The 53,674-nt window shown below is 50.9% G+C and carries 51 protein-coding genes, 1 other RNA gene, 1 pseudogene and 1 other annotated feature; of the genes and pseudogenes, 40 read left to right on the forward strand and 13 right to left on the reverse strand.

All coding sequences use genetic code 11. The annotated features are described in order from the left end of the window. Positions 1 to 165: 165 nt before the first annotated feature. From Q6A92_RS12935 to obgE, 17 genes are all read left to right on the forward strand, one after another. The gene (locus Q6A92_RS12935) at positions 166 to 549 is read left to right on the forward strand and encodes a hypothetical protein (RefSeq protein WP_332238366.1); all 384 of its coding nucleotides are present in this window, start codon (positions 166 to 168) and stop codon (positions 547 to 549) included. Positions 550 to 878: 329 nt separating this feature from the next. Then, entirely contained in the window at positions 879 to 2,579 is a 1,701-nt protein-coding gene (locus Q6A92_RS12940) for a sensor domain-containing diguanylate cyclase (RefSeq protein ID WP_332238367.1), read from the forward strand. A gap of 673 nt (positions 2,580 to 3,252) precedes the next feature. Beyond that, entirely contained in the window at positions 3,253 to 4,305 is a 1,053-nt protein-coding gene (locus tag Q6A92_RS12945) for a hypothetical protein (RefSeq protein WP_274398099.1), read from the forward strand. A gap of 217 nt (positions 4,306 to 4,522) precedes the next feature. Then, positions 4,523 to 5,209, forward strand: a complete 687-nt coding sequence (radC, locus tag Q6A92_RS12950; protein ID WP_274398098.1) for a RadC family protein — start codon at positions 4,523 to 4,525, stop codon at positions 5,207 to 5,209. A 72-nt stretch (positions 5,210 to 5,281) separates the two neighbouring features. After that, positions 5,282 to 6,325, forward strand: coding sequence for a rod shape-determining protein (locus tag Q6A92_RS12955; protein WP_274398097.1), 1,044 nt, complete (start codon positions 5,282 to 5,284; stop codon positions 6,323 to 6,325). A gap of 37 nt (positions 6,326 to 6,362) precedes the next feature. Beyond that, positions 6,363 to 7,229 carry a rod shape-determining protein MreC gene (mreC, locus tag Q6A92_RS12960; RefSeq protein ID WP_274398096.1) on the forward strand — a complete coding sequence of 289 codons (867 nt, stop codon included), beginning with the start codon at positions 6,363 to 6,365 and terminating at the stop codon, positions 7,227 to 7,229. Next, entirely contained in the window at positions 7,226 to 7,741 is a 516-nt protein-coding gene (gene mreD / locus Q6A92_RS12965; RefSeq protein WP_274398095.1) for a rod shape-determining protein MreD, read from the forward strand. Before mreC ends, mreD begins: the two co-directional genes overlap by 4 nt. 97 nt (positions 7,742 to 7,838) lie before the next feature. Then, positions 7,839 to 8,531, forward strand: a complete 693-nt coding sequence (gene minC, locus Q6A92_RS12970; RefSeq protein WP_332238368.1) for a septum site-determining protein MinC — start codon at positions 7,839 to 7,841, stop codon at positions 8,529 to 8,531. Between the two features lie 28 nt (positions 8,532 to 8,559). Beyond that, positions 8,560 to 9,357, forward strand: coding sequence for a septum site-determining protein MinD (minD, locus tag Q6A92_RS12975; RefSeq protein ID WP_274398093.1), 798 nt, complete (start codon positions 8,560 to 8,562; stop codon positions 9,355 to 9,357). 174 nt (positions 9,358 to 9,531) lie between these two features. Then, positions 9,532 to 10,347 (forward strand): M23 family metallopeptidase, encoded by an 816-nt coding sequence (locus Q6A92_RS12980; RefSeq protein WP_332238369.1) that lies wholly within the window; start codon positions 9,532 to 9,534, stop codon positions 10,345 to 10,347. After that, on the forward strand, positions 10,340 to 11,191 hold the full coding sequence (locus tag Q6A92_RS12985) for a M50 family metallopeptidase (RefSeq protein ID WP_274398091.1): 852 nt from the start codon (positions 10,340 to 10,342) through the stop codon (positions 11,189 to 11,191). Before Q6A92_RS12980 ends, Q6A92_RS12985 begins: the two co-directional genes overlap by 8 nt. An 80-nt stretch (positions 11,192 to 11,271) precedes the next feature. Next, positions 11,272 to 12,429: a ribonuclease E/G gene (locus Q6A92_RS12990; RefSeq protein WP_274398090.1), complete on the forward strand. Its 1,158-nt coding sequence runs from the start codon at positions 11,272 to 11,274 to the stop codon at positions 12,427 to 12,429. Between the two features lie 61 nt (positions 12,430 to 12,490). Continuing rightward, positions 12,491 to 12,644: a sequence feature (ribosomal protein L21 leader region), on the forward strand. A gap of 15 nt (positions 12,645 to 12,659) precedes the next feature. Next, positions 12,660 to 12,968, forward strand: a complete 309-nt coding sequence (gene rplU / locus Q6A92_RS12995) for a 50S ribosomal protein L21 (RefSeq protein ID WP_274398089.1) — start codon at positions 12,660 to 12,662, stop codon at positions 12,966 to 12,968. An 11-nt stretch (positions 12,969 to 12,979) separates the two neighbouring features. Next, positions 12,980 to 13,336 carry a ribosomal-processing cysteine protease Prp gene (locus Q6A92_RS13000; protein ID WP_332238370.1) on the forward strand — a complete coding sequence of 119 codons (357 nt, stop codon included), beginning with the start codon at positions 12,980 to 12,982 and terminating at the stop codon, positions 13,334 to 13,336. Then, complete coding sequence (gene rpmA, locus Q6A92_RS13005; protein WP_274398087.1) at positions 13,323 to 13,619, forward strand: 50S ribosomal protein L27; 297 nt, start codon at positions 13,323 to 13,325, stop codon at positions 13,617 to 13,619. The genes Q6A92_RS13000 and rpmA overlap by 14 nt, the downstream gene beginning before the upstream one ends. 429 nt (positions 13,620 to 14,048) lie before the next feature. Next, positions 14,049 to 14,603 (forward strand): Spo0B C-terminal domain-containing protein, encoded by a 555-nt coding sequence (locus tag Q6A92_RS13010; protein ID WP_274398086.1) that lies wholly within the window; start codon positions 14,049 to 14,051, stop codon positions 14,601 to 14,603. Further along, on the forward strand, positions 14,585 to 15,868 hold the full coding sequence (gene obgE / locus Q6A92_RS13015; protein WP_274398300.1) for a GTPase ObgE: 1,284 nt from the start codon (positions 14,585 to 14,587) through the stop codon (positions 15,866 to 15,868). Before Q6A92_RS13010 ends, obgE begins: the two co-directional genes overlap by 19 nt. A gap of 58 nt (positions 15,869 to 15,926) precedes the next feature. Here obgE and Q6A92_RS13020 read toward each other — a convergent pair whose 3' ends face one another. Further along, complete coding sequence (locus Q6A92_RS13020; RefSeq protein ID WP_274398085.1) at positions 15,927 to 16,463, reverse strand: transcription repressor NadR; 537 nt, start codon at positions 16,461 to 16,463, stop codon at positions 15,927 to 15,929. 198 nt (positions 16,464 to 16,661) lie between these two features. Here Q6A92_RS13020 and Q6A92_RS13025 point away from each other — a divergent pair, with 198 nt between their 5' ends. The 9 genes from Q6A92_RS13025 (at position 16,662) to yajC (ending at position 24,136) form a co-directional block, all read left to right on the forward strand. Continuing rightward, the gene (locus Q6A92_RS13025) at positions 16,662 to 17,996 is read left to right on the forward strand and encodes a LysM peptidoglycan-binding domain-containing protein (RefSeq protein WP_332238371.1); all 1,335 of its coding nucleotides are present in this window, start codon (positions 16,662 to 16,664) and stop codon (positions 17,994 to 17,996) included. A gap of 103 nt (positions 17,997 to 18,099) precedes the next feature. Beyond that, complete coding sequence (locus tag Q6A92_RS13030) at positions 18,100 to 18,681, forward strand: YhcN/YlaJ family sporulation lipoprotein (RefSeq protein ID WP_332238372.1); 582 nt, start codon at positions 18,100 to 18,102, stop codon at positions 18,679 to 18,681. Between the two features lie 145 nt (positions 18,682 to 18,826). Continuing rightward, positions 18,827 to 19,552: a YebC/PmpR family DNA-binding transcriptional regulator gene (locus tag Q6A92_RS13035; RefSeq protein ID WP_274398082.1), complete on the forward strand. Its 726-nt coding sequence runs from the start codon at positions 18,827 to 18,829 to the stop codon at positions 19,550 to 19,552. Between the two features lie 189 nt (positions 19,553 to 19,741). Continuing rightward, positions 19,742 to 20,344 carry a Holliday junction branch migration protein RuvA gene (ruvA, locus tag Q6A92_RS13040; protein WP_274398081.1) on the forward strand — a complete coding sequence of 201 codons (603 nt, stop codon included), beginning with the start codon at positions 19,742 to 19,744 and terminating at the stop codon, positions 20,342 to 20,344. A gap of 18 nt (positions 20,345 to 20,362) precedes the next feature. Continuing rightward, on the forward strand, positions 20,363 to 21,364 hold the full coding sequence (gene ruvB / locus Q6A92_RS13045) for a Holliday junction branch migration DNA helicase RuvB (RefSeq protein WP_274398299.1): 1,002 nt from the start codon (positions 20,363 to 20,365) through the stop codon (positions 21,362 to 21,364). A 5-nt stretch (positions 21,365 to 21,369) separates the two neighbouring features. Next, on the forward strand, positions 21,370 to 21,570 hold the full coding sequence (locus tag Q6A92_RS13050; RefSeq protein WP_274398080.1) for a DUF2905 domain-containing protein: 201 nt from the start codon (positions 21,370 to 21,372) through the stop codon (positions 21,568 to 21,570). 23 nt (positions 21,571 to 21,593) lie between these two features. Continuing rightward, a complete protein-coding gene (queA, locus tag Q6A92_RS13055; RefSeq protein WP_332238373.1) occupies positions 21,594 to 22,640 on the forward strand; it encodes a tRNA preQ1(34) S-adenosylmethionine ribosyltransferase-isomerase QueA in 1,047 nt (348 codons plus the stop codon). Continuing rightward, positions 22,637 to 23,779, forward strand: coding sequence for a tRNA guanosine(34) transglycosylase Tgt (gene tgt, locus Q6A92_RS13060; protein ID WP_274398078.1), 1,143 nt, complete (start codon positions 22,637 to 22,639; stop codon positions 23,777 to 23,779). Before queA ends, tgt begins: the two co-directional genes overlap by 4 nt. A 21-nt stretch (positions 23,780 to 23,800) precedes the next feature. Then, positions 23,801 to 24,136 (forward strand): preprotein translocase subunit YajC, encoded by a 336-nt coding sequence (yajC, locus tag Q6A92_RS13065; protein ID WP_274398077.1) that lies wholly within the window; start codon positions 23,801 to 23,803, stop codon positions 24,134 to 24,136. A 103-nt stretch (positions 24,137 to 24,239) separates the two neighbouring features. On the opposite strand, the gene Q6A92_RS13070 is transcribed toward yajC, so the two are convergent. Beyond that, positions 24,240 to 24,620 (reverse strand): TIGR04086 family membrane protein, encoded by a 381-nt coding sequence (locus Q6A92_RS13070; RefSeq protein ID WP_274398076.1) that lies wholly within the window; start codon positions 24,618 to 24,620, stop codon positions 24,240 to 24,242. A gap of 187 nt (positions 24,621 to 24,807) precedes the next feature. Between Q6A92_RS13070 and Q6A92_RS13075 the strand changes: the two genes are divergently transcribed. Next, the gene (locus tag Q6A92_RS13075; RefSeq protein ID WP_274398075.1) at positions 24,808 to 25,365 is read left to right on the forward strand and encodes a YetF domain-containing protein; all 558 of its coding nucleotides are present in this window, start codon (positions 24,808 to 24,810) and stop codon (positions 25,363 to 25,365) included. Here Q6A92_RS13075 and spoVB read toward each other — a convergent pair. Next, positions 25,362 to 26,918, reverse strand: coding sequence for a stage V sporulation protein B (gene spoVB, locus Q6A92_RS13080; RefSeq protein WP_274398074.1), 1,557 nt, complete (start codon positions 26,916 to 26,918; stop codon positions 25,362 to 25,364). The genes Q6A92_RS13075 and spoVB overlap by 4 nt on opposite strands. Positions 26,919 to 27,151: 233 nt before the next feature. Here spoVB and Q6A92_RS13085 point away from each other — a divergent pair, with 233 nt between their 5' ends. The 10 genes and pseudogenes from Q6A92_RS13085 (at position 27,152) to ssrS (ending at position 40,034) form a co-directional block, all read left to right on the forward strand. After that, on the forward strand, positions 27,152 to 27,442 hold the full coding sequence (locus tag Q6A92_RS13085; protein ID WP_274398073.1) for a post-transcriptional regulator: 291 nt from the start codon (positions 27,152 to 27,154) through the stop codon (positions 27,440 to 27,442). An 82-nt stretch (positions 27,443 to 27,524) separates the two neighbouring features. After that, positions 27,525 to 29,766 (forward strand): annotated as a pseudogene (gene secD / locus Q6A92_RS20325) (protein translocase subunit SecD). Between the two features lie 81 nt (positions 29,767 to 29,847). Then, positions 29,848 to 30,198, forward strand: a complete 351-nt coding sequence (locus tag Q6A92_RS13100) for a LapA family protein (protein ID WP_274398070.1) — start codon at positions 29,848 to 29,850, stop codon at positions 30,196 to 30,198. 52 nt (positions 30,199 to 30,250) lie between these two features. Then, complete coding sequence (gene recJ / locus Q6A92_RS13105; RefSeq protein WP_332238374.1) at positions 30,251 to 32,602, forward strand: single-stranded-DNA-specific exonuclease RecJ; 2,352 nt, start codon at positions 30,251 to 30,253, stop codon at positions 32,600 to 32,602. Continuing rightward, positions 32,592 to 33,104, forward strand: a complete 513-nt coding sequence (locus Q6A92_RS13110; protein WP_332238375.1) for an adenine phosphoribosyltransferase — start codon at positions 32,592 to 32,594, stop codon at positions 33,102 to 33,104. The genes recJ and Q6A92_RS13110 overlap by 11 nt, the downstream gene beginning before the upstream one ends. A 205-nt stretch (positions 33,105 to 33,309) precedes the next feature. After that, positions 33,310 to 35,487, forward strand: a complete 2,178-nt coding sequence (locus Q6A92_RS13115) for a RelA/SpoT family protein (protein WP_274398067.1) — start codon at positions 33,310 to 33,312, stop codon at positions 35,485 to 35,487. Positions 35,488 to 35,552: 65 nt separating this feature from the next. Beyond that, positions 35,553 to 35,999, forward strand: a complete 447-nt coding sequence (dtd, locus tag Q6A92_RS13120; RefSeq protein WP_274398066.1) for a D-aminoacyl-tRNA deacylase — start codon at positions 35,553 to 35,555, stop codon at positions 35,997 to 35,999. A 558-nt stretch (positions 36,000 to 36,557) separates the two neighbouring features. Then, on the forward strand, positions 36,558 to 37,823 hold the full coding sequence (gene hisS, locus Q6A92_RS13125; RefSeq protein ID WP_274398065.1) for a histidine--tRNA ligase: 1,266 nt from the start codon (positions 36,558 to 36,560) through the stop codon (positions 37,821 to 37,823). Between the two features lie 12 nt (positions 37,824 to 37,835). Further along, the gene (gene aspS, locus Q6A92_RS13130) at positions 37,836 to 39,608 is read left to right on the forward strand and encodes an aspartate--tRNA ligase (RefSeq protein ID WP_274398064.1); all 1,773 of its coding nucleotides are present in this window, start codon (positions 37,836 to 37,838) and stop codon (positions 39,606 to 39,608) included. A 244-nt stretch (positions 39,609 to 39,852) separates the two neighbouring features. After that, positions 39,853 to 40,034, forward strand: a non-coding RNA gene (gene ssrS, locus Q6A92_RS13135) — 6S RNA. A 1,035-nt stretch (positions 40,035 to 41,069) separates the two neighbouring features. Here the strand turns inward: ssrS and Q6A92_RS13140 are convergent. From Q6A92_RS13140 to Q6A92_RS13175, 8 genes are read right to left on the reverse strand one after another with little or no spacing between them, the layout of a single operon-like run. After that, positions 41,070 to 41,939 (reverse strand): hypothetical protein, encoded by an 870-nt coding sequence (locus Q6A92_RS13140; RefSeq protein WP_332238376.1) that lies wholly within the window; start codon positions 41,937 to 41,939, stop codon positions 41,070 to 41,072. A 13-nt stretch (positions 41,940 to 41,952) separates the two neighbouring features. After that, complete coding sequence (locus tag Q6A92_RS13145; RefSeq protein WP_274398062.1) at positions 41,953 to 42,495, reverse strand: PilN domain-containing protein; 543 nt, start codon at positions 42,493 to 42,495, stop codon at positions 41,953 to 41,955. After that, a complete protein-coding gene (pilM, locus tag Q6A92_RS13150) occupies positions 42,492 to 43,445 on the reverse strand; it encodes a type IV pilus biogenesis protein PilM (protein ID WP_332238377.1) in 954 nt (317 codons plus the stop codon). The genes Q6A92_RS13145 and pilM overlap by 4 nt, the downstream gene beginning before the upstream one ends. A 15-nt stretch (positions 43,446 to 43,460) precedes the next feature. Continuing rightward, positions 43,461 to 44,216 (reverse strand): prepilin peptidase, encoded by a 756-nt coding sequence (locus Q6A92_RS13155; protein ID WP_332238378.1) that lies wholly within the window; start codon positions 44,214 to 44,216, stop codon positions 43,461 to 43,463. A gap of 23 nt (positions 44,217 to 44,239) precedes the next feature. Beyond that, the gene (locus Q6A92_RS13160; protein ID WP_274398059.1) at positions 44,240 to 44,683 is read right to left on the reverse strand and encodes a prepilin-type N-terminal cleavage/methylation domain-containing protein; all 444 of its coding nucleotides are present in this window, start codon (positions 44,681 to 44,683) and stop codon (positions 44,240 to 44,242) included. 22 nt (positions 44,684 to 44,705) lie between these two features. Further along, positions 44,706 to 45,914, reverse strand: coding sequence for a type II secretion system F family protein (locus tag Q6A92_RS13165; RefSeq protein WP_274398058.1), 1,209 nt, complete (start codon positions 45,912 to 45,914; stop codon positions 44,706 to 44,708). Positions 45,915 to 45,920: 6 nt separating this feature from the next. Continuing rightward, positions 45,921 to 46,964, reverse strand: coding sequence for a type IV pilus twitching motility protein PilT (locus tag Q6A92_RS13170; RefSeq protein ID WP_443029731.1), 1,044 nt, complete (start codon positions 46,962 to 46,964; stop codon positions 45,921 to 45,923). Between the two features lie 34 nt (positions 46,965 to 46,998). Beyond that, on the reverse strand, positions 46,999 to 48,660 hold the full coding sequence (locus tag Q6A92_RS13175) for a GspE/PulE family protein (RefSeq protein ID WP_332238379.1): 1,662 nt from the start codon (positions 48,658 to 48,660) through the stop codon (positions 46,999 to 47,001). 113 nt (positions 48,661 to 48,773) lie between these two features. On the opposite strand from Q6A92_RS13175, the gene Q6A92_RS13180 reads away from it, so the two are divergent. From Q6A92_RS13180 to Q6A92_RS13190, 3 genes are read left to right on the forward strand one after another with little or no spacing between them, the layout of a single operon-like run. Then, positions 48,774 to 49,187: a type IV pilus modification PilV family protein gene (locus tag Q6A92_RS13180; protein ID WP_332238380.1), complete on the forward strand. Its 414-nt coding sequence runs from the start codon at positions 48,774 to 48,776 to the stop codon at positions 49,185 to 49,187. A gap of 13 nt (positions 49,188 to 49,200) precedes the next feature. Further along, positions 49,201 to 49,662: a type II secretion system protein gene (locus Q6A92_RS13185; RefSeq protein ID WP_332238381.1), complete on the forward strand. Its 462-nt coding sequence runs from the start codon at positions 49,201 to 49,203 to the stop codon at positions 49,660 to 49,662. Continuing rightward, a complete protein-coding gene (locus tag Q6A92_RS13190) occupies positions 49,659 to 51,095 on the forward strand; it encodes a hypothetical protein (protein ID WP_332238382.1) in 1,437 nt (478 codons plus the stop codon). Before Q6A92_RS13185 ends, Q6A92_RS13190 begins: the two co-directional genes overlap by 4 nt. Positions 51,096 to 51,810: 715 nt before the next feature. On the opposite strand, the gene Q6A92_RS13195 is transcribed toward Q6A92_RS13190, so the two are convergent. Beyond that, the gene (locus tag Q6A92_RS13195; protein ID WP_274398052.1) at positions 51,811 to 52,515 is read right to left on the reverse strand and encodes an RsfA family transcriptional regulator; all 705 of its coding nucleotides are present in this window, start codon (positions 52,513 to 52,515) and stop codon (positions 51,811 to 51,813) included. A 112-nt stretch (positions 52,516 to 52,627) separates the two neighbouring features. Continuing rightward, on the reverse strand, positions 52,628 to 53,674 hold a 1,047-nt coding region (locus tag Q6A92_RS13200), incomplete at its 5' end, for a replication-associated recombination protein A (RefSeq protein ID WP_332238383.1).

The following is a 53,674-nucleotide window of genomic DNA, read 5'->3' on the forward strand; positions in this document are numbered from 1 at the left end:
GCCGGAAGACCCGCTGATCCGGCCGGAAGGAGAGCCCATTTGGCCGATAGACTTGCTGATCCGGCCGGAAGAAGAGCCCATTTGGCCGATAGACCCGTGAATCCGGCCGGAAGGAGGGCCTATTTGGCCGGAAGACCCGCTGATCCGGCCGGAAGGAGAGCCCATTTGGCCGATAGACTTGCTGATCCGGCCGGAAGAAGAGCTCATTTGGCCGGAAGACCCGCAAATCTGGCCGGAAGGAGCCTCCATTTGGCCGATTTAACGATTGCAAGGAGCAGTTTAACGGTCGTGTCTATTTTAACGGTCGGAGCGCCCGAATTTTCGATCGTTATGCAGAGTTTATCGACCATGAGAGGCAGTTTATCGATCATTTTGGCCGATTTAACGGTTGCAAGGAGCAGTTTAACGGTCGTGTCCATTTTAACGGTCGGAGCGCCCGGATTTTCGGTCGTTATACAGAGTTTATCGACCATAAGAGGCAGTTTATCGATCATTTTGGCCGATTTAACGGTCATTGGGAGCAGTTTAACGGTCGTGTCTCTATTTTAACGGTCGGAGCGCCTGGATTTTCGGTCGTTATGCAGAGTTTAACGGCCGTTACGTGCCGTTGAGCCGAATCAGATGCTGCCGGCAGAGCGCACGCCGCCTCAATTATCTTTTTAAAATGTATATTCGCTGAATAAAGAGAATACAAATGTTTTTTAGTAAGAAAAGCCTTGCAACCTGTTAGTCCGGGTTGTAAGGCTCCTTTTTTAGTAAGAAAAATCAGATGTTTCGAAAAACCTTCCATTATTTATATTATTTTGTTACAATACACTTAGTCAAAAAGTATGAGTTTGATCGGAATGAATCGCACATCTTGACAAAAAAAGGGGGAAGTGCGATTGAATAAAATAAGAGAACGAGCGATAGGACTGATCTGGTTCGTCACGGTTTCTGTTTCTTTTCCGCTTATATACGTGGCTAATCCGCCGAAAAACGATTCCGTTTCCTCGATTCTCACTGTGGGTCTTGTTTTCATGATCACCGCTCTTTTCAGTTTCAAGGTGAAAGGAACGGATATTATTGTTCTTCAGGGAATCGGTCTTGCTGCGTTCCTCATTTTCGGACTGTTTGTCGAGGCCTTAATGACACAATTCGGCATCCTTGTTTATTTGCTGTCCCAACGGATCGGCAGAAACGAAATATATCGCATTCCTCTGAATTCTCTGATGTTCCTTGCGGTCTCCGTCTCTGCTGCCCTCACTTATTACGGGCTTGGAGGAAGAACAGAAGAAATAGGAAGCAGTCTGCTCACCGTAAATCTTATCCCGGTTTTTGGTTATTATCTGGCTTCCTATGTGGTGAATGAGATTTTTTTATATTCTTATCGCAGTTGGTTTCTCCCCGGAACGAGAAAAGTAAAAGTCATCGAAAGAGACAGCGTCTGGGAAATCGCCGCGACTTTTTTGATGATGCCACTCGGAATTGCTTTTTACTACATGTATTCAATCAGAGGCCTGCCCGGGATGTTTATTATTGCAATCCCGATGGTCGCTTTGTCGATGGTCATCCGGAGTATCAGCAGCAGTCAGGAACTGGTCCGCTTTTTACAAAAGGTGAACCATCTTGGGCAGAAGCTGACGGGAGAGCTTTCAGCTGAAAACGTCCTTGATTTGTTTTTTGATCGGGTCCCTGAAATGATCCCGGCCGATTATTTGTACATTGTCAGTTACGCGCAGCCTGATAAACCGAAAATCGTCCGTCTTTACCGGCGGGATGACGGCGGAAATTTTATACCGTTTCAGAAGGAGGCCGATGTCAGCCTTCATGTATATCGTGAAGGCAAACCGGTCATGGGTCTGAAGAATAAAAGCAGCTATCCTTTTCTGCAGGCTCTTTCGGCAGGGAACGCCCGGTCTTTTCTTTCTGTGCCGATGATATATCACGACCAGGTCATCGGTGTCCTGACCCTTGCTTCCGACATGAACAAAGCCTACACTAAGACCAATCGCATCGGTATAGAGATTATCGGTGACTTTCTCGCCATTGCACTTGAAAACGCCCGTAACTTTGAAATACGGAAAAAAGAAAGCGAAAGGTGCCCCCTGACCGATCTTTACAACTACAGATATCTGATGAAGGCGCTGACGCGTATTTTCAGTGATCCTGCATCGGCGGTTTTTTCCATTATCATGATGGACATTGATAATTTTAAGGCGGTGAACGATACATTCGGTCATCAAAACGGCAACGCCGTACTGATCGGCGTTGCCGACAGGCTTCGCAGGACGGTTGGGAACAAAGGGATCATTGCCCGTTATGGAGGGGAGGAATTTACGGTTATTTTGCCGGAAATGGATCAGAATCTCTGCTTTGCGATGGCGGAATCGATCCGGCAGGCGGTCGCCTCCGAACCCTTCATGATCTATATTGAGAATGAACGCCGTTACAAGCAGATCAGAATTACGATCAGTCTGGGGACGTCGACCGCACCCCTGGATGCCGAAGATCCGACGGAACTGATTAACAATGCCGATCATGCGATGTATGCCGGCGCTAAGCGCAAGGGGAAAAACCGCGTCGCCCGCTTTGTTTAACGGGCCGTTTCATAGTAATATTAAGGTCTTTGATTTAGTTATAACGCGATGATACATTCGAATCATTTCTCTGCTACCCATCATTTACCCATACCCATCATTCATTTTTGAATCCTTCCACCGGACGTACCGAGCGGATCCGTTATCTGTATAGTATAGCGTTTGTATTGGCTGATGCCGGATCTTAACTGGATCGAAGAAAGCAGTGAAAATTGTGGCGCTTTTTTGTTCGACGGCCATCGACTTTGTTTTACAATCTTCTCTGCACCCGGAAGCTATTTCCCGCGAAATAGCGAACGAAAAAGCCGGCCTCCCTCTGTTTACGGGCCGTGCAGCCGGGCAATCATCGGTAAAAGGCTCCATCCGTCAGCAACGTGCCGGCATCAATTAACATTTTTAGGACAATACGTGTAATCATCGGAACTTAATCCGTTTTTTAAAACCGGCAGCGGCCGTTCATTTGCGAATAATCGCGACGATCATCTAAGGAATTGTCAAAATTCAGGAGCATTTGATCAGACTGGATGTACAGGATGAATGAGCGTATTCTGTAAAATAACAGCGAAAAAAAAAGGAAGCGAGACGACATAGGTCTCGTCCTTTTTTGTCTGCTCTATGCTATCCTTTATCGGAAGAAATCCTGTTTTCCGTCTCGACGAAAGGAGAAATGGATTTGGACGATCAGAAAAAAAAGTCGCCGCAGGTAATCATTCGGTTCAATGGAGAAAAGCATACGCTTGAAGAATGGGCAAAGCGGGAAACGGCTGCGGATAAAGAAAAAGATTTGGACTGGAGCCGTGCCTTTCCAAAGAATCCGGATACTGCCGATAGAGACGACAGCATATATAAGCATCATAAGGCAAATCGGACTGAACCTTACTTTCATATCGGGCGCATGTTCGGCCGGAGGAAAACAAATTGGCTTCCGGGCCGAAGAGCGATCCGCGGAACGCTTTATACGGTCAGATACTTCTGGCTTCCGGCGGCGGCGGCCGTTATTGTCGGCCTGTCAATCGGCCTGTCAATGCTGCTTGTTTTTACCGGGCAGAACCGGCCGGAACAGGCAGCCTGGACGTCCGGGACCGTTCGTTCATCGACTGCGGGGTCATCGCTTTCTTCTCCCCTTACACAGCGGAGCCTCGCCCTTTCCGTCTACGTAGTTCAGACAGGCGTCTATACAACGCAGACGGCCGCCGGACAGGCTGCGTCGCGGCTCAGAAATGAAGGCGTAGCAGCCGTCACTTTTAACCAGGGCAATGCGGATATTTTCATAAGTGCCGCTTCGACGGCTTCCGGGGCCGCAAAATTAGCCGGATATTTTAAAAATCAGGGGATACCGGTATACCAGAAAAACGTTCAGTTCAGTGCATCAGCGAATCCGGCAGTCTTAAAGGACAGCCGCACGGCTTCTTTTGCCGCTCGCGGCAGGGCTCTGGTACAGGAGCTGCTTCAGATCTCGGAAGAAGCCGCCGGCAATCGGTTTTTCCCTTCCAGTCAAGCAGTTGCCCAAATGGACAGGCTTCTTAAAGATTGGAAACTGCCGGCCGCCGGTGCCTTAAGCGGCAGCAACAGGCAAACGGCCGTTAATTTTCAGAAGAGCGTTAATACGGCTGCGAGCAGGGCGCGTGCGATGCGGGCAAAGGGAACGGGCGCGACTTTTAACAGCTACCAGCAGTCTCTTCTCGAGGCAATTATGTCATATCGCGATCTGATCGGAAAAGAATGATCCGAACTGGAAATAAGTAATAAGACATGTTTTTGAATTATATTGTCATAAATGAGAAAATCCCGTCGAAAATAGATAAAGACAGCGATAGAAATGATCTTTTTCCATATTTTTCTCTCTGCAGGAATCTGCCGGAAGAGGTATGTTAGAACCAAACAGCAGCGGCACGGATTGCCGGGGAAGGAGGCAATCTGCCTGGCGGAGGGAGAATCGATCGATGAGTGAACACGTGATGATGAAAGATGTACCGAATGAGGAGCGGCCGAGAGAACGGCTGATCCGCGAGGGAGCAAATTCGCTGTCGAACCGGGAACTGCTGGCCATTATCCTCCGATCGGGGACCAAAAACGAGTCGGTGCTCCGGCTTTCGGAACGGCTCATCAGCCATTTCGAAGGGCTGGATCTTCTGAGGGACGCCAGCGTTGAAGAACTGAGAAAGGTCCGGGGCATCGGGACGGCCAAAGCGGTTCAGCTGCTCGCCAGTTTTGAAGTGGGCAGGCGTATGGCCCGGCTGCGCACCGAAGCGCACTATACCGTTCGTTCCCCTGAAGACGGGGCCAATTTTGTTATGGAAGAAATGCGGGTGCTGAAACAGGAGCATTTCATCGCCCTTTTTCTGAACACCAAAAACCAGGTCCTTCATAAAACAACGATCTTCATCGGCAGCCTTAACTCGTCGATTGTCCATCCCCGCGAGGTGTTCAAAGAAGCGGTCAGGCGTTCGGCGGCAGCGATCATTTGCTTTCACAATCATCCGAGCGGCGATCCGTCGCCGAGCCGGGAAGATATTGAGGTTACAAAGAGGCTGGTTTCATGCGGGAGAATATTAGGCGTTGACGTGCTTGATCACATCGTGATCGGAGATCGAAAATTTGTCAGCCTTAAGCAAAAAGGTATGATGTAGCTCTATGTTTTTAAGAATAACTAATATATAATTAATGTTATGAGTTTCGCAAGTTGAAGGGAGATTACATAGATGTTTGGCGGATTTTCAAAGGATATGGGGATAGACCTCGGAACAGCGAACACGCTGGTTTACGTTAAAGGAAAGGGTGTCGTTGTCAGAGAGCCGTCCGTTGTAGCATTGCATACAGATACGGGAGTTATCGAGGCTGTCGGCAGCCCCGCTAAAAATATGATCGGCAGAACACCCGGCAATATAGTCGCCGTCCGTCCGATGAAAGACGGCGTCATCGCCGATTTCGATACGACGGCAACCATGATGAAATACTTTATCAATGAGGCGCAGAAACAGCGCTCGATGTTTTCGCGCAGGCCGAATGTGATGGTCTGTGTACCGTCGGGAATTACGGCTGTGGAGAAGCGGGCGGTGGAAGATGCCACCAAACAGGCAGGCGCAAGAGAAGCGTATACGATTGAGGAACCCTTTGCCGCCGCAGTAGGTGCGGATCTCCCGGTCTGGGAACCGACCGGCAGTATGGTGGTCGATATCGGCGGCGGAACGACGGAAGTCGCAATCATTTCACTGGGCGGCATCGTCACCAGCCAGTCGATCCGGGTTGCCGGAGACGATATGGACGAAGCGATTATTCAATACATTAAGAAGACGTACAATCTGATGATCGGTGAACGGACGTCGGAAAATTTAAAAATTCAGATCGGCTCGGCCGGCCATTCCGATGAGATCGAAAGCACTTCGATGGAAATACGCGGGCGCGATCTTTTAACAGGACTGCCGAAAACCATTGAAGTCACGGGGAAAGAGGTTGCCTCGGCGCTGAAGGATACAGTAAATCAGATTATTGAGGCTGTGAAAGTGACACTTGAAAAAACGCCTCCGGAACTTGCGGCGGATATCATGGACAGAGGCATTGTACTGACGGGCGGCGGTGCGCTCCTGAACAATCTCGATCATGTGCTGAGCGACGAGACCAAGATGCCGGTGGTGGTTGCGGAGAACCCTCTGGACTGCGTAGCCATCGGTACCGGCCGTTCCTTGGAAAATCTGCATCTTTTTCGTTCAAAATCGAGGATAACCGCATCCTCAAGCAGAAAATAACTCTGAAAATCAATGTAACGACTGAGCAGGTGTATTCATGCCTTCATTTTTTTCAAACAAAAAACTGATTGTTCTTCTTGCAAGCCTTGTCGTTTTGATTGTGCTGATCAGTTACTCGTTCAGGCAGGGAACCAAATCGTCATGGCCGGAACAATTTGTGCAGGACACGGTAGGATGGTTTCAATATGTGATGAATGTGCCCGCTCAATATGCAGCGGGTTTCTTTCAGAATGTCGGTGATATCAGCAATGCGTATAAAGAGAATCAGAAACTGAAGGCGGACCTGGCCGACTATGCGCGGGTCGAACAGGAGAACAGGGATATTACCCAGAGATACAATGACTTGAAGAAACTGATGAAAATAGAAAACAGTGCCGATCTTTTCGATTATACAAAGCATACAGCTCTTGTGATCGGACGTTCCTACGATCAATGGAATCAGATTGTGACGGTAGATAAAGGCCGGATTGACGGAATCCGTACCGGAATGCCGGTGGTCGCTCCCGGCGGACTGATCGGCACGGTCTCCCGGACAGGGAATTTTACCAGCGAAATTTCCCTTATTTCCGATAATCAGAATGTCAATCAAATTTCCGCAATCATTCAGAATACAAAAATTTACGGAATGATTGAAGGATTCGACGCGACGAAGGGGCGGCTTTTGTTTCAGAAAATCCCACTCAGTTCAAACATAAAAAAAGGCCAGATTGTCACCACATCCGGACTTAGTGACATGTATCCCGCCGGTTTATTGATCGGCACCGTGACTTCTGTTTCGACGGATCAATACGGCCTGACAAAAGCTGCCGAGGTGAAACCTTCTGCAAATCTCAATGACCTGACTTCTGTCGTCATTATTGAGCGAAAGGCGAAAACGCCTGGTTCTGGAGGGACACTTAATTGAAACAGCTGAAACTTTTTATTATTTTATTTCTGCTTTTTCTTATTCAGGGAACGATTCTGACCCGCCTTCCAATCGGGACAATCTGGAAGTCTGTTCAGATTGTTCCTGATTTTTTGTTTGTTGCTCTGCTTATGATTTCTTTTTTTGCCGGAAGCAGTCTGGCGATGCGATATGCCGTTTTCTTCGGCTTACTGACCGATCTCGTCTATACATCGGTGATCGGGGTCTATGCATTCAGCATGACACTGGCCGTCTATTTGGTTTCTTCCGCCGCCCGCTGGCTGAATCTGAATACGATGACTGTTGTGCTGCTGGCGGGACTCGGCGTCTGCCTGCTTCAGGCCGAGGTGTATCTGATCTATTTGGCGATCGGGCTGACTGCTCAGCCGCCGCTCGATTTTCTTCGGTGGCGCCTTCCGGCGACGTTCCTGCTCAATGCTGCTTTCGCGTTAGTAATCTATTATCCGTTCCATCATTTTCTGCAAGGCATGACCAAGCTGGAAAATAAATAGAATGCCGGCTCTCCGCTTTCATCTGAAGCGGAATGGTTAAAAGAAGGATTTCCTGTACTTCTTATTGAATTCAATCATATCGAGGTGAAAAATCCCGATGTCAGTCAGACAGTCTCTTGTCACGATGAAAGGAAGAAAAGACGGGCTTGTACTGGTCATGGACGATGCCTGCGCCTATGAAGCGCTGCTTCAGGAATTAAAAGAAAAATTGTCGGTTAATCAGCATCTTTACAGGGAAGGCCCCGTGACTTCGGTCAAGGTCCAGGTCGGAAACCGCTACATCAGCGAATCCCAGCGTTCGGAACTGACGGCGATCATCCGCTCGTTTGATCACCTGAAAGTTGATGATATTCAGTCCAATGTGCTGACACGTGAAGAATTTGAAGCGGAAAAGTCGAAAGAAAAAATTGTTTCTGTGGCGAGAATGATCCGGTCAGGTCAGGTTCTCTCGGTAGAGGGCGATTTGCTGCTGATCGGCGATGTGAACCCGGGAGGCGTTGTTTCGGCGACCGGCAATATTTTTGTGCTCGGGGCACTTCGAGGAATCGCCGTTGCAGGAACGCAGGGAAATGAGCGGAATGCGGTGATCGCGGCTTCGATCATGCAGCCGACACAGTTGAAAATCGGGCGGGTCATCAGCAGAACCGAGGAAGAGCCCGCTAATGAAATGAAAAACGACCACGTGCTGGAGTGCGCTTATCTTGATTCGTCTGTCGACAAGATCGTGATCGACCGTCTCCACACTGTTTTGAAAAAAAGGCATTTGTCTTTATTGCTTACGAAACCTTAAATCTTTATAAAGTAGAGAGGTGTTAACTATGGGGGAAGCAATCGTTATAACTTCGGGCAAGGGCGGTGTCGGCAAGACAACAACATCTGCAAATATCGGGACGGTTCTGGCGCTGCAGGGCAAAAAGGTGTGCCTTGTGGATACAGATATCGGTCTGCGTAATTTAGATGTCGTTATGGGACTTGAGAACCGTATCATCTACGATCTTGTCGATGTGGCTTACGGGCGGTGCAAATTAAATCAGGCGCTCGTAAAAGACAAGCGTTTTGACTGCCTTGATCTGCTTCCGGCTGCGCAGACAACAGATAAAAATTCTGTAAAGCCTTCGGAAATGAAAAAGATGGTCGATGAATTGAAAGCGGACTTTGACTACGTGATCATCGACTGCCCGGCCGGCATCGAACGCGGCTTTCAGAATGCAGTGGCCGGTGCGGATCATGCGATTGTAGTTACGACTCCCGAAATATCGTCGGTCCGTGATGCGGATCGAATCATCGGCCTGCTGGAACAGGAAAAAGGAATCACCCCCCCGCGCTTAATTATAAATCGCATCCGTCAGCACATGATTAGAAGCGGAGGAATGCTTGATATTGACGAAATCATGAATATTCTGGCTATTGATCTGCTCGGCATTGTTGTGGATGATGAGAATGTGATTTCTTCGGCAAACAAAGGGGAACCGATTGCCCTCGACCCTTCTTCAAAGGCGGCGCAGGCCTACCGCAACATCGGGCGGCGCATTCTCGGCGAAACCGTTCCTTTAATGGTCATTGAAGAAAAAAGCGGGTTTCTTCATAAGTTCAAAAGTTTGCTCGGTATGAGATAAACGGGGATAATCAGCGAATGTAGCGAAACCGCTGCCATGGGAAGATCTTTTCCGAAAACGGCAGCGGTTTTTTCATGCATCCGTCATTAGAAAACTGAGAATCGGACGGGTTCGAAGAACGGATTCTGCCGCGGTTATTTCTGAACGATCATAATTCTTCCGGAGCCGCATAAAATGTTTAAAAAAGGACAAGCGGGAAGGAAGAAGGAAATGAATGGTTACGATGAATATCGAAGAAGGCATCGGGAACGAAGCAGGAGAACCCTTCAGACGATACGTCCGTCCGGACTGCCGCCGGTACGCGATCTCGGCAGCCCTTACGACCGGTACGGTCCGTCGCCGGGCACCGGAAAAGATCGGCGCCGGTCCGTGTCACTTGCCCGTCGTCTGCTGATCCAGAGCCTGATCTCCGCTCTCCTTTTCTCATCGGTCTATTGGATTGAACAGAATAAGAACGCACGTCTGCTTCCCGCCAAACAATCTATTGTAACGGCGCTGACTCAGGAATTTCAGTTCACTGCCGTCTCCGATTGGTATGAAAAAAATCTGGGGCAGCCCATCAGTTTTCTTCCCGATTTATTAAACGGAAATAAAGGGAATCAGACAGCTTCCGGATCTTCTTCCAATAGTAAGAACGGCGCTTTTGCCGAACCGGTGACCGGCCAGCTGCAGGATCATTTTAATAAACAGACAAACGGGATTACGGTTTCGACGTCGCCGAATTCGACCGTCGAAGCCGCTAAGGACGGATTGGTCGTGTTCGTCGGCCAGAAAAGCAAAATAGGCAAGACGGTTATTATACAGCATCAGAACAGTGACGAATCATGGTACGGGGAGCTGAATCAGGCTAATGTCAAGGTTTATGATTTTGTCAAACAGGGTCAGAAAATAGGAACGACAGGCGGCAGCGGCAAGCGGGGAACGTTTTATTTTGCTCTGAAGAAAGGACAGAAGTTTATCGATCCTATCCAGGTGATGTCTTTTGATTAATTTTCTGATTTCAAAGAAAATCAGAATTCACCCGTTGTTTTGGCTGGTCATTGCGGCAGGAATTGTGACGGGCCGCTTTTGGGAAACGGCGATCGCTTTTACCCTTGTTCTGATTCATGAGTGCGGACATGCTGCTGCAGCTCTTTACTTCGGCTGGCATCTCACCTCGATCGAACTGCTGCCCTTTGGCGGCGTAGCCAAAATTGATGAAGAGGAGGAGCATTCTTTTAAACAGGAGTGCCTGGTTGTCCTGGCCGGGCCGCTTCAGCATGTTTGGCTGCCTCTCCTTTCTCCGGTCCTGTCCGCGCTGCCGTTCTGGAACGGAACCATGCATCAATTGTTTATCGATCAGAACAACGCTCTGCTGTTTTTCAACATGCTGCCGATCTGGCCCCTGGACGGCGGCAGGCTGCTTCATCTATTTCTGCAGAAAAATGTCCCGTTCAAACCGGCGTATGAAAAGGTGCTTCTGTTCTCGCTGGTGTCACTGATTTTGTTCAGCCTGATTATTTTGTATTTTTTCCCGTTTTCAGCGAACTTGTGGGTTGTTATTCTGTTTATTTTAGTGTCTCTTTATAATGAACGCCGTATCCTTTCCTTTCGTTTTCTTCGTTTTCTGCTGGCTGTTTCGCGCAGAAAAAGGCCGTGTTCAAAAGTCAGGACGCTGATGGTTCAACCGGACATGCCGATTCCCGCCGTTCTTTTGAAGTTTTACAAGAATTCCGAACACCGGATAAAAGTTGAAGGAAACATCCGAAAAACGATCGACGGAAAGGCTCTGGCCACCGCTTATTTCAGCGGGCTTTCCGCGGGGACGACCATCGATGAATACGTGCCTGAATGATTGCCCGAATGCCGGATGCATTGCGCCTGCTCCCGATTTTTGCGATAATTATCTGAAAGGGCGGGAGAAAAGGTGATTCTGTGCGTGAAGAAAGCTATACAATTGTTGTTGATAAAGAAGAAAAGGGCGTTCGTGCCGCTTTTCTGAAAAATAACGATGTGCTCTCTTTTTATTTCCGGCCGTTTTCGCGACAGGTCGGCGCGGGCGATATTTGTCTGGGGAAAGTAACCGGCGACCGGCTTCGCCAGGTGGGCTGGTTCATGGACCTGGGACACGGGCGGAGCGGATTCCTGCCCGCCAATAAGATCGTATCCCGCCGTCAGCCGGAGCCCGGAGAATTCCGCATCGTCCAGATTGAAAAAGAGGAGAGTGCCGGGAAAACGGCAGGGCTCACGGAACAGATTCAGATCATCGGCAAAGGAATTATTTATCTGCCCTTCGGCCGCTATATCGCTGTTTCACATAAAATCAGCGAACATCGCGATCTTTTTCGGGAACGGGCCTCGGAATGGTGCGTTTCTCCCGAAGGTGCGATTGTACGGACAATGGGTGCACGGATGGATGTCGGCCGGCTTCATAATGAGTTCCAGAAACTTAAAGCACGATGGAGAAAAATCAGTGAAGACGGCGGCCGGATGAACCGCCCCGGGTTAATCAGACGGCAGCTGTCCTTTATCGCCTGGATTTTAAACGAAAATCATTTTCCGGCGTCCTGTACTGTCTACACCAATCTGCTTCTTGATGATACCGGCCTCCCGGATCATGTATCGGTCAACTATCAGCCGGACGGGAACAATCTCTTTGCCCGGCATAATCTAAACGGCGTTTTTGAGGCGTCGCTGCGTCCGCTTGTCCCGCTTCACGGCGGCGCGTCGCTGATCATTGATTACACCGAAGCACTGACGGCGATCGATGTGAACTCCGGATCGGCGCCGTTCCGGCAAGGATGGAAGGCCACGGCTCTGGATATTAACCGGTCGGCCGCGCGTGAGATTGCCAGACAGCTTCGGCTCAGAGAAATAGGCGGCATGATTGTCGTTGATTTTCTGCATCTGAACGACAGCAGCAGCCGGGAGAAAGTCCTGGAATATCTGAAAGCCGCGGTTCGTGACGATCCGGCCACTGTAAAGATTTTCGGCTATACAAAACTTGGATTGGTTGAACTGACGAGAAAGAGGCGGCGGTACGGATTAATGGACCGCGTGATCGAACGGCAGAGACAGGAAGAATATCGTTGACAAAACACGGAAAACTGTGATAAAATGCCTCTGTCATGTTTAAAAATGACAGAAAGGGAGCCTCTCGCTCCAACCGCACAAAAAAGGTAAAAGCATTCCTGTCCAAAGGACGGAAGGAAGAAAAAAACGTGCGGCAACCTGCTGCACGGCCGGTGTCTTTTGGCATTTACTAAAAGCCTCGGGGCTGCCTTGTTTTGGCGAGTCTGAGATCATAAAGGAGGTGCATTCGAATGTACGCAATCATTGAAACGGGCGGAAAACAGCTGAAGGTTGAAGAAGGCAAGTCGATTGTTGTTGAAAAGCTTGCGGCTGAAGCCGGCGATACGGTGACTTTTGACAAGGTGCTTTTCATCGGCGGCGAGGAGATTAAAGTCGGGGCTCCGACGGTGGAAGGTGCCAGTGTCACTGCTAAAGTCGTTGAACAGGGCCGTGACAAAAAAATCATTATCTTCAAATTCAAGAAGAGAAAACATTACCGCCGCAAACAGGGGCATCGTCAGCCGTTTACGAAAGTCACGATTGAAAAGATCAACGCGTAAGGGTGAGAAATATGATCATCCTGACGGTCGATCGCAATCGTAAGCGGGAAATTACTGCTTTTAAATTAACCGGACATGCCGGCAGCGGGCCTTATGGTTATGACCTTGTCTGCGCGGCAGTTTCCGCCGTTTCGTTCGGTGCTTTAAATGCCGTCGAGTCGCTGACGGGGACCAGAATGAAAGTACGTCAGGCGGAACAGGGCGGTTTTCTGGAATGCACTTGTCCTGAAGATGCCGCAGAGGATGTCCGGAATAAAACGCAGCTGATTCTGGAAGCGATGCTCGTGTCCATGAAGACAATTGAAACGTCTTACGGAGATTATATAAAAATTCATGATGAGGGAGGTGCCGGACATGCTGAAACTTGATCTGCAGTACTTTTCATCTAAAAAAGGTGTCGGCAGCACAAAGAACGGGCGCGATTCGATCTCAAAGCGTCTCGGCGCCAAGCGGGCGGACGGCCAGCTTGTAACGAGCGGTTCCATCCTGTTCCGTCAGCGCGGTACGAAGATTTATCCGGGTACAAATGTCGGCCGCGGCGGAGACGATACGTTGTTTGCCAAAGCAGACGGAATTGTGAAATTTGAGAAATTCGGCCATGACCGCAAGAGGGTCAGTGTTTATCCGGTAGAAGCCGTTAAGGAAGCGTGATTGCGCTGCTCTATGGTTGACGGCCTGACAGGGCCCCAAAGAGAATCAATATAATGAAACGGCGGGTGTTTTTTGCGTGTGCAAAGATCGCCCGCTGTTTTTTGTACAGAAGAATTGAAGCTGACCGGCATGATCCTTCTTTATCTGTCTCTGTGAGCATGTCTGCGGCTCATCCGGGGATCAGTCCGGGCGAGGTCTTCCGAATGGAGACTATGAGGCTTCCGACCCTATCCGGGATGCCCCCTCGATCCTGAGGCGATTCTTTCCGAGTTTAAGACGAACCGGGAGTGCCTTCCTATCGGGCCTGTGGGTACAGCGTTCATGCGCCGACGGATTATACGGAGAGCGATCATGGGCTCGGGTTATCCGGTGACCCGTTTTTTCTGTTATACTAAAGGGCAAGGTATGGCCGGGGAGGGCGAGAAGCCAATGTTTGATGAAAAGACGGGAGTCAAATTGATCGGTTCTGCCAGACATGTGCTGCTCAACGATCTGCAGCTGATCAAAGGCTATCTTTATATGCGGCAGCCGGAGAAAGCGAATTCGGTCATGGACCGGATGACGGATTATCTACGGAATCAGGCCCGTCTCTCTCATCTGCAGATTCCCAAATGCACCTTTTTTCTTATAACCTACGGCTGGGCTTCTCATCCGTTTCAGCTTTCTCTTGAAGTTGACGGTCCCGAGAAAAATCTTGGGCGGCACGATCAGGCGCTGACGGAGTTTTTTCAGGAACTGCTTTTTCTTTTTGAAGAGCAGGACCTGGAAACGACGGATAATTTTGTCAAAATCCGCTTTGAGACCGGGGACCCGGAGGTAGACATTCAAATCGTACATACGGGAAAACTGGCCGATGCAAGGGAAGCGGAGGAAAAGCTTATGGCAATAAAACTGAATCAATCGCTGGAATGGGTCAAACACTATATAACAAATAGCCGTGTCGGTGGAAGGACGAGGTGGGTCATTTGTTTGTCGATCAAGTAACCGTGTACGTCAAAGGCGGAGACGGCGGTAATGGAATGGTTGCCTTCAGGCGCGAAAAATATGTGCCCGACGGCGGTCCGGCCGGCGGGGACGGCGGAAAAGGAGCGGATGTCGTTTTTGAAGTAAACGAAGGCTTGCGGACGCTGATGGATTTCCGTTACAAGCGTCATTTCAAAGGGGAAAGAGGGGAGAACGGCAAGCCGAAAAATCAGTACGGCAGGAACGCGAAAAATCTGACTGTGCTTGTTCCCCCGGGAACGATCATTCACGACAGCCGGACGGGCGAAATGCTTGCGGACCTGACTGAAAACGGGCAGCAGGCGGTCGTTGCGAAAGGGGGAAGAGGCGGCAGAGGCAATTCCCGTTTTGCGACGGCGGCCAATCCGGCTCCCTACATCTCGGAGAATGGCGAGCCCGGCGAGGAACGGGAGATCCGGCTTGAACTGAAGCTGCTTGCAGACGCCGGCATAGTCGGCTTTCCGAGCGTCGGGAAATCGACATTGCTCGCTGCAGTTACCTCTGCGAAACCGAAAATTGCCGCTTATCATTTTACAACGCTCGTTCCCAATCTGGGCGTCGTTGCTCTTGGGGAAGGGCAGAGCTTTGTCATTGCCGATCTGCCGGGACTGATCGAAGGCGCGAGCCAGGGTGCGGGACTCGGCTATCAGTTCCTGCGTCATATTGAACGGACGCGGGTGATTATTCATGTTGTCGATATGTCGGGCAGCGAGGGACGGGATCCGTATGAAGATTTTAAAAAAATAAATGAGGAATTGAAAAGTTATCAGTGGCGTTTGCTCGAACGCCCGCAGATCGTCGCCGCAAGTAAAATGGATATGCCGGAGGCACAAAAAAATCTGGACCGTTTTGTCGGGAAAATCGGAAAAAATATTCCTGTCTGCCCGGTTTCCTCCGTGACCCGTTCCGGCCTGGGTACACTGATGAATAAAGTTTACGAGCTGATTGAAAAAACACCGCCGTTTCCGCTTGAGGACGCGCATAAGGAGGAACATCCGTCTGTTTACCGGCCGGAACAGCCCGAGAAACCTTTTATGATCACGAAAGATAAAGACGGGATCTTTAATGTGTCCGGTCCGAAAGTGGAGCTGCTGTTCAAAATGACGAATTTTCATCATGATGAAGCGATTCGTCGTTTCGCAAGGCAGCTGCGCAGCATGGGGGTGGATGACGCCCTGCGGAAAAAAGGAGTCGAGGAAGGCGACACGGTTCGCATCCTGGACTATGAATTTGAATATACAGATTGATTTCCTGCCGGAAACGAGCGGGTCCGCAAGATCCGCCCGCTTCCGGCAAAAAAGCGGGTTATAGTAAATAACCCGCTTTTTTTAATAAACGGACGGCAGCATCCAGGCGGTCATTCGAAAGGGCTTCCAACCTGTGCAGGTGGACGCCGCCCGTCAGCGATGAAAGTAGCGCCGCACCTGTCTGTTTCATCTTGCCGATAAAACGGTCGACATCCATCCGATTGCGGATCATCAGAGAGCCGGTGATTTCCCCGTAAAACGGATGCTCGACAGTGACGTCGACAACCGTCACGCCGCAGTCGACGATCAGATTCAGCTCATTTTCCGTCTGCTGCATGGTATGCCTGCAGGCAATCGTCCGTGTCTTCATTTCCGATTGCGGTTTTGCCAGGAAAAGATATCCTTGCGACGTCGCTATAATCGGATATTCTTTCGCCTTGAGCAGGGAGATATCCTGAACGATGACCTGGCGGCTGACATTCATCTGTTCGGCCAGTTCGCTTCCCGTGACCGGCTCCGATGATTGCCGTAAACGTTCAAGAATCATTTTTCGCCGTTCGTTCCCGGATCGGCGTTTCACTTTTGTCTGGGCCATGGTTAACACTCCGCAATCATTGTTTGTTTTTCATTATAATCATTTTTCGGGAATTCTGCACGCCGCGCGCCGTCCACGGCCGGACGAAGAATAAAGGCATCGCGCCTTTTCCGGGCGAACGCTCTTTTCGGTAAAGAGTGGCAAAACGCCCAGCCGTGCCATATATATAGAATGACTTTCACAGGAGGGATGGAAACCGTGAAATTGTATGTTGTTCAAAAAGACGACACGATGGCGGAAATTGCGCGCAAACACGGTATGACCGTTGATGAGTTCAGAAAGATGAATACAGGATTGACAGACGAAAGAATGGTTCAGGGAATGAAAGTAAAAGTGGCTGTCGGCAAGCAGCCTTTAAAACTTTCGGAGCAGGAAATCCGTTCGGAAAAGACGAAGCAGCCGCTGAAAGCACAGCCCCCGCAGAAACAGGCAGCCGCTCAGAATCAGCCGAAGCCGGCTGCCGCGCCGATTGCCAAGCCGAAAGCGCCTGCCGCTTCTCAGAAAATGAATGTAACCCCGTCGAATGTTCAAAGTGTGAAAAAACCGGCCGCTCCCGCCGCCGTAAAAAGCGAAGGAATCGCGGTTAAGGCGGCGCAAGAAACGGATTTTTCAAAAGTATTTTATCCAAAGGAAAGCCAGTATCCGATGACCGGAGAGATGTCGGGCTACTGGAATCAGCCGGCCGCGGCCGCACCGTCGGCAGCTGCCGGAAAACAGCCTTATGCTTCTGCTGCCCCGGAGGGCTATCCGGGTATTCCTGCCGGCCCGGCGCCGCAAATGGCTCCGTACTATCCTCCGGGTCCGGCTTATCAGGAAAGTCCCTCGAGTCCGTATTATCCGGCATCCGCCGCCCCGGGCTATCCGGAAAATCCTGCCGGCCCGCTGGCACAGACGGCTCCGTATTATCCGCTGAACCCGGCTTCACAGGTTTCTCCGAATCCGTATTATTCGCCCGAACCGGTTGAGAATCCGGCAATTAATCCGGCTTCACAGGTGAACCCGTACGCTCCGGCAGTAAATGGAAATGCCGCAAAGCCGTATCATCCTGCGGTGCAGGGCCAATCGGCGAAACCGGTGAAGGGTCCGGCGCCGCAAGTGAGTCCTTCTTTATTTTCGCAACAGCCCATAAAGGTGGATCAGCCGTACACGCCGGCAACAGGTTCCGGTGCTCCGAATCCGGCAGCTTCACCGTGGACGAATCCTCAGATGCCGGGTCCGGTGACCGCGCCTGCGTTTCAGGAACAAGGCCCGCCGCTTCAGGCTTTCCCGAAAGCGGGTAAAGCAATCCCGTATGATCCGTCAGCAATCGCCGGCTATCCGTTTCCTTATATGCCGGGTTTTAAAAAACCGGGACCGCCCTGTGGATGCGGCGGACCTGCCGATCCGTCGCTTTATCCGCCCTATTCGCCGTTCGGCCCGCCGCCCGTCAGCTATTACGGAGGGAATCAGCCTCCGCAGCCGGTGACCCATAATGCCGCGGCAGCGCCGGCTTACCAGCAAGGGCCGCCGAACGTGCCGCAAAAAAAGAAATAAAGCAGAGCTATTTTACAAAATATGTAAATTTAACGGTAAAAATTCATAAGCGTAAAACCCGCTCCCATCACACATGATAATTTTGTGAAGGGAGGTTTTTATATTGAAAAAAGCAATGAGCGCACTGGGCATTATGCTCATGGCAACCGGTATTTTTTCCGGGTGCCGGGCGGATAATGCCGCGAACTACAATCCGAATGCACCGCGCGACATCAATTATCGGGTGGATCGCTACAGTCCGAATGCCGCAGTTACTCCGAATCCAATCACTTCGGCTCCGACCAATTACAACGCGACGACCCGGACAAATCCGGCTAATCATTTGAATGTTCAGTCGGATCGGAAACTGGCCAAAAAGATTGCCAATAAGGCGAAGACCGTCAAAGGAATCGCTCAGGCCCACGTTATCGTGACAAACGACAGCGTTGTCATCGGAGCGGTCCCCGACCGGGGCCGGACGGATACGGCAAAGTTAAGAAAAGAAATTGTGTCTGCTGTCCGATCGCTTGCCGGAAAGAGATCGGTTTATGTGTCGACCGACAATCGTTACGTGCAGAGGATTACGGCGGTTGAAGCGAATTTCAATGCTGGAAAGGGAATGCGTGAAGCACGTGCCGATGTTGTCGGAATCATTGACGATCTTTCCAGAGCCGTCAAGCGTCCGTTTCAAAATAACACTAAATAAAATCGCAGCGAAGCAAAGGAGCGGGGAGAAATCCCTGCCCTTTTTTTAAAGGTAAAAAATATGTATAATGGTAACGGAAATAGGTTTCATTATAGCACGCCGGTTTCTACGGTATCATAGAGGATTGATGAAAGGGGATTAGAGTATGTCCGGACATTCTAAATGGAATAACATACAGCACAAAAAAAATGCAATGGATGCCATTCGGGGCAAGGCATTCATGAAATTGTCCAAGGATATTTTCACGGAGGCAAAGCGGGGCGGCGGCGACCCGGATATGAACGCGGGTCTGAGGCACGCTATTGAAAAGGCAAAGGAAGCCAATATGCCCAATGATAATATTGCCCGGGCAATTAAGAAGGCCAGCGGCAATCTTGACGGGGTGACCTATGCTGAGATCACCTATGAAGGATACGGCCCGGGCGGCGTTGCGGTGATGATTGATGTACTGACCGACAACCGCAACCGGTCGGCCTCGGAAATCCGCCATGCCTTTACGAAAAGCGGCGGCAATCTCGGCGAATCGGGAAGTGTTGCCTTCATGTTCGATCGGCAGGGCATGATCGAAATTGAGGGAAAGGAAGATCTGGATGAGGATCAGGTCATGATGGACGCCATCGAGGCCGGAGCGGACGATATGAAGACTGAGGACGGAACGTTTATCATTACGACAGCTCCCGAGAGCCATGAAGAGGTTAAACGGGTGTTGGAAGAGAAAGGTTATGAAATTGACCGAGCTGAAATCGCGATGGTTCCGAAGACGAAAACAGCCTTATCCGGCAAGGATCTTGAAAAAATGGAAGCTTTAATGGACGCGCTGGAAAATAATGACGATGTTCAGGACATTTACAGCAACCTGGAAGAGGCCTGATTTCTTTTATTGTGCCAGGCATGATTCAGAAAGCATATTTTTCAAAGCAGCGGGACTACGGAGGACATTCGGTCGGGAATGTCCTTATCTTTTTTCAATCTTTGTGATCCGGCTGCAGCTTGTGCTATCATATTAGAAGAATGACTTCTGTATGGATGTTTAAAAATGGACGGATGAGGAGCTAAGCTTGTGTTCGATTATATACGGGGGTTGCTGACGTATCTTTCCGGAAACGGTATTGTTCTTGAGCAGGGGGGCATCGGCTACCGGATTGTCTGTGCCAATCCGTTCAGCTATCAGCCGCTGCTGAATCATGAGGCCACCCTTTATCTGTTTCAGTACCTTCGTGAAGATGCCAACGTATTGTACGGTTTTAAGACACGTGAGGAACGCGAGCTTTTTGTCAGGCTGCTGACCGTTTCCGGCATCGGACCGAAAAGTGCGCTGGCCATTCTGGCTTCGGATCATCCGGAACGGATCATACAGGCTATCGAAGCGGAAGATGAGCATTATCTGACCCGGTTTCCGGGAGTCGGCAGGAAGACGGCCGGACAGATTGTTTTGGATTTGAAAGGAAAACTGAATGATTTTGCCGTACAGGATGGAAGCGCCGATGAAGAAGAAAGTTCTTCGGAAAACGGGAATCATCCGTTGACGGAAGCTCTGGACGCTTTAAAAACGCTCGGATATTCGGACAAAGAAATCGGCCGTCTGATTCCCATACTAAAAAAGCAGGATCTGTCGGCAGAAAATTATCTTAAAGAGGCCCTTCGCTTGATGATGAAGGCATAAGAGGGGAGAGTGAAGACCGTGGAAGAAAACCGGCTGCTTGCGAGTGAATTAACCGCTGAAGATAAAGGAATCGAAAAATCGATCCGTCCGTCGGATCTGGAGCATTACATCGGCCAAGAGGCCATAAAAAAAAATCTGGAAATCTTCATAAAGGCCGCCAAAGAGCGCAACGAGCCGCTCGATCATGTGCTGCTGTACGGCCCTCCCGGTCTTGGCAAAACGACTCTGGCGATGATTATTGCCGCTGAAATGGGTGCCGGCATCCGGACGACATCGGGCCCCGCTCTCGAAAGGCCGGGAGATCTGGCCGCGGTGCTGTCGTCGCTTCAGCCGGGCGATGTTCTGTTTATCGATGAGATCCACCGCCTGAGCCGTCACGTCGAGGAAGTACTCTATCCGGCAATGGAAGATTTCTGTATGGATATCGTCGTCGGCAGGGACGATACGGCGCATTCGGTCCGCCTGAATCTGCCGCCCTTTACGCTTATCGGCGCCACGACGCGGGCGGGCTATCTTTCGCCCCCTCTCCGCGACCGTTTCGGCGTGATCAGCAGGCTGCAATATTACAGCCCCTCCGAGCTGGCGCTCATTGTCAGGCGGACGGCGTCTGTTCTCGGCACCGAAATTGACGAAGAGGCCTGTGATGAGATCTCCCGCCGCTCAAGAGGAACGCCGCGTATTGCCAATCGTCTTCTGAGGAGAATCCGGGATTTTGCCCAGGTTGAGCTGGACGGGGTCATTGACCGAAACGCGGCCCGGATCGGGCTGGAGCGTCTCCAGGTGGACGAGATGGGACTGGACCGGGTCGATCATCAGCTGCTTATGAGCATCATCGGCAAATTCGGCGGCGGGCCGGTCGGACTGGACACAATTGCGGCGTCTGTCGGAGAGGAGCGGCACACAATCGAAGACGTTTATGAGCCTTATCTGCTCCAGATCGGTTTTATTCAGAGAACGCCGAGGGGCCGGGTCGCTACCGATCATGCTTATCAATATTTTAATATAGAAAAGGAAAGCTGACCGCCATGGGAGACTTAGGCAGATTTTTGATGATTACAGGCGCCGTGCTGTTTGTGATCGGGCTTTGCTGGCCGTTGATCGGCCGTCTTCCCGGCGATATTTTTATTAAAAAGGGAAATGTCACGTTTATGTTCCCCATTGTTACCTGTATCGTCATCAGTCTGGTTTTATCACTGATTTTTTACGTCATGAATCATTTTCGCTAATGGAAAGAGAGTGCATAAAAAACATGGATGTTTCAGATTTTGATTATGAACTGCCCCAGGAGCTGATCGCTCAGACGCCGCTTAAGGACCGGGCGGCATCGCGGCTGATGGTGATTAATCCGAATAAGGACCGGATCATACACCGCCATTTCAGCGAGATCATTGATTATCTGAATCCCGGCGACTGCCTGGTTCTGAACGATACGAAAGTGCTTCCCGCCCGGCTGATCGGATATAAAGAGGATACAGGCGCCAAAATCGAATTGCTCCTGCTGAAGCAGACGGAGGGGGATTCGTGGGAATGCCTGGCAAAACCGGCAAAGAGGGTACATGAGGGCATACATATTCAATTCGGCGGCGGCAGACTTGAAGCTGTCTGCACGAAGGAACTCGATGAAGGACGGCGGATCGTGACTTTTCATTATGAAGGCATTTTCTATGAAGTGCTGGAGGAACTTGGGAAAATGCCGCTGCCGCCCTATATTAAAAAACAACTGGACGATCCTGATCTTTATCAGACGGTATATGCGAAACACCGCGGATCGGCTGCCGCACCGACGGCCGGTCTCCATTTTACAAAGCAGCTGCTTGCAGAAATCGAAAAAAAAGGCATCCACATCGTTTTTATTACACTGCATGTCGGACTCGGCACATTCAGACCGGTCAAAGTGGACAAAATAGAAGAACACACGATGCATTCGGAATTTTACCAGATGACGAAAGAGGCGGCGGACACGCTGACCCGGGCGAGGCAGGAAGGAAAACGCGTCATCGCCTGCGGAACGACAGTCATCCGCACATTGGAGACGATCACGGCTAAATTCGGCGGCGAATTCCGTGAGGCTTCCGGATGGACCGATATTTTCATTTATCCCGGCTATCGATACAGAGCAATCGATGCCATGATCACGAACTTTCACCTGCCGAAATCAACCTTGATTATGCTTGTCAGCGCTTTTGCCGGCAGAAATTTTATTCTGAAGGCCTATCACGAGGCGGTTCAGGAGAAATACCGTTTCTTCAGTTTCGGTGACGCCATGTTTATTGAGGAAGGAATTAAAACAAGATGAGCGCAGCGGTAACGTATGAACTGATTAAGACGGAAAAACATACCGGCGCGCGGCTCGGCAGGCTGCACACGCCTCACGGCACCTTTGAAACGCCGATGTTCATGCCGGTCGGAACACAGGCCACGGTCAAGACGATGAGTCCCCGTGAGCTGAAAGAAATAGGCGCCGGGGTGATCCTGAGCAACACATACCACCTCTGGCTCAGACCCGGTGAGGAGATCGTGGAAGAAGCCGGCGGACTGCACCGGTTCATGAACTGGGATCGGGGTATTCTGACCGATTCCGGCGGCTTCCAGGTTTTCAGTTTAAGCAAACTGAGAGATATAACGGAAGAAGGCGTGCATTTCCGCAGCCATCTGAACGGAGAAAAGCTCTTTCTCACACCTGAAAAATCTGTGGCCATTCAGAATGCGCTCGGCTCGGATATCATGATGGCGTTTGATGAATGTCCGCCGTATCCATGTGCTTATGACTATATGAAGGAATCGGCTGCCCGGACGAGCCGCTGGGCGGAGCGCTGCCTGGCGGCGAACGGGCATCCGGAGCGGCAGGCGCTCTTCGGCATTGTCCAGGGCGGCAACTATAAAGACCTGCGGAAACAGTCGGCGGCCGATTTAACCTCTCTTGATTTTCCCGGATATGCGATCGGCGGTTTGTCCGTCGGCGAACCGAAGGAAACGATGAACGACATGATTGCCTACATAACCCCGTTTCTCCCGGTGGATAAGCCAAGATATCTGATGGGTGTCGGCTCTCCGGACTCACTGATCGACGGAGTCATCCGCGGAATCGATCTGTTCGACTGCGTGCTTCCGACGCGCATTGCCCGCAATGGAACCTGTATGACGGAACACGGCCGCCTGGTGATCCGCAATGCGAAGTATGCCCATGATTTCCGGCCGATCGACGAACATTGCGACTGTTCTGTGTGCCGTTCGTATTCAAGAGCTTATATTCGTCATTTGGTCAAAGCCAATGAAACATTCGGATTTCGTTTAACGACTTACCATAATCTTTATTTTTTGATAAAATTAATGAAGCGTGTCCGATCGGCGATTCTGGAGGATCAGCTTCTTGAATTCAGAGAAGCCTTCTTCGAATCGTACGGGTTTAATAAACCAGATGCGAAAAACTTTTAAAAGTTGAAAGGGAGGCTGACCATGGCCAGTTTAGGAACATTAATACCGCTGATTATTTTTATTGCTATCTTTTACTTTCTGCTGATCCGTCCGCAGCAGAAGAGAACGAAAGAAACGAAACAGATGCAGGCCGCGCTGTCGCGCGGAGACAAGATTGTCACCGTCGGCGGCCTGCAGGGGACGATTGATTCGATCGACGATCAGACGGTGGTTCTCAGATGCGGGAGCAGCAAACTGACTTTCGAACGCAATGCCGTTCGTACGGTACTGAAAAAGACCGGTTCGAACGCTCATTCCGAAAACGACAAGGATAAGAAAGAAACAAAAGAATCATCTGCTGAAAAGGCGGAAAATTAAATAAAAAAAGCGGTCCTGAAAAAGGCCGCTTTTTTTATTTCCGAACCGGTAAAGACCGATTGACCGCTGTCCACAGATGACTTTTCCGGCCGGAAGGAAGAGACTAAGGACGTTTTCCCTGGAAGAAATTGACACCGATCGCTCCGCCGATCGCGCAGGAGGCAATGTTGGTCAAATAGAAAATGTATTGATTCAGCCCCGGCGCCTGATCAAGCCCGAGAAACTGAAAAAACAGGCTGAACAAGCAATAAAAAAGGCCGGTGACGGATCCGATCAGAAGCCCTCTCTCTTTCATTTTCGAACCGGATATAATCCCGCCGATGAACAAAGCGCCGATTGATATGATAATCGGCAGGACGGATCCGCCGGTTTCTGAATAAGATGTGAAGCGTAAAAGAGAAGCAAGCAGAAAAGCAGAGGCAAGGACGATGACAAATGAAGCAGCGATTCCATACGTTACGGCAGCCAGCCAGTTTCGTGCCATTTTTCCACCTCCATAGATGTGATTGAGTGTTCTTTTCTGAAAAGTCGACGCTTGTCAATGCCCGTTTACCTTCAATAGTATTCAGACGGCGGACGGTTGATGCCAAAAAGAGCAGATCCGGCGATTCATGAAATGCTTCGTTCTGTCCATACTAAGCATAAGAAAAAGAATGCGGAGGAGGAGAAATATGGGAACGGCGGCTGCCAGAACATTGCTGTTGATCATAATTATGCTGTTTGGATTCAGAGACCTGATGGCCGCGAAACTGGGCGACCGGACTTTTTCCGAATTTATGATGCTCCTGGCAGCCGTCGAACTGTCTTTTTTCGCGGTTATCCGGCCGGATGAGCCGCTCATTCCCTTTCTGATACCGCTTCTGCTGCTGATCGCCGCTTACCGGCTGTACGTATTTTTGTTTGAAGCTTTCACAAAGCGGGCGATCCGGGAAAGCATCGCTTCGCTTTCACTTAAAGAAGAGAGCCGTCCGCCCCGGCGCGTACGTCCGCCGTCCGCCGCCGGCAAACCGGCTTTTCCCGGGAGCGCGGGCCCGCCGATGGGCCTTCCGCTTATCGAATGCGGCAAGGTGCGCGGGGATAATCTGAAACGTATCGGGAAAACGTACCTGTGGCTGAGGCAGGAGCTGCGAAAATTCGGCTATCGCGACATCCGTCGGGTAAATTATCTGACGATCGACCAGGCGGGGAATTTTTATATGGATATGAAAGACGGCAAGTCCGGGAATTAGTTCTTCACCCATTTTCCAATGATGGGAAGCTGGCCGAGTTCTTCTTTGTGAATCATCCCAAGAAAAAAAGTAAGGATCGCGTAAAAAGCTGCGATCATCGAGATCAGCACGACAGTTCTTGGCAGCAGGGCCCAGCCGGTGAAGACCCTTTCAATGAGAAAGTGAGCGAGGAAAGCGGAAAAGGCAATAATGATCGCAGTCCGTACATAGTCTTTAAGAATCAGCGAGAAGCCGATCGTCCTGATAATCAGAGCCATATGCAGGGCAGTCACGAGAACGACGTTGATACAGATGGCGAGGGCCGCCCCTTTAATGCCGAATTCGGGACGGCTTGTCAGAAAATAAAGGGTGATAATTTTGACCACGGATCCGATCAGAGTATTGAGCATCGCTTCTTTCGCGAGATCCAGTGCCTGAAGAACGGCGTGCATCGGTCCCTGGAAATAGAAAATCATGAAAAAGGGAGCCATGATACGGAGCAGATCGGCGGAGGACGGGGAGTCGTAGATCAATGTCATCAGCGGCCCTGCGAAAGAAAAGGTGACGACGAGGGACAGCCCGCCGGTCAGCATGGCGATGCGCAGTGCCTGATTGAGCCGGAAATGGATCAGGCCGTACGATTTTCTGGCGTAGGCCTCGCTGATCGTCGGGACAAGCGAAACATGAAGGGCGTGCGTGATAAAGCTGGGCAGAAGCAGCAGAGTCAGGGCATAACCGGTCAGCTGTCCGTACAGTTCCGCCGAAGCTTTAATCGAAAATCCGGCGAGGACAAGGCTGTTTGAGACAACGATCGGTTCGAAGAAATTGCTGAGTGAACCGATCAGCCGGCTTCCCATAGTCGGCAGGCCGATTCCGAGAAGCTGCCGGAGGATGGAGCGGGTGCGTTGGACGTAATGCCGCTGCTCGTTGCCGCTGCTGCCCGTCCCTTCTTTTCTGAAGGCGTGGAGCATGTACAGCAGGGAGGCGCACTCTCCCGCGGATCCGGCGATCATTGCTCCGGCCGCTGCGTACTCGACGCCGTACGGCATCAGGAGGCTGGCCAGCATGGCGACCAGGGAAATACGGACAATCTGCTCGACGATCCCCGAAAAGGCGTAGGGCTTCATATTGCGGATGCCCTGAAAATAGCCGCGCAGAACCGAGCTGACGGCAACGATCGGAATCACGGGGGTAATGGCAATCAACGGATAAATCACACGTGTGTCGGCGAACAGGAATTTGGCTGAAAGAGGAATCAGCAGCAGCATCGACACGGTCAGCAGGACACCGGAAACGCCGACGATGGCCAGCGACATCGAGAGTATTTTCTTTATTTTCCTTTGATCCCCGAACGTCTCCGCTTCGGCAACCAGTTTGGAAATGGCCACGGGGAGGCCGAGTTCCGTCAGCGTGACAACCAGCAGCATCGCCGGGAAAGCCATCATGTAAAGCCCGACGCCTTCGGATCCGATAACCCTTGCAAGGACCATGCCGTTTATCATGCCTAATATGCGCGTGAACAATCCTGCCGCCATTAATATAAGGGATCCGGTTAAGAAAGATTGCCGTGCCATTGATTGTCCACCTTTTTCTGCCGTTATTGCGGTGAATAAAAAAGACTGCCGCCTGCATATTGGGATTATATGCAGTGGACCCGCCCGGGCATGACAAGCCCTGCCCAGTGAGCATCTGAATGATTGAAGCGGGTATTGCGGCAGCAGCTGAGATAAAAAGGTTTTTGCCCGGTGAATTGTCTTTCGTATTGGCAGCCAGTTATGCTATGATAAATATCATGGGAGGAATCTGAATGCCGGAAACTAATGAAGGTATGGAAAAGTGGCGGAACGAAATTATGCCGTTTTTGCAAAGCAAACTTGAAGAATTTCATTTGCTGGGCCTGAATCATCTGACAATGGATGAATTCTGGAAATTTACGAAAGAAAGGCTGGAGAGGAAAAAAGGGAACAAGCCTGAACGAATACATGAAGTGGTAGCCGAGGTCATGTCGCTGACTGTGAATGATTATATGAACAAGCTGCGGATGGATATGTTAAAAGACAGTCCGGTCGGCTTGGGCGACGGCCCGCTGTTCAAATAGACAATTCATGCGGACGGCCGGAAGGTGCGGCACGGGGGAGGCCCCTTCCGGCGTAGAAAGAGAAGGGAGCAAGTTAACGATTATGGTAAAAAAAGGACCGCTGTTTTCCTTTTTTGCAATCCTGATTGTTTTGGCAGTCATACTTAGTTTTGCTACGGCGCCCATCATACATAATGTGAAGCTGGGCCTTGATCTGAAGGGCGGTTTTGAGGTTCTTTATCAGATCAAGCCGCTGAAAGCGGGACAGAAAATCGACAGCAACACAATGAGCAACGCTGTGGCTGCGATCGACAAGCGTATCAATGTCCTCGGTGTAAGCGAGCCGAGTATTTCAATCGAAAACGGCAACCGGATCCGCGTTCAGCTTCCGGGCGTAAAGGATGAGAAACGGGCCCGCCAGCTGCTCTCGACAACGGCCGTTCTGAGTTTCCGGGACTATAAGGACCATCTGATGATGGACGGGAGCGAACTGCAGCCGGGAAAGGCCAGTGTGGCTTTCGATCAGCTCAATCAGCCGATGGTTACCCTGCAGCTGAAAGATTCGAACAAATTTGCCAGTGTCACGAAAAAAATTCTTGCCGAAGCACCGAACAATGTGCTTGTTATCTGGCTGGACTATCAGAAGGGCGATTCTTTCCTGAAAGAGGCTTCGCAGAAAAATCATAAGTTTATTTCAGCGCCCCAGGTCAGTGAGGTTCTGAACACGACCAATGTGCAGATCACCGGGATGTCCTCGGTGAAGGAGGCGACCAACCTGAAGGATCTGCTGAATTCCGGTTCGCTGCCGGTTAAGATGACCGAAATCTATTCGGATTCGGTCGGCGCGCAGTTCGGCCAGGATTCAATGACGCAGACGCTGTTTGCCGGCGCACTCGGCGTGGCGGCGATTCTGCTTTTCATGCTTGCTTTTTACAGGCTCGGCGGCCTGATCGCGGATATCACGCTCATATTTTATGTTTATATTGTTATGGGAGTCTTTGTCGGACTTCAGGCGGTCCTGACGCTGCCGGGGATTGCGGCGCTGATTCTCGGAATCGGGATGGCAGTCGATGCCAATATTATCACTCTGGAGCGGATCAAGGATGAGATACGCAGCGGCAAATCGATTCTGTCGGCTTTCAAATCGGGAAGCCAGCGGGCGCTGCCGACCGTCGTCGATGCCAATATGACGACCATTATTGCCTCGGGAGTGCTCTTTGCATTCGGAAACAGCGCCGTCAAAGGTTTTGCCGTCATGCTGCTGATCAGCAACGTCATCACGCTGATTACATCGGTCTACGGCGCACGCCTGTTCCTCGGCCTGCTGATCCGCAGCAGGGCGCTGAATGACAAACCGGGCCTGTTCGGCGTCAGGAGGAGTGATATTCGTGAGTAATAAGCGGAATATGAACTATAAGCACTATAATAAGTTTTATAATCACCTGGATTTTATCAAATACAGAAATATCTTCTTCACTTTTTCAGCTTCTCTGATCCTGATCGGCATCATTTCCCTGTTTGTCTTTCACCTGAATCTGGGTATCGATTTCAGCAGCGGAACACGAATCGACGTGCAGGGCAGCCGGACGATGCCTGTCACTGAAATCAGCAAAACCTTTACCGATCTCGGCTATCAGCCGGGACAGCCGACCGTATCGGGCAATCATAATAATACGGTCACGGTCACTCTCAATAAAGAATTAAATCAGCAGCAGGTGGCGGCGATCAAGAGTGCCATTCAGAGCAAGTTCGGCGTGAATCCCAATGTCAGCACGGTTTCGCCGCAGGTAGGCCGCGATCTGGCTAAGAATGCCTTTTATGCTCTGATTCTTGCTTCAGTCTTTATCATCATTTATGTGTGGATCCGTTTTGAATTTCTTCAGGGGCTGACGGCGGTCCTTGCCCTGATTCACGACGCTTTCATTATCATCACGGTATTCAGCCTGTTTCACATTCAGGTCAGCATCCTGTTTATTTCGGCCGTGCTGACGATTGTCGGCTATTCGATCAACGATACGATTGTGACATTCGACCGCGTCAGGGAAAATATCAAGCTCAGCAGAAAGCGGCTGACGACGTTTGAAGAACTGGGTGCCGTCGTCAATCTCAGTATCCGGGAAACGCTGACGCGGTCGATCAATACGGTCCTGACCGTTCTCTTTCCGGTTATCTTTCTGCTGATTTTCGGCAGCGAGTCGATCCGCACGTTCACGATCGCCTTGCTTGTCGGCCTGATCTGCGGCGTCTATTCATCGATCTGTATTGCCTGTCCGCTCTGGGCGGTGCTGAAGGCGCGTTATCTGGCAAGCCGCAAGCGGAAAAGAACGGTGCAGCCGCAGGCCTGATTGATTTTCGAAAAAGAAAGGCAGACTCTCGTTTCGTCTTTCTGCTCTTTTTTCTGATTACCTTAATAGGAGGCAGACACAGTGAAAAAACAATGGAGCCTGCTTTTTGCGCTGATCTTTATTTTGATCGTCGTGCTGTTCTCCATCGGGAATGTGGGGTATGTGACTTTTAATTTCCTGTTCGGAAGCGTACGACTGCCGCTGATTCTGATCATTCTCGGCTTTTTTCTGCTCGGCGCTTTCCTGGTCGGCTTATTCACTTATTATAAAATATATGTGCAGCAGCGCCGCATCAGGAAGCTTAAACGGGAATTGCAGCGTCTGACGGAGCTGCATCCAGGGGAAGGAGATCAGGCCGCCGCGGACGGGACACCGGACGGCGAAGAGAAAGAAACCCGCGCTTCCAGGCGCCGTTCTTTACTGAAAAAATAAGGCCTCGTCTGAAAGTCTATTGATTGTGAAGTGAAGGAGGAGGGGAGGCCGTTTGTTAAAACCAAACTATCACTGGATTTTAAAGCAGGCGGATGAAACAAAGACGCACGCATTGGCCGATGCGCTGCACATTTCTTCACTGACCGCACGCCTTCTCGTGCTGCGCGGGATCGATCGGCCGGAAAAAGCGAAAATTTTTTTGCATCCGGAGAAGGTGCAATTCTGCGATCCGATGGAAATGCTCGGCATGAGGGAAGCAGCGGCAAGAATCGTCCGGGCGGTCCGCGACGGTGAAGCGATCCGTGTGTTCGGCGACTACGATGCGGACGGCGTCACTTCAACCGCTTTGATGATCCGAGCACTCGGGAAAATGGGAGCAAAAGTCAGCAGTTATATTCCCAACCGGTTCACGGATGGTTACGGGCCGAATGTCCGGGCGGTTGAAAGAGCGGGGAACGACCAGGTGAAGCTGATCGTGACCGTGGACTCGGGGATTGCCGCTTTAGAAGCTGCTTCGAAAGCGAAGGAACTGGGGATTGATTATATTGTCACCGATCACCATGAACCGCCGGCTATCCTGCCGGATGCATTCGCCATTCTGAATCCGAAACAGCCCGGATGCGATTATCCGTTTAAGGGCCTCTCCGGTGCGGGCGTAGCGCTGAAACTCGTTCAGGCGGTCTGTTCCGGTCCTGCGGATGACAACTGGATCGCACTGGCCGCGATCGGAACCATTGCCGATCTTGTCCCGATGCGCGCTGAAAATCGTCTGATTGTTTCCAGAGGACTGCAGATCATAGGCGGGGGATCGCTTGCAGGAATCGATGCTCTGAAGATAAAAGCCGGAATCAGCGGGGCCGTGGACAGCGATATGATCGGTTTTCAGCTGGCGCCCAGGCTCAATGCGGCCGGCCGGCTGGCCGATGCGGACACGGCTTTACGCCTGCTGCTCTCCGACGACGGCGAAGAAGCGGCGCTTCTTGCCAGCCGGCTGGAGGAATTGAATCGGCAGAGAAAAGCGCTGGCCGATCAAATCATGCTTGAAGCCGATAAGGAAGCGTCCGACTATTGCCGACGCGGTGACAAAGCCCTGGTGATTGCGGGCAAAGGCTGGCATCAGGGTGTTATCGGCATTGTGGCTTCACGAGTGGTTGAAAAATATTACCGGCCGACTGTTATTCTCAGTATCGATCAGCAAAGCGGAACGGCCAAGGGATCCGGCCGGAGCATTGACGGATTCAACCTTTATCTGGGACTGAAGAAAAGTGCGGGAAACCTGACGCAGTTCGGAGGACATCAAATGGCGGCCGGACTGTCGCTTCCGGCGGACAGGATCGACGCCTTCAGAGAGGATTTCAACCGTGCCGCCGAAGAATCTTTGGATGATCAGGCATTCATTCCCAGACTGGCTGTTGACGGCGAATGCACGCCGGACCAGATTACGGTGAAACAGATTGAGGAGATGGAGCGGCTGGCCCCCTTCGGTACAGACAACCCCCGTCCGGCTTTCCGAATGAATGCGGTCAGACTCTCGAAAATCGGCGCCGTGGGCAGAGAAAAGGCTCATCTGAAAGTGATGTTTCAGGGCCGCGACCAGGAACTTGACGGAATCGGGTTCGGGCTCGGCGGCCGGCTGGAACAGATCTCGCCGATTGATTGTCCAAGCGTGATCGGCAATTGCTCGATTAATGAATGGAACGGATTCCGAAAGCCGCAGTTTCTGATTGAGGACCTGCGTATCGACGGTCCGCAGATTTTTGACTGGCGGTCGGACCGCAAAATCCGGGAAAAAATATCCGGGCTGCCTCCGGAATCAGCCACGCTGCTCGCTTTTCATCCGGAAAGTGCGGAAGAGCTGGGCATTGCCGGCGGAATCACGCTGTTTGAACCGGGCATGTCCGTCAGGCAGCCGGATCTTGTGCTGCTTGATCTTCCCGACCAGGAAGATCAGCTGTCCGAACTGGCCGGGAACAGCCCGCTGGTTCATCGGATCTACGCGGTATTTTACCATCGGCATGAACACTACTTTACTTCATTTCCGTCACGGAAGCACTTTGTCTGGTATTATGCCCTGATACGTCAGGAACATTCATTCATGCTGGATGCCATGGCACGGAAGATTGCCAGGCATAAAGGCTGGTCCGAGCAAACGATTCATTTTATGACAAGGGTGTTTTTTGAACTCGGTTTTGTTAAAATAGATAAGGGTTTCCTGACAGAAAATTCTGCGCCGGTGAAGGCGCCCTTGACTGCCTCCTTAACCTATCGTAAAGAAAAGAAACAGCTGGAGATGGAGGATCTTTTTTGCTACTCCCCGCTTTCTTCACTGAAAACGTGGTTTGAAAAGCGGATAAACGATCGTGATAAAGCTACTGAGCCGGAGGGGACCATGAATGGATTATAAGCAGTATATTGAATCGGTACAGGATTTTCCGAACAAGGGCATCAATTTCAGAGACATCACTTCGCTCCTTCAGGAAGGGCCTGTCTATAAGTCGGCGATTGACGACCTGTCAAAGTTCGCGAAGGAAAGAGATGCGGAAGTGGTCGTCGGTCCGGAAGCGCGCGGATTCGTCATCGGCGGGCCGCTTGCCTATTCTCTGGGTGTGGGGTTTGTTCCTGTCAGAAAGCCGGGAAAACTGCCGCGGGAAGTGGTTACCGTTTCCTATGAGAAGGAATACGGCCTTGATGAACTCTGTATTCACAAGGATTCAATCAAAGCGGGGCAGCGCGTGCTTGTCACCGATGATCTGCTCGCGACCGGAGGCACCATCGAAGCAACGATTAAGCTGGTGAAACGTCTCGGAGGCGTCGTTGCCGGCGTCGCTTTTCTGATTGAGCTGACTGAACTGAATGGCAGAAAACTTTTGACGGATTATGATGTGCTTTCATTGATCAAATTTTAACCGGGATACGAGACGGAGTGCCCTGAACAGGGGCACTCTTTTTCTCACTTTCAGCTCCCCCTTTGTTTTCAAAAGGGACGCCATTTTTGTTTGTCGCGGAAGCGAATGGCGAATAATCAGGCAAAAACTTTACATTAACTCTGTTTTCTCAGATAATAGTGATAATACAATCCGGAAATGAGGCATCGCATAAGGTGATGGAAATATGACGATGGATGAATTAATCCAGAAGGCCTCTGCTTATCTCGATGAAAAGGATATTGCGTCGATTAAGGAGGCCTATGAGTTTGCGAGTAGGGCGCACAGCGGACAAGTCCGCAAATCGGGCGAGCCGTATATCACGCACCCGGTAGAAGTCGCCGGCATACTGGTCGACCTGAAAATGGACGCGACGACCATTATCAGCGGCTTTCTCCATGACGTGGTTGAGGATACTCCGGTTACACTCGACAACATTCGTGAGACATTCGGAAACAATGTCGCCACGCTTGTCGACGGGGTAACCAAGCTGAGACATTTTGAATACACGTCGAAAGAGGATCAGCAGGCGGAAAATCACCGGAAAATGTTCGTCGCCATGGCCCGCGATCTCAGGTGCGTCATCGTGAAGCTTGCCGATCGGCTCCATAATATGCGCACATTGAAATTCATGAGCAAGGAAAAACAAATTCAGAAAGCGAATGAGACGCTGGAAATATTCGCACCGCTTGCCAATCGTCTCGGCATTTCGGCGATAAAATGGGAACTTGAGGATATATCGCTGCGCTATCTGAAACCGCAGCAGTACTACAAAATCGTCAATCTGATGAAGCAAAAAAGAGAAGAGCGCGAGGCCTATATTGCCCAGGTGGTCGAAGACCTGAAGAAGTATGTCAAAACGGTCGATATCGAAGCGGAGATTTCCGGACGGCCGAAGCATATCTACAGTATTTATCGGAAAATGGTGAATCAGCACAAACAGTTTAATGAAATCTATGATTTATTTGCGGTCCGGATTATTGTAAAAAGCATTAAAGACTGTTATGCGATTCTCGGTATCATTCATACACATTGGAAGCCGATGCCGGGCCGTTTCAAAGATTATATCGCCATGCCGAAAGCCAACATGTATCAGTCTCTGCATACGACGGTGATCGGGCCGAAGGGAGATCCGCTTGAAGTACAGATCCGGACCGAGGAAATGCACGACGTTGCCGAATACGGCATCGCGGCGCACTGGGCCTATAAAGAAGGAAAAACAAGAAATATCAATAATAAATTTGAGGACAAGCTGACCTGGTTCCGTGAGATTCTTGAGTATCAGAATGAGACAGAAGACGCTAAAGAATTTATGGAATCACTCAAAATGGATCTGTTTTCCGACACAGTGTTTGTTTTTACGCCTAAGGGAGATGTTATCGAACTTCCGGTCGGTTCCGTGCCGATTGATTTTGCCTATCGGATTCATACGGAAATCGGCAATAAAACGGTCGGCGCAAAAGTCAACGGGAAGATGGTGCCCCTCGATTATAAGCTGAAGACCGGGGATATTGTCGAAGTGATGACATCGAACCATTCGTACGGACCGAGCCGCGACTGGCTGAAGATCGCCCAAGGTTCGGCGGTAAAAAACAAAATCAGGCAGTGGTTCAAGAGGCAGCAGCGCCAGGAGAACGTAGCGAACGGCAGAGAAATGATTGAAAAAGAATTGCGGAGCCAGGGAATCAGCCTGAAAGATACACTGACTGAGGCGAATATCGCCAATGTTGTGAAAAAATATAATTTTTCCCATGAGAATGAACTGTACGCTGCAGTCGGATTGAACGGAATTCCGGCGAAACAGGTCGTCGCCAGACTGACTGAAGACGAGAAAACGGCGAAAGAGACAGAAGCGGATGAAGCGGCCAAGCAGTTTCCCGAGTCGAAAAATACCGTCGTTCACCGCCGCCGGACGTCGCTCGGCGTGCGTGTCAAGGGGGTCGACAATTTACTGATCCGGCTTGCCCGCTGCTGCAATCCCGTCCCCGGCGATGCGATCATCGGCTATGTAACGAGAGGAAGGGGCGTCACGATCCATCGTGTCGACTGTCCGAACATCAAAAATGAAGAGTCGGATGAACGGCTGATGGAAGTGGAGTGGGAGAATAATGAAGAGAAATCGAAAGAGTACAATGTCGATATTGAGATAACAGGCTATGACCGCAACGGGCTGCTTAATGAAGTGCTGCAGTGTGTTTCGGATGCTCATACGGCAATCAATGCAGTGTCGGGAAGAGCCGACAAAAACAAGGTGGCTTCAATTCATATGACCATTGCGATTACGAATATCAGCCATCTGCGCCGTGTGGTCGACAAGATTAAGCGTCTTCCGGATATTTATTCCGTGCGCCGCGTGATGCAATGATCGGAACGGCCGTGTCGTACAGAATCATCATCCGGCGATTTAATATCAAAAAAGGGTGAGCGGATGTGAGAGTGGTTGTTCAGAGAGTCATGGAAGCCCGTGTTCGAATTGGCGGGGAAACAGTCGGGCAGATCAGGCAGGGACTGATGCTGCTCGTCGGTATTAAAAAGGGCGACACGGCTGAAGATATGGATTATGTGGCTGATAAAATCGTCGGCCTGCGTATTTTTGAAGACGGGGAAGGGAAGATGAACCGATCGATTCAGGAAACCGGGGGAGAAATTTTGTCCGTTTCGCAGTTTACACTCTACGGGGATACGTCGCATGGAAGGCGGCCGAGTTTTATCGAGGCCGCACGTCCCGATCAGGCTGAACCGCTTTACGAGGCTTTCAATGCACGACTGAGGAGCCGGGGAGTAACGGTCTCAACCGGGCGATTCGGCGCGATGATGGCGGTGTCGCTGATCAATGACGGACCGGTTACCCTGATTATAGAAAGCAAGAGGCATTGATCCCGGCAATCCGGCAGGATCGCGGCAGTGATGTGTCGGCGTTGCGATAAAAATCAGATTTTTAAAAATTAAAAGGTATCGAGCAGTTGTTTTTCGCGAAAACTTGACATATTGACGAATCATTCGTACTATGAAGGAACAAAGCCAGTGACGAAGAGGTTCTGCAGGTCTGCTGTCAAAGAAAGGGTGCGCCTTTGGCTGAGAACGCGCCCGGCGAATTGCGCCTGCAGACGGACACTTCCGAGGCATTTTTCTGAAGTACAGGCGTTGCGGTATGTAGCGGCCCGTTGTAAGTAGGAAAAATCGTCTCCCGGGCGTTAACCGGATTGAGAGGAAACATCGGCCGATGTTTCAATTCAAGGGTGGCACCGCGAATGTTTATTCGTCCCTTGTTCGTCGTTAGTCCGGCGGACAGGGGGCTTTTTATTATCCCGCAATGTTTAATCCAATCCGTTTGATCACGGCGATAAACGGCGGGCCCGCCGGCAATTTTTTCCCGGACCGGCCGCCATCCTTTCAGAGGAAGAAGCGGAAATCAGGTGAAGGAGGACTATCATTTTGCTTATCCAAATACCCCGCGGGACCTACGATGTTCTGCCGGAAGAATCGGAAGTCTGGCAGAAGATTGAGGAGAGTGCCAGGAAGGTGTGCGCTCTGTTCAATTACAAGGAAATCCGCACGCCCGTTTTTGAATCCACCGACTTATTTCAAAGAGGGGTTGGGGATACGACGGACATTGTTCAGAAGGAAATGTACAATTTTAAAGATAGGGGCGGCCGCAGCCTGACGCTCAGACCGGAGGGAACCGCGTCCGTTGTTCGCGCTTTTGTCGAGCATAAGCTGTTCGGGCTTCCGAACCAGCCGGCAAAACTGTACTACATCGGGCCGATGTTCCGCTATGAGCGGCCGCAGTCGGGAAGAACACGCCAGTTTACACAATTCGGAGTTGAAGTACTCGGTTCGAAGGATCCGTCGGTTGATGCGGAAGTGATTGCACTGGCGATGTCTTTTTACGAAATGCTCGGCCTGAAGAAGCTGAAACTTGTGCTGAACAGCCTGGGCGATCCAGAAAGCCGGGCGGCCCACCGTCAGGCGCTGATTGCGCATTTCAAGCCGTCGATCGGCGAGTTTTGTGAAGACTGTCAGAACAGGCTTGAAAAAAATCCGCTGCGCATTCTGGACTGCAAGAAGGACCATGATCATCCGCTGATGAAATCGGCACCGTCGATTCTCGATTTTCTGACAGAACCCGCCCACGATTATTTCGAAAAAGTGAAAGGCATTCTGGATGAAATGGGAATCGCCTATGAACTCGATTCGACACTTGTCAGAGGCCTGGACTATTACAACCATACGACTTTTGAGATTATGGGATCGAGCAAAGGTGCGATTACGACACTGACCGGGGGAGGCAGGTACAACGGCCTGGTCAGTGAACTCGGCGGGCCGGAAACACCCGGTGTCGGCTTCGCTCTCAGTATCGAACGGCTTCTGCTCGCTCTTGAAGTCGAAAACATTTCACTGAAAAGCGAAACATCGCTCGACTGCTTTATTGCGGCGATCGGTGAGACGGCCGGCAGAAAAGCGGCTGTCATCCTGAACGAACTGCGCCGGACGGGACTCAGAGCCGATAAGGATTACATGGACAGGAAAGTGAAAGCTCAGTTCAAACAGGCCGACAGAGACCGTGCCCGATTCGTCATTGTGATCGGCGATGAAGAGCTGCAGGCGCAGGCGGCGCAAGTCAGGAATATGACCGATGGCACTCAGGAACAAGTCGCGTTTGCCGGACTGGCCGATTATTTAAAAGCGAAAATCAATTAATGGGGTGAAAAAATGTATCGAAATGCTCATTGCGGCGAATTGACTGCCGAACAGGCCGGACAAACGGTGACACTGGCCGGCTGGGTGCAGAAAAGGAGAGATCTGGGCGGCGTCATCTTCATCGATCTGCGCGACCGGTCGGGTATCATTCAGATTGTTTTCAATCCGAAAGTTTCTCAGGAAGCCTGGAATCAGGCGGACAAAGTGCGGAGCGAATACTGCCTTTCTGTTACCGGGGCCGTGACATTGCGTGATCCGGAAGCAATCAATGAAAAAATAAAAACCGGCAACATTGAAGTCATGATCAGCGAGATACGGGTGCTGAATCAATCGAAAACGCCGCCGTTTCCGATCGAAGACGGTATCGAGGCGTCGGAGGACGTCCGCCTGAAGTATCGTTATCTCGATTTAAGGCGTCCCGAGATGCTTGAGACGTTTAAAATGCGCAATAAAATCACGAAAACGCTGCGCCGCTTTCTCGATGACAAGGGGTTTCTGGATATCGAGACGCCGATCCTGACAAAGAGCACTCCGGAAGGAGCCCGCGATTATCTGGTCCCGAGCCGCGTTCATCCGGGCGAGTTTTATGCACTGCCCCAGTCTCCTCAGCTTTTTAAACAGCTGCTGATGGCTTCGGGCATGGAAAAATATTATCAGATTGCCCGCTGTTTCCGCGATGAGGATCTTCGCGCCGACCGCCAGCCCGAATTCACCCAGGTTGACATTGAAATGTCATTTTTCGAAGTGAAAGCTTTTCAGGATATGATTGAAGAAATGATTGTTCATTTAATGAAAGAAGTAAAAGGGATCGACATTCCGCGTCCTTTCCGGAGACTGACCTATGCACAGGCTATGGACCTCTACGGGAGCGACAAGCCGGACACGCGCTTCGGCATGACCTTGATCGACCTGACGGATATCGCAGCCGACAGCACGCTCAGAGTCTTTAAGGAAGTTCAGGAGAAGGGCGGCCAGGTCAAAGCGATCAACGTGAAGGGACAGGCGGCCGGCTTCTCCCGCAAGCAGGTTGACGAAGACCTGCGCGCCGTTGTCTCGCCGTATGGAGCGAAAGGGCTCGCCTGGCTGAAGGTTGAAGAAGGCGGCATGAAGGGGCCGATTGCCAAGTTCTTCGATGAGGGGCTGACTGCACGGATCGCTGCACGGACGCATGCCGAACCCGGAGACCTGCTGCTGTTCGTTGCCGACAAAAAGAAGATCGTTGCCGACAGCCTGGGGGCGCTTCGTCTGAAGCTTGGCAAAATGCTCAATCTGATCGATCAGTCTGCTTTTAACTTTCTCTGGGTAACGGAATTCCCGCTTCTTTCCTACAGTGAGGAAGAACATCGCTTTGTCGCTGAACACCATCCGTTTACGATGCCTGTTCTGGAAGATATGGTCAGGATAGAGAGTGATCCGGGCAGCGTACGGGCCCAATCCTATGACATGGTGCTCAACGGTTTTGAGCTGGGCAGCGGTTCGGAGCGAATCTGCAACCACGATATGCAGGAAAAAATGTTTAAGGTGCTCGGATTCAGCAAAGAACGCGCAGAGAAACAGTTCGGCTTTCTCATGGAAGCCTTTGAGTACGGCACACCGCCGCATGGAGGCATCGCGCTCGGAATCGACCGCATTGTCATGCTGCTGTCGGGACGCCCGAGCCTGAGGGATACGATCGCTTTTCCGAAGACGGCGAGTGCTTCGGATCTGCTGACGCATGCCCCGAGCGAAGTCGACCAGGCCCAGCTGAGCGAACTGCACCTTGATGTGGCCACTTTGCTAAAGTAAAAGAAAGCATTCTGAAGATACCTTTTTAAAAGCGGTACGACTGAGAGGAAACAAGGTCCGGGCCGATCTTCTGGAGCTTAAGACGGAAGCAGGCAACTTTCCCTGCCGCCGGTTTATCGGCGCTGCAGATTGCAGCTGCCCGCGCACGGAGGATCATCGGCAAGTAGAACAGACAAAGCCCGCCGGGACCATAAAAAGTTGATAAGCGCTTTCAGTTGTGCTAAGATAAATGCAGAAGTTAAAGAGAGTCCTGAAGTGTTAGTCGATAGTCGATATGTTTTGCCGAACATTTTTTGAATGGGAGTCCGTTGTTTTCACTCGGAACGCAGGCCCGCGCAGGGATCCGTAAACTGTGAAACAGGGCACCCACCTGCTCACGAGCGGGTTTCAAAGCTGCGGCTTCACAACGGCACATTCGGGGCTTTCTTGCTCTGTTTTCAAAAAAAAGAACCGGAACTAAGCTGAAAAACTTGGTTCCGGTTTTTTTAGTTGCGCGATGACTGTTCAATGATTGCTAATGGGTATCTCCTCAACTCATGTATCCAGCCGGGCCGCGGCGCGAAGGCGCCGGCGATTCTTCCGAAAAGCGGTCGCTTTGCACGAGCGGCAGGTTCATGCGAACGCGGTTTATTCCGCTGAAAAGGAGGACTGTCCTGTGCGGACAGCGTTACTTGGCGAAAACGTCCGATCTTTGATCTTTTTCTTCGGACCGGCGCGGATCCTGTGAATCGTGGTGCGCTGGAAAACGAGAGCGTACAGTTAATCGCCGTAAAGCAGTAAAATGCAAAATATTAACAGTAATTGGCAGTAAACGGCAGTAAACGGACCGGAATCAATAGGTGCGAATGATCGGAACAGCAATTTATACCCGATTGATTAAATAAATCAACCTTCGGCCGGGAGTTTTGGCCGTTTATCGGTCGACGCACCGAAACGCCGAAAGGCCGCACCGAATGCGGCTACAGACGCACCGAAATGCGGAAAAAGCGCACCAAATCGTGCCAAACTTGCCCCGAAACGTCGGGAAGTCGCACCGAATCAGAGAGGTCGCCCCGAATCGGGCTACAGACGCACCGAAATGCGGAAAAAGCGCACCAAATCGTGCCAAACTCGCCCCGAATCAGAGAGGTCGCCCCGAATCCGGATACAGGCGCACCGAAATGCGGAAAAAGCGCCCCGAATCGTGCCAAACTTGCCCCGAAACGTCGGGAAGTCGCACCAAACAAAAGAGGTCGCCCCAAATCCGGTTACAGTTAGATGCTGTTTTTCGGTCGACGCCGGTGCTTAATCGGTCTTCGAGGGTACATCCGGTTTATCAACCGCGACAGGAAGTTTTTCAGCTGCTGCAGAAGTTTGTTCATCGCGGAAACGCTCTTTGTTTTTTGAGAGATTGACGGTCTCAGGAAAAGTCGATCATCATCTGATGGCCCGGCAGGAAAATGAGCTAAAGAGATACTCATATTATTTTTTTGCCGAATAAAGCGTCAGCGTCAGTGTCGCGGTGAACTTGGGCTGCGCCGCCTGAGCGGCGGCCGCGGTCTGATCCGCTGAGCCCTGAGCCTTTGACGCACTATTCCCGGTGTTGCCTGTGGCCGCTTTGCCGGCTGTCGCGGCACTACCGCTGGATTGCGCGGATTGCGAGCCGGCCGGCCTGGCTCCATTCCCTGCCGGGCTGGACGTCCCGCTGCCCGTTTCGCCTGCGGGCTGGGCAGCCTGGGAGCTGCCGGGAAAGACCGGGTTGTTCTCTTTAAAACTTAATTGATTGATCAGCATCAGCCGTTTTTGCGACTCGAGATATCCGATAAAGGCTAGGATGGAGGCCCGGTTTTGCGCGTTCATTGTCACGGTGTAAGTATCGGAAGCCAGCAAAGAAAGCGCCGGATTTTGCCGGGCGGCACTTTTTGTACTGCCGGTATTGTTTTTTTGAGCAGAAGAGTTCCCGCCGGCTGCCGAAGCGGCCTGCTGGCTGTTTCCGTTATCGCCGGTACTGCTTTTGACAACGGATGAGAAGGTGACACCCTCTGTTTCCGCTTTCTGTTCAACCGACACAAAAAACGGTTCGATATCGGCGCCGGACGGGAGAACGGCCCTGTCGACCTTTTGTCCAAGCTGCTCTTCCTTCCTGGCCTCTTTCACCTGCTCCGCCAGGGCTTTTTTCTGCTGCGATAATTTTTTTTGGTTAGCTGCCGTGATCGACTGATAGATCTTGATATTCTGCCGGGAGAAATCAATAGTCTGCTGGGTCGGCAGGATCTTTAATAGATAAAAAAGGCCGAAGCCGGCGCAGACAATCAGAATAGACAGACAGCTGACAATAATTGTTCTGTTCATAATCCTTAATCCTTTACTGATTGATAGGAAGGCGGATTCCGGTACTCAAGGTCAGAGTGACGAGGTATCCGCTGAGTCCGTCTACAACTGAATCCGGTTGTTTAACTTCAGTCGTGACCACTTGAGAGAATGAATTTTTTCGAAGCCGATCGGCGAACGGCCGGATATCGGCAAAGTGTTCCAGATGACACTGAACGGTGACGCTCCCGGTATCGCTGTAGGAAATGGTCACAACGGTTCCGCCCTCCGGAAGCTGTCTGTTTATCGAAGTCCAGGTCAGGAATACCGACAGACGGTTTGCTGTTAAAAAATCAACGGCCGCTGCCGGCGTTGGTTTCACACTGACATCGGGCTGCTTCACCGCGCTCTTTTTTAATGAACGCGCCTTCCAGACGGCTTCTTCCTGCTGAACGCTTTTAAGCTCTGTATCAAGCTTCCAGGAATAAACAGCCAGGCCGGTAAATGCCAGAACACAGACGAAGGCAAGCACGGCGATCAGCCAGATCAGTTTCTTCGGGAATTTCCGCTCATAAGGAAGCAGATTGATATCGATCATTTCACGGCCTCTTTCATGGCGAGGCCGATTGCCGGAATAAGGTCGGCGCCGACGTCGTCCGGACACTGTGTCGTCTCATGATCGATGGCGAGCAGCTGGACATGGAGAGAGACTGCCTCCGAAAGCGCAGTGCGGAATGCGGCCATCCGTCCGCCGTCACCCAGAAGATAGATCTCGGAAACTTTGTCCGTCCCATCCTGGAGGCTGTACTGGTAGAAATTCAGCATCCGTTCGATTTCGGTGGCCGCATTTAAAAACAGGATATCGTCAGACCTGTTTTCCGGATCTTTAAGGCTTACCTGACGGACGAACAACGGAATATCTTCATGGATAATCGATACATACAATGCGTCTTTTTCGAGCTGGACGTACATCCGCTGTTTTTGGGCGATCTGCGGCTGGCTATACTGTGCCCATCGATCAATTCCGAGTGCGCTGAATTCCGCGCTGACCGGATTCAGACCCGAAGCGGCAAGCACTTTACGGTACTGTCTCACAATGGACTCCGGGGCCGCAAAGAGCAGGACCCTTGTACCTGTCGCGCTGCGGTCGATGACGTGGAAGGCGAAGACCGCCTGCTCAAACGGAAGCTGGATCTTATTTCCGATCTCGATGAAAAAGTAATTTTGCAGATCCGAGTCCGACAGGCGGCCCTGGAGATCAAACCGGCGCAGAACAAGCTGAGCATCGGGAATTGCAAAATATGCTTTTTTGCCTCTGGCCTTAAGCGCCCGGACCATATCCTTCAGCCGATTTGAAAACGCCTGCTCGTCTTTAACACGTCCGTTCTCAACAATTCCCGGCTCCAGCCATTCCTCCCAGTGCTGCAGATGAGACAGATTATCCGCGTTTCCTCTGAGCAGGACCATCCGGATGGAATAATCCGAGAAAGTCAGGCCGACACAGGCATGATTCTGCAAAATAGACAACCATTTTTCAAACACTGACATCACATCATCCCGCTGTTAAAATAAGAAACTATAGTAAATTGCGATAAGCCGATCTCCGAAGAAATAAGCGGCCAGCATGCCGAGCACGATGAACGGAACAAAAGGAATCGGCTGTCTGCGTTTAATCATGCCGGTCAGCATGCCGGCGACTCCAATCGCGGCACCGATAAAGGTGGAGAGAAAGAAGCCGAGCAGCACGGTCTTCAAACCGACAAGCAGGCCGATAACCGCGAACAGCTTCACATCCCCGCCGCCCATACCGTCGCGGCTGATCAGCGCAATCAGAAGCAGCACGATGAATCCCGAAGCAGCCCCGGCCAGTGCATCCCACCAAGGGACGAGAGGAAAGAAGATCCGGAATACGGCAAACAGGATCAAGAAAAAGAACAGGATCCTATCCGGAATCATCATTTCTGTCAGATCGGTGACGAGCACGATCATCAGCAGGGAGGCGAGCAGCCATCCACACAGCATATCCGCGACTGAAGCCGCCCGCAAAAAGCTGAATAAAAACAGCAGCCCCGTTGAAGCCTCGACAATCGGGTAGATCGGCGAGATCTTCTGATGGCAGGTCCGGCATCTGCCCCTTAAAAAGAGATAAGAAAAAACCGGCACCAGATCGCGTATAGCAAGACGCCGCCCGCACGACGGACAGTGCGAAGGCGGCGAAATGATGGACCGGCCGCCGGCAACCCGCAGACCAACCACATTATAGAAAGAACCGAGAACAAGACCAAGCGTTAAAATATAGATATCGGTTAGAATGAGCATCAATTAACAATCCCTAATCGTGTTTATGAATTACCTGAGGAACTTCCTGATGAATTTCCGGCCCCATTATACTGCAGTAATTCCTGTTCAGTAGCCGTATTGTCCGATCCCCATGAGCCGTTAGAAGGCAATTTATTGTACGTTAAAGTATAGATGCCATTTGAAACAGAAACTGAGTAAGTTGCACCGCTCGGTAAATTAGCTGTCTCAAGATAGCTTTGTAAATCACCTGACGAAATTTCGGATGTATTCGCATTATTATGATCGGCTACATATAATTTAGCAGCATGAATAATTGTCAATCCATCCTGAACGGCCGCCTTATCATTTTGCTTGTTGATGATTGATATAACACTTGGAATGGCAATGGCCGCAATAATGGCAAGGATGACGATGACTGCCAGCAGTTCGATGAGTGTAAAGCCCTTCTGATTTTTCCCGGATTTTGCCCGAAGCCGCTTTAGCATAAAATTCCCTCCCGAATTAGTCCTAAAAATTTTGATATATTTGAAACATTGGGATAACAATGGCCAGCACGATGACGCCGACAATGACTGCAAGAAAAAGGATGACAACCGGCTCAATCAAAGCCTTCATCCGTTCCGTCATCTGCTCCACGTCGTTTTCGTAGTAGTGCGCGACATGATTCAGCATCTGATCCAGCATACCGGTTTTCTCGCCGATTGCCGTCATGTGGAAAATAATCGGCGGAAAGAGTTTTTCCCGCTGAAAAGCTTCGGAAAGAGGGCGGCCGAAATCGAGAGACTGTGAAACATTATGTATCGCCTGACGGATGGCGAGATTCGATGTAATGTTCTCGACAGAGCGGAGCGCTTCAATCACCGGTACGGAACTGGAGAGCAGAAGGGCGAGCATCCATAGCAAACGCGACAGTTCGCTCTTATGGACTAAAGTCCCAATTAGAGGCAAGTTGATTATAGCATAATCCAGTCTTAATTTACTAGATCTATTTCTGAAAGCGATCGAAACAAGAAGAATCAGGGCGAAAATTGAGATAATAAGGACGGGCCAAAAGGCCTTTACCCAATCGCTCATCGATAAAATAATCCGGGTAATCAGCGGCAGCTGCACGCGGAGACCGGCAAACATCGACCTGAACATCGGAATGATCGTTGTCAGAAGAAAAATGACGACGCCGACCGACATCAGCAGGACAAAGACCGGATAAACCATCGTTGTCGCCAGTTTTTGCCGTGACCGGTGCAGCCGTTCGTAGTAGGTAGCCAGGTGATCAAGGCTTTCTTCCAGACGGCCGCTTCCTTCGCCTGCACGGACCATATGGATAATCATCGGGCTGAACACCTTGGCCTGATTCTCAAATGCCTGGGAAAGAGACCGGCCTTCACGCAGATCGGCCGCCATCTGCTGAATCGTCGATTTAAAAGATTTGTTTTTTTCCTCCTGATCGCCCAATATTTCGAGCGCCTCCGAGACCGTCACACCCGCCCTGACGATGGTCGCGAACTGCCTTAAGAAAACAACTTTTTCCTGCAGTTTCACTGCCCGGCCGACCGACAGTTCTTTATACCAGATTGAGTCGCTGTGTTCGTGAACCGAACGGATCGTCAGGCCCTGTTTTGCGATCTGAAGCAGCGCTTCCCGGCGGTCAGCGGCATTCAGCCGGCCTTTTTTGCTTTTTCCCTGATCGGTGGTGCCGACATAATCATATAATGGCATGGATGCTCATCCCCTTAGCAGAAAAGTTTCGACCGATTCGCCGGCGATTTCCCGCCGCGCAAGCATGTCCTGAATACACGACGCCATCGTTTGCATATGCTGAGCACGATTGACCTGTATCACACTTGGAATCTGATAAATTTTCTTTTCACGGATCAGATGGCTGATCGCTTTATTATTGATCATCACTTCGGCGGCGACCCGCCTCCCCGAATAATCAGGCGTCGGAAAAAGGCGCTGCGAGACGACGGCAACGAGTTCCGAAGCAAGCTGGATCCTGATCTGGCCCTGCTGCTCGGCCGGGAAGACATCAATGATCCGGTCAACGGTCGAAACCGCATCATTGGTGTGCAGCGTGGCCAGGACGAGATGGCCCGTTTCGGCGGCGGTCAGAGCCGTGCGAATCGTTTCAAGATCGCGCATTTCGCCGACGAGAATAACATCGGGATCTTCGCGAAGGGCGGAGCGCAGGCCGAGCGAAAAGGATTTTGTGTCGTTTCCGATTTCCCGCTGCTGAATAATGCAGCGGTTATGCTTGTGAAGATATTCGATAGGATCCTCAAGTGTAATGATGTGACGCCTCATGTTCTTGTTCATATCGTCCACAAGGGCGGCCAGGGTCGTCGATTTCCCGCTTCCGGTCGGACCTGTCACAAGAAAAAGCCCGTGCGGCTTGCGGCAGAGCGAATTGAGAACATTCGGCAGCTGCAGCGATGCCAGGTCGGGAACTTTCTGGGGAATGACGCGAAAAGCGAGGCTGTAGCAGGAACGCTGTCTGAAGGCATTCACTCGGAAGCGCGAGAGTTTCGGAATGCTGTATGAGAAATCAAGTTCCCCGTCTGTCTCCAGTTTTTTTAATTGTACATCGGACAAAATGCTGTTGATCATCGCATCCGTATCATCAGGCGTTATCGGCGGACGATCGAGCGCAATCAGTTCCCCGTTCAGGCGGATGGTCGGGGGAATGCCGACCGAAATATGCAGATCTGAGGCGCCCCGCATGCAGGCAATGTTTAAGCCTTCTTCTAGAATCTGAACCATAGCAGTCATCTCTTCCTGTTTATGAATAGATTTCCACAATTTGTCAGCTGATAATCTTTAAAAGCTCATCGACCGTGGTGATGCCCTTCGTTACCTTGATCAGGCCGTTTTCCAGCATCGTCTGTCCGCCGGAATTCTGTACGAGATTCTGAATGTCTTTGTAAGAATGGTGATTGATCAGTTTTTCGGAAATGTCATCGGTCACTTCCAGCATTTCATGTACGGCTGTCCGGCCGAGATATCCGGTCTGGTGGCAGGACTTGCAGCCAACCCCTTTCATCAGCACAGGCGGGCAGTCCATTCCTGTTTTCTTGAATAATGCCTGCTCGATTGGTGTCGCTTCCACAGGCCTGGCGCAGTCATGGCAGACTCTGCGCACAAGCCTTTGGGCGACGACGCCGCTCAGCGCGGCGGCGACGAGGAAGGGATCGATGCCCATGTCAATCAGGCGGTAAACGGTAGTCGGAACATCGGTCGTATGGAGAGTAGAAAGTACGAGATGTCCGGTCAGGCTCGCCCGGATGGCGATCTCTGCCGTTTCCGAATCACGGATCTCGCCGACCATGATGATGTTCGGGTCCTGGCGCAGGATCGCCCGCAGACCGGCGGCAAACGTCAGGCCGACCGGCGCGTTGGTCTGAATCTGATTGATTCCTTCAATCTGATATTCCACGGGATCTTCAATCGTAACGATATTCTGGGATTCGCTGTTCAGATGATTGAGCGCCGCGTAGAGCGTCGAAGTTTTGCCGGATCCGGTCGGGCCCGTGATCAGAAGCAGCCCGGTAGGACGGGCAATCATTTTTGAAAAAGCGGCTTCCTGCTCTTCGGTGAAGCCGACATTCGGTATTTTCAGCAGCAGGTCCTGGGTATTCAGCAGACGGAGAACGACGCACTCTCCGAAGAGGGTCGGAAGTGTCGATACACGGAGGTCGATGCGCTGTTTCCCGACCGTCACTTTTACCCGTCCATCCTGGGGCAGACGTTTTTCCGTGATATCCAGCCTGCTGATCACTTTGATTCTGGTCACGAGGACACTGAGCATTTCTTTTGGAAATGTCCGGTAAGTGTGCAATACGCCGTCGATCCGGAAACGGACCACGACGCTGAATTCGCGCGGGTCGATATGAATATCGCTCGCACGTTCTTCGACGGCGCTGATCAGGCATTTGTTGATAATTTTAATAATCGGTGTATCATCTTCCGCCGATAACGTTTCCGCGTCCTCCGCCGGACGTATATTCATTGTGGTCAGCAATTCGCTGACCGTATCTTCTTCGCTATACAGCCGGTTAATGGCGCTTGTAATTTCACTGGGCAGCGCAAGCGCCACTTTGACCTGAAAGCCGGTCATCATCTGCAGGTCGTCGATGGCGAAAAAATCAAGCGGATTAGTCATGGCGACAAAAAGCACATTGTCTTTTTTCTTGTAACAGATTAATTCATTGCGGCGGGCAAAATCCTGGCTGACAAGGTTAACGGCCTGCTGATCGATGACCTGGCTGCTTAAATGGATTTGCGTGATATCCAGCTGAATGGAAAGGACGTCGATCAACTGCTGTTCAGAGATATAACCGCGCTCGATCAGCGCGTGCCCCAGTTTCTGTGACGCGCTTTTCTGTTCAAGCGTCGAATCCAACTGTTCTTGAGTAATCAGGCCTGCTTCAACTAGTAAATCCCCTAACCGGCGATGTGTGCGCTTCATTTGGCTTCCTCCCGGATGATTGACGGTCAGATCCGTAAAGCGGGACTTTCAATCCATGGATCAACCGTTTAAAATAGAAAACAAAGACGCGAATGAGGAAAGGACCAGGACTTATGAACCTGAAACAGAGCGGGATGACGCTAATCGAGGTGATTGCCGCAATCGCTCTCCTGAGTGTCGTGCTCCTAGCCTTTGCCTATGTTTTTATCCAGAACCAGCAGATCACGACGGACAACGGGACGAAGCTGACGGCTTCGCAGCTCACGCAGAAAAAGCTTTCGGAAGTTCTGGGGGCCGGCACACTGCCTGGCAAATCGTCATCAGCGGCCGCTTCGCCGACCGCTGTTCCGGAGAACACAGATTATTTCATCGAGTCCAATGACCCGGGCCTTCCGAATGGATACGATATCTATGTATACATCCTTAAAACCATTGACGGGAGCGGTCTGATTCCCATTGTTGTCAGAACATACTACGGCACTAAATATGTAGAACTTTACAACTATTATACGACAAACAGCAACTGAGAGGTACAGGCAGATGATCCATAATTCAAGAGGCATGACGCTGGTTGAGATGCTTGCCGTTCTGACTATCGCATCGGTCTGTTTTGCACTGATTTTCGCGATTTGGCTTTCCGGCGAAAAATCGGCCGGCCGGACATTGACGGAAAATGACCTCCAGGCTGATGCCAATCTTGTTCAGTCCCGCCTGACTCAAGCGTTTTTTAATAAAAATAACAGGCCCTTTTCCGTCTCGGTCAGCGACGGAAAGGTTGAAATAAAATATGACAGCGCCGATCAGGCCGAGATTATATCAAGTGAGAATCTGTCTTATTCCGGAAGCCCTTCATCAATGGAAGTGAATCAGGGCACCAATCAACTTGAAATAAATTATACGATTTCACCGAGAAATGTATCGGGAAACAGCGCATTGAATTTTCAAATCAATACGGCGCTGAATTATCCATGGAATGACAGCGGGGGAGGGCAGAGCCATTGAAAAAGCCGAATACACCCGGGCGGCAGAAGGGATCGGTGCTGCTCGTGGTTCTGCTGGTCATTGCCGTTTTTTCGATCATGGGGCTTTTTCTGATCAGCGTATCGTTCAGCCATATGCGGCAGATCGGCCTGGAAATCAGCCGCACCCAGGCGACAAATGCGGCAGAGATGGGACTCAAGGCCTATAATCAAAAAATAAACGAGGAACTGAAAACCATCAATCGAAACGTTCCCGGCACCTTTGAAGCTTTTAAAACCGCACTGGATAGCGCACTGCCGGACTCTCTGAACTCATCCGGGGATCAGGACATCCGCTCAATGCAGGGCAATCCGGAATATGAAGTAGCGATCGGGAACGAGCATGCCGGAGACAATCAGATTCAGCTGACCGTGACCAGTACGGGGACCGTTCAAGGCGAGAAACGGATCATTGCTCAGGAAAAAACTTTTAAATATGGGAGCGATTCAAGCGGAGGCAGCAGCGGAGGGGATTCCGACCGCACACCGGAATACATGGGGCTGTCACTGCCCTATATGGAAGGAAGCCTGATTCATCAAGGAAACTATTATTGCCACACCAATGATAATGTTTTTATTAATGGATCATCGGCCAACTGCGTGGGAGACACAAAACAGACCGTTGACTTTTCGGCCATTCAAAGCCTTTTCCAGGACATGCCGCTTGTAGCGCCTCCAAGTTCTCCAATAGCAGGGGCTCCGACTATTTCCGGAAATGATGTGACACAGCCCCTTTTTGAGGGGGCGGTTAATTTTTCAAATCAGTTAAATATACAATCAATCAATACCCCTTCGGTATTTGATGGGGATGTTCATGTTGATGGACAGTTGAATATTGAGAACCCGTCAACCTTTAACGGAGATGTTTATACAAGCGGTCAGATGAACATTAAAGAAGACACGGTGTTTAACGGGAATGTATTGATTAATGGCCAGTTGAATGTCGAACAAGGTGTCACCGTGACTTTTAACGGCTACGTCCGAATCAATCAGCAGGTCAATCTGAAAAAGGACAGTGATGCCACCTTTATGAAAAACACCTATATTAACGGACAGGGAAATGACACAGGCAAGGCTACGTATGTGGGGAACGTTTATTTTGGAGGCGATCTGAATTCCGAAGGGGGCGACACCTATCAGGGTTATGTTTTCATCAATGGATCGAACAACAGAAGCGATGACAGTGCAGGATGGAATGAATCTGTCAATTTTGAGCGTACAGTTTATGTCATGAATAACTTTTATCCGAAGAGTAATAAATCCGCAATCCATTTCGATCAGGGCGTAGTCATTGGCGGAAATTCATCCCCGCAAACCAGTGCAAACGGATTGATTACGATTGGGCCTCAGCAGCGGGGCGGCGGCACGGTCCTCGCGCCGGCCACTGTCGCGACGAGCAATACAAGTTATCAATGAAGTGAATCATATTTATTTATGGCAGTCCATTTACTGCTGATTTTTTGATCTTTTTTGCTGATATGCTGACGGTTACTGATGATATTCCGCTGTTTTACTGATGATTCCGGTCAGATCCGGGGTTCTATCGGCCAAATTCTGGGTTCTACCGGCCGGAATCCGGGTTCTACCGGCCGGATATGGATTTCTACCAGCCAGATCGAGGGTTCTATCGGCCGAATTCTGGGTTCTACCGGCCGAATATGGATTTTTACCGGCCAAATCGTGGGTTCTATCGGCCAGAACCGGATTTCTACCGGCCGGAATCCGGGTTCTATCGGCCGAATTCGGATTTCTACCGGGTTCGTCAGCTTTGACGGTGACGAGTCGTGATTGACAAAGAGCAGCCCGGAGTTGTCCCCCTGATTTTATGAAAGGGGAACGCCCCATTCCTTGATTCCTGGATTTCCGTGTTTTTATACCAAGGTCATGAGAAATCCTGATGTTAAGGTATTTTTGACTATGAGTGATTTATATAATTATGCCAATGAGGAAGAGGAGGCTAAACTAAAAATCCTTTACTAATACAAATTTTTGACTACCGTGTTATAATTCACCGGAAATACGGGTTGATTGATCAATTTTTTATGTGAAATGAAAGAAGGCGTCCCATTGCCGTAAATCGACTTATGAGACGCCTTCTGGTAGTTTTCGTATCTATAAACAAGCGTTCTGATTATTTTGCGATCTTCTCCAGATTCCCGTTCTGATCCATTTTGAAAGTGGCTCCCTGAACGGACTCCTGGTCCTGGAAGGCAACCATCCGCCGTGCGCGGTCCATGATGCCGATCAGCGCCTGATAGTCGTCCTCTACGGTTTGCTGGCGGTTCTGCAGCCCGCCGATTTCTTTCTCCAACTCGGAAACTTTTTGAAGGAGTTTATCGTTTTCCAGCTTCAGATGGCTGTTTTCCTGTTCCAGCCGGCCTGTTGTCGCTTTGCCGCGCTGCAGCGTCTTCAGAAAAGCGATCACGTCGCTTAAATTGATTCCTTCTTTTTCTGCCTGCCGGTCGGAGGCAGCGGTTATATCCGGGTCTGTCCCGACCGCCTCAATCTCATTATTCGTATCCGTATCTGAAGGATTGGCGAGATAGGCGCTTTCCGCGGCAGAAAAAACGGGGGCGGGGCGGACGATCTTGCTTCGCTGTTCGGCACGTTTCTTCTGCTTGCGCTGCTTTTTGGCAATTTCAATGGCCTGTTCGTATTTTTTGCGTACGATCGCGTTCCAGCGGAAGCCGCATGCGGCTCCTGTGCGATTCAGCCGGTCGCCGACTTCTTCGAATGCATCAAGCTGTGTGCTACCTTCTCTTATGTGGCGCAGGACGGTTTCTGCAAGCAGCAGATCGTCTTCATGCGACCAGGCATCTTGTCTCACTTTTGTCATGACATACTCTCCTTCTTGCATTCTTGCTTATTTTTAAGAAGGATAGACAACTTAGAAGTTTTTTATACACGGGGCTGTCTGCTATCATATCCATGCTAGGAGGGATAATCCGTCATTTATTTTCGCGATTGCGTTCGGCAAAATAATCCAGCCTTTTTTGAATGCTTTTTTCATAACCGCGCGGCGAAGGATGATAGAATTTCTTTGTGCGAAGGTTTTCCGGAAGGTAGTTTTGCGGGACGTAGCCTCCCGGGAAATCGTGAGGGTAAAGGTAGCCCTTCCCGTGGCCCAGTTTCGATGCTCCCTTGTAATGGGCGTCGCGCAGATGAAGCGGCACCTCGCCGGTTTTACCGTTTTTAACGGCATCAAGCGCCTGATCGATGCCGATAACGGCCGCATTGCTTTTCGGAGCGGTGGCGACGTAAAGCGCTGCTTCCGCGAGCGGTATACGCGCTTCGGGCAGGCCGATAAATGTCACCGCGGTGACGGCCGCGTTGGCGACGAGAATCGCATTGGGATCGGCCAGGCCGACGTCTTCGGCGGCATGAATGAAAATCCGGCGGGCGATGAATTTCGGATCTTCTCCGGCGGCAATCATTTTGGCGAGCCAGAAGAGCGTTGCATCCGGATCGGATCCGCGCATACTTTTGATAAAAGCCGAGACCGTATCGTAGTGATTGTCTCCCTTTTTATCATATTGAAGCACTTTTTCCTGAATCGACTCTTCGGCAACGCCGCGGTCAATGTGAATCACGCCGTCCTTGTCCGGATCGGTCGTCAAAACGGCGAGTTCGAGTGCGTGCAGAGCAGTGCGGCTGTCGCCGTTCGCAACGCGGACGAGGTGGTCGATGGCGTCGCTGTCCGCCTGAATTTTGTAACGGCCATAGCCGCGCTCTTTATCGGCAAGCGTGTTTTCCAGAATCTTGCGGATGTCATCCTGAGAAAGCGGGACGAAGCGGAAAAGGCGGGAGCGGGAAAGCAGCGCCGAATTGATTTCGAACATCGGGCTTTCAGTCGTTGCCCCGATCAGGATAATGGTCCCCTTTTCCACCGACGGCAGCAGGGCATCCTGCTGCCCTTTATTATGGACTTTAGTCCGTTGAGTACGCGTAGCGTGCGAAACATAAAACCCCCTGCTATGCGGGGGGAGTACCAAGAC

It is taken from the genome of Sporolactobacillus sp. KGMB 08714 (assembly GCF_036598985.1).
Taxonomy (GTDB): domain Bacteria; phylum Bacillota; class Bacilli; order Bacillales; family Sporolactobacillaceae; genus Sporolactobacillus.

Coding starts and splice junctions, on each gene's coding strand:
- radC (WP_274398098.1), top strand. CDS start 4,523: ATGAGTGAACACGTGATGATGAAAGATGTACCGAATGAGGAGCGGCCG.
- Q6A92_RS12955 (WP_274398097.1), top strand. CDS start 5,282: ATGTTTGGCGGATTTTCAAAGGATATGGGGATAGACCTCGGAACAGCG.
- mreC (WP_274398096.1), top strand. CDS start 6,363: ATGCCTTCATTTTTTTCAAACAAAAAACTGATTGTTCTTCTTGCAAGC.
- minC (WP_332238368.1), top strand. CDS start 7,839: ATGTCAGTCAGACAGTCTCTTGTCACGATGAAAGGAAGAAAAGACGGG.
- minD (WP_274398093.1), top strand. CDS start 8,560: ATGGGGGAAGCAATCGTTATAACTTCGGGCAAGGGCGGTGTCGGCAAG.
- Q6A92_RS12980 (WP_332238369.1), top strand. CDS start 9,532: ATGTTTAAAAAAGGACAAGCGGGAAGGAAGAAGGAAATGAATGGTTAC.
- rplU (WP_274398089.1), top strand. CDS start 12,660: ATGTACGCAATCATTGAAACGGGCGGAAAACAGCTGAAGGTTGAAGAA.
- Q6A92_RS13000 (WP_332238370.1), top strand. CDS start 12,980: ATGATCATCCTGACGGTCGATCGCAATCGTAAGCGGGAAATTACTGCT.
- rpmA (WP_274398087.1), top strand. CDS start 13,323: ATGCTGAAACTTGATCTGCAGTACTTTTCATCTAAAAAAGGTGTCGGC.
- Q6A92_RS13010 (WP_274398086.1), top strand. CDS start 14,049: ATGTTTGATGAAAAGACGGGAGTCAAATTGATCGGTTCTGCCAGACAT.
- Q6A92_RS13020 (WP_274398085.1), bottom strand. CDS start 16,463: ATGGCCCAGACAAAAGTGAAACGCCGATCCGGGAACGAACGGCGAAAA.
- Q6A92_RS13035 (WP_274398082.1), top strand. CDS start 18,827: ATGTCCGGACATTCTAAATGGAATAACATACAGCACAAAAAAAATGCA.
- Q6A92_RS13050 (WP_274398080.1), top strand. CDS start 21,370: ATGGGAGACTTAGGCAGATTTTTGATGATTACAGGCGCCGTGCTGTTT.
- queA (WP_332238373.1), top strand. CDS start 21,594: ATGGATGTTTCAGATTTTGATTATGAACTGCCCCAGGAGCTGATCGCT.
- tgt (WP_274398078.1), top strand. CDS start 22,637: ATGAGCGCAGCGGTAACGTATGAACTGATTAAGACGGAAAAACATACC.
- yajC (WP_274398077.1), top strand. CDS start 23,801: ATGGCCAGTTTAGGAACATTAATACCGCTGATTATTTTTATTGCTATC.
- Q6A92_RS13070 (WP_274398076.1), bottom strand. CDS start 24,620: ATGGCACGAAACTGGCTGGCTGCCGTAACGTATGGAATCGCTGCTTCA.
- Q6A92_RS13075 (WP_274398075.1), top strand. CDS start 24,808: ATGGGAACGGCGGCTGCCAGAACATTGCTGTTGATCATAATTATGCTG.
- spoVB (WP_274398074.1), bottom strand. CDS start 26,918: ATGGCACGGCAATCTTTCTTAACCGGATCCCTTATATTAATGGCGGCA.
- Q6A92_RS13085 (WP_274398073.1), top strand. CDS start 27,152: ATGCCGGAAACTAATGAAGGTATGGAAAAGTGGCGGAACGAAATTATG.
- Q6A92_RS13110 (WP_332238375.1), top strand. CDS start 32,592: ATGGATTATAAGCAGTATATTGAATCGGTACAGGATTTTCCGAACAAG.
- Q6A92_RS13115 (WP_274398067.1), top strand. CDS start 33,310: ATGACGATGGATGAATTAATCCAGAAGGCCTCTGCTTATCTCGATGAA.
- aspS (WP_274398064.1), top strand. CDS start 37,836: ATGTATCGAAATGCTCATTGCGGCGAATTGACTGCCGAACAGGCCGGA.
- Q6A92_RS13140 (WP_332238376.1), bottom strand. CDS start 41,939: ATGAACAGAACAATTATTGTCAGCTGTCTGTCTATTCTGATTGTCTGC.
- Q6A92_RS13145 (WP_274398062.1), bottom strand. CDS start 42,495: ATGATCGATATCAATCTGCTTCCTTATGAGCGGAAATTCCCGAAGAAA.
- pilM (WP_332238377.1), bottom strand. CDS start 43,445: ATGTCAGTGTTTGAAAAATGGTTGTCTATTTTGCAGAATCATGCCTGT.
- Q6A92_RS13155 (WP_332238378.1), bottom strand. CDS start 44,216: ATGCTCATTCTAACCGATATCTATATTTTAACGCTTGGTCTTGTTCTC.
- Q6A92_RS13160 (WP_274398059.1), bottom strand. CDS start 44,683: ATGCTAAAGCGGCTTCGGGCAAAATCCGGGAAAAATCAGAAGGGCTTT.
- Q6A92_RS13165 (WP_274398058.1), bottom strand. CDS start 45,914: ATGCCATTATATGATTATGTCGGCACCACCGATCAGGGAAAAAGCAAA.
- Q6A92_RS13170 (WP_443029731.1), bottom strand. CDS start 46,964: ATGACTGCTATGGTTCAGATTCTAGAAGAAGGCTTAAACATTGCCTGC.
- Q6A92_RS13175 (WP_332238379.1), bottom strand. CDS start 48,660: ATGAAGCGCACACATCGCCGGTTAGGGGATTTACTAGTTGAAGCAGGC.
- Q6A92_RS13180 (WP_332238380.1), top strand. CDS start 48,774: ATGAACCTGAAACAGAGCGGGATGACGCTAATCGAGGTGATTGCCGCA.
- Q6A92_RS13185 (WP_332238381.1), top strand. CDS start 49,201: ATGATCCATAATTCAAGAGGCATGACGCTGGTTGAGATGCTTGCCGTT.
- Q6A92_RS13195 (WP_274398052.1), bottom strand. CDS start 52,515: ATGACAAAAGTGAGACAAGATGCCTGGTCGCATGAAGACGATCTGCTG.